This is a genomic window from Gordonia sp. IITR100 (genome assembly GCF_002009645.1).
In the GTDB taxonomy this organism is placed as follows: Bacteria; Actinomycetota; Actinomycetes; order Mycobacteriales; family Mycobacteriaceae; genus Gordonia; species Gordonia hongkongensis.
This window is the reverse complement of the sequence record NZ_MVKV01000008.1, coordinates 172,797-217,354: the sequence shown is the minus strand read 5'-3', so window position 1 is coordinate 217,354 and position 44,558 is coordinate 172,797. Positions and strand designations below refer to the sequence as shown.

At 67.6% G+C, this 44,558-nt stretch carries 35 protein-coding genes (1 of these 35 only partly in view); 13 read left to right on the top strand and 22 right to left on the bottom strand.

What is annotated here, in order from left to right; all coding sequences use genetic code 11:
- Nucleotides 1-649 precede the first annotated feature (649 nt).
- Nucleotides 650-1,909 (top strand): HNH endonuclease signature motif containing protein, encoded by a 1,260-nt coding sequence (locus tag B1818_RS14020; protein WP_058253907.1) that lies wholly within the window; start codon nucleotides 650-652, stop codon nucleotides 1,907-1,909.
- Between the two features lie 730 nt (nucleotides 1,910-2,639).
- On the opposite strand, the gene B1818_RS14010 is transcribed toward B1818_RS14020, so the two are convergent.
- Nucleotides 2,640-3,770 carry a DNA polymerase IV gene (locus B1818_RS14010; RefSeq protein ID WP_078113066.1) on the bottom strand — a complete coding sequence of 377 codons (1,131 nt, stop codon included), beginning with the start codon at nucleotides 3,768-3,770 and terminating at the stop codon, nucleotides 2,640-2,642.
- Between the two features lie 41 nt (nucleotides 3,771-3,811).
- Nucleotides 3,812-4,516: a hypothetical protein gene (locus B1818_RS14005; protein ID WP_078113065.1), complete on the bottom strand. Its 705-nt coding sequence runs from the start codon at nucleotides 4,514-4,516 to the stop codon at nucleotides 3,812-3,814.
- A gap of 305 nt (nucleotides 4,517-4,821) precedes the next feature.
- Between B1818_RS14005 and B1818_RS14000 the strand changes: the two genes are divergently transcribed.
- A complete protein-coding gene (locus B1818_RS14000; protein WP_078113064.1) occupies nucleotides 4,822-5,490 on the top strand; it encodes a hypothetical protein in 669 nt (222 codons plus the stop codon).
- 27 nt (nucleotides 5,491-5,517) lie between these two features.
- Here the strand turns inward: B1818_RS14000 and B1818_RS13995 are convergent, their stop codons facing one another.
- From B1818_RS13995 to B1818_RS13985, 3 genes are all read right to left on the bottom strand, one after another.
- Entirely contained in the window at nucleotides 5,518-7,287 is a 1,770-nt protein-coding gene (locus B1818_RS13995; RefSeq protein ID WP_078113063.1) for an Hsp70 family protein, read from the bottom strand.
- A gap of 45 nt (nucleotides 7,288-7,332) precedes the next feature.
- Nucleotides 7,333-9,186: a dynamin family protein gene (locus B1818_RS13990; protein WP_078113081.1), complete on the bottom strand. Its 1,854-nt coding sequence runs from the start codon at nucleotides 9,184-9,186 to the stop codon at nucleotides 7,333-7,335.
- 69 nt (nucleotides 9,187-9,255) lie between these two features.
- Nucleotides 9,256-10,638 (bottom strand): dynamin family protein, encoded by a 1,383-nt coding sequence (locus B1818_RS13985; RefSeq protein ID WP_254859673.1) that lies wholly within the window; start codon nucleotides 10,636-10,638, stop codon nucleotides 9,256-9,258.
- A gap of 159 nt (nucleotides 10,639-10,797) precedes the next feature.
- Here B1818_RS13985 and B1818_RS13980 point away from each other — a divergent pair, with 159 nt between their 5' ends.
- From B1818_RS13980 to B1818_RS13945, 8 genes are all read left to right on the top strand, one after another.
- A complete protein-coding gene (locus B1818_RS13980) occupies nucleotides 10,798-11,145 on the top strand; it encodes a hypothetical protein (RefSeq protein WP_078113061.1) in 348 nt (115 codons plus the stop codon).
- A 63-nt stretch (nucleotides 11,146-11,208) separates the two neighbouring features.
- Nucleotides 11,209-11,748, top strand: a complete 540-nt coding sequence (locus B1818_RS13975) for an RNA polymerase sigma factor (RefSeq protein ID WP_068970782.1) — start codon at nucleotides 11,209-11,211, stop codon at nucleotides 11,746-11,748.
- 137 nt (nucleotides 11,749-11,885) lie between these two features.
- Entirely contained in the window at nucleotides 11,886-12,212 is a 327-nt protein-coding gene (locus B1818_RS13970; RefSeq protein ID WP_078113060.1) for a hypothetical protein, read from the top strand.
- Nucleotides 12,213-12,270: 58 nt separating this feature from the next.
- Entirely contained in the window at nucleotides 12,271-13,152 is an 882-nt protein-coding gene (locus B1818_RS13965; RefSeq protein WP_078113059.1) for a helix-turn-helix domain-containing protein, read from the top strand.
- Between the two features lie 336 nt (nucleotides 13,153-13,488).
- Nucleotides 13,489-14,349 carry an endonuclease domain-containing protein gene (locus tag B1818_RS13960; RefSeq protein ID WP_078113058.1) on the top strand — a complete coding sequence of 287 codons (861 nt, stop codon included), beginning with the start codon at nucleotides 13,489-13,491 and terminating at the stop codon, nucleotides 14,347-14,349.
- 400 nt (nucleotides 14,350-14,749) lie between these two features.
- Nucleotides 14,750-15,121 (top strand): glyoxalase superfamily protein, encoded by a 372-nt coding sequence (locus B1818_RS13955; protein WP_078113057.1) that lies wholly within the window; start codon nucleotides 14,750-14,752, stop codon nucleotides 15,119-15,121.
- A 21-nt stretch (nucleotides 15,122-15,142) separates the two neighbouring features.
- Nucleotides 15,143-16,357, top strand: coding sequence for a glutaminase A (glsA, locus tag B1818_RS13950; protein ID WP_078113056.1), 1,215 nt, complete (start codon nucleotides 15,143-15,145; stop codon nucleotides 16,355-16,357).
- A 77-nt stretch (nucleotides 16,358-16,434) separates the two neighbouring features.
- A complete protein-coding gene (locus B1818_RS13945) occupies nucleotides 16,435-17,433 on the top strand; it encodes an alpha/beta hydrolase (protein WP_078113055.1) in 999 nt (332 codons plus the stop codon).
- A gap of 60 nt (nucleotides 17,434-17,493) precedes the next feature.
- Here B1818_RS13945 and B1818_RS13940 read toward each other — a convergent pair whose 3' ends face one another.
- The 16 genes from B1818_RS13940 to rplJ form a co-directional block, all read right to left on the bottom strand.
- Nucleotides 17,494-21,450, bottom strand: coding sequence for a DNA-directed RNA polymerase subunit beta' (locus B1818_RS13940; RefSeq protein ID WP_058253299.1), 3,957 nt, complete (start codon nucleotides 21,448-21,450; stop codon nucleotides 17,494-17,496).
- A gap of 64 nt (nucleotides 21,451-21,514) precedes the next feature.
- The gene (locus B1818_RS13935; protein WP_175404366.1) at nucleotides 21,515-25,021 is read right to left on the bottom strand and encodes a DNA-directed RNA polymerase subunit beta; all 3,507 of its coding nucleotides are present in this window, start codon (nucleotides 25,019-25,021) and stop codon (nucleotides 21,515-21,517) included.
- 343 nt (nucleotides 25,022-25,364) lie between these two features.
- Nucleotides 25,365-26,354: a hypothetical protein gene (locus B1818_RS13930; RefSeq protein WP_058253300.1), complete on the bottom strand. Its 990-nt coding sequence runs from the start codon at nucleotides 26,352-26,354 to the stop codon at nucleotides 25,365-25,367.
- Nucleotides 26,354-27,007, bottom strand: a complete 654-nt coding sequence (locus B1818_RS13925; protein WP_058253348.1) for a hypothetical protein — start codon at nucleotides 27,005-27,007, stop codon at nucleotides 26,354-26,356. The genes B1818_RS13930 and B1818_RS13925 overlap by 1 nt, the downstream gene beginning before the upstream one ends.
- 102 nt (nucleotides 27,008-27,109) lie before the next feature.
- Nucleotides 27,110-28,351 carry an MCE family protein gene (locus tag B1818_RS13920; protein WP_058253301.1) on the bottom strand — a complete coding sequence of 414 codons (1,242 nt, stop codon included), beginning with the start codon at nucleotides 28,349-28,351 and terminating at the stop codon, nucleotides 27,110-27,112.
- Nucleotides 28,348-29,691, bottom strand: coding sequence for an MCE family protein (locus tag B1818_RS13915; protein ID WP_058253302.1), 1,344 nt, complete (start codon nucleotides 29,689-29,691; stop codon nucleotides 28,348-28,350). The genes B1818_RS13920 and B1818_RS13915 overlap by 4 nt, the downstream gene beginning before the upstream one ends.
- Complete coding sequence (locus B1818_RS13910) at nucleotides 29,691-31,022, bottom strand: MCE family protein (protein ID WP_058253303.1); 1,332 nt, start codon at nucleotides 31,020-31,022, stop codon at nucleotides 29,691-29,693. The genes B1818_RS13915 and B1818_RS13910 overlap by 1 nt, the downstream gene beginning before the upstream one ends.
- A complete protein-coding gene (locus B1818_RS13905; RefSeq protein ID WP_058253349.1) occupies nucleotides 31,022-32,128 on the bottom strand; it encodes an MCE family protein in 1,107 nt (368 codons plus the stop codon). Before B1818_RS13905 ends, B1818_RS13910 begins: the two co-directional genes overlap by 1 nt.
- 5 nt (nucleotides 32,129-32,133) lie before the next feature.
- Entirely contained in the window at nucleotides 32,134-33,216 is a 1,083-nt protein-coding gene (locus tag B1818_RS13900) for an MCE family protein (protein ID WP_058253304.1), read from the bottom strand.
- Nucleotides 33,213-34,580, bottom strand: a complete 1,368-nt coding sequence (locus B1818_RS13895) for an MCE family protein (protein ID WP_058253305.1) — start codon at nucleotides 34,578-34,580, stop codon at nucleotides 33,213-33,215. The genes B1818_RS13900 and B1818_RS13895 overlap by 4 nt, the downstream gene beginning before the upstream one ends.
- A gap of 1 nt (nucleotide 34,581) precedes the next feature.
- Entirely contained in the window at nucleotides 34,582-35,463 is an 882-nt protein-coding gene (locus tag B1818_RS13890) for an ABC transporter permease (RefSeq protein ID WP_058253306.1), read from the bottom strand.
- Between the two features lie 2 nt (nucleotides 35,464-35,465).
- On the bottom strand, nucleotides 35,466-36,272 hold the full coding sequence (locus B1818_RS13885) for an ABC transporter permease (RefSeq protein WP_004023366.1): 807 nt from the start codon (nucleotides 36,270-36,272) through the stop codon (nucleotides 35,466-35,468).
- Between the two features lie 2 nt (nucleotides 36,273-36,274).
- The gene (locus tag B1818_RS13880) at nucleotides 36,275-37,501 is read right to left on the bottom strand and encodes an ABC transporter ATP-binding protein (protein ID WP_058253307.1); all 1,227 of its coding nucleotides are present in this window, start codon (nucleotides 37,499-37,501) and stop codon (nucleotides 36,275-36,277) included.
- A gap of 371 nt (nucleotides 37,502-37,872) precedes the next feature.
- On the bottom strand, nucleotides 37,873-38,829 hold the full coding sequence (locus tag B1818_RS13875; RefSeq protein ID WP_058253308.1) for a hypothetical protein: 957 nt from the start codon (nucleotides 38,827-38,829) through the stop codon (nucleotides 37,873-37,875).
- 307 nt (nucleotides 38,830-39,136) lie between these two features.
- Entirely contained in the window at nucleotides 39,137-39,526 is a 390-nt protein-coding gene (gene rplL / locus B1818_RS13870) for a 50S ribosomal protein L7/L12 (protein ID WP_004019500.1), read from the bottom strand.
- Between the two features lie 87 nt (nucleotides 39,527-39,613).
- Entirely contained in the window at nucleotides 39,614-40,144 is a 531-nt protein-coding gene (gene rplJ, locus B1818_RS13865; protein WP_004019499.1) for a 50S ribosomal protein L10, read from the bottom strand.
- 279 nt (nucleotides 40,145-40,423) lie between these two features.
- Between rplJ and B1818_RS13860 the strand changes: the two genes are divergently transcribed.
- Both B1818_RS13860 and B1818_RS13855 read left to right on the top strand, forming a co-directional pair.
- Nucleotides 40,424-41,611 carry a glycoside hydrolase family 76 protein gene (locus B1818_RS13860; protein WP_078113054.1) on the top strand — a complete coding sequence of 396 codons (1,188 nt, stop codon included), beginning with the start codon at nucleotides 40,424-40,426 and terminating at the stop codon, nucleotides 41,609-41,611.
- 214 nt (nucleotides 41,612-41,825) lie between these two features.
- Entirely contained in the window at nucleotides 41,826-43,853 is a 2,028-nt protein-coding gene (locus tag B1818_RS13855; protein ID WP_078113053.1) for a CocE/NonD family hydrolase, read from the top strand.
- A 6-nt stretch (nucleotides 43,854-43,859) separates the two neighbouring features.
- Here B1818_RS13855 and B1818_RS13850 read toward each other — a convergent pair whose 3' ends face one another.
- Nucleotides 43,860-44,378: a TIGR04338 family metallohydrolase gene (locus tag B1818_RS13850; RefSeq protein WP_078113079.1), complete on the bottom strand. Its 519-nt coding sequence runs from the start codon at nucleotides 44,376-44,378 to the stop codon at nucleotides 43,860-43,862.
- A gap of 117 nt (nucleotides 44,379-44,495) precedes the next feature.
- Here B1818_RS13850 and B1818_RS13845 point away from each other — a divergent pair, with 117 nt between their 5' ends.
- On the top strand, nucleotides 44,496-44,558 hold the beginning of the coding sequence (locus B1818_RS13845; RefSeq protein ID WP_078113078.1) for a YhjD/YihY/BrkB family envelope integrity protein. 879 nt of this gene lie beyond the right edge of the window; only the first 63 of its 942 coding nucleotides appear in the window; the start codon lies at nucleotides 44,496-44,498; its stop codon lies beyond the right edge, outside the window.

Genomic DNA, 44,558 nt, shown 5'->3' with positions numbered 1-44,558 from the left:
TCAATAATCACAAGGCAGACAGGCACTTTCGCGTATCACACGCCGAACACCAGCAACATCAGTGAAATATCCAGGCTGAGGAGCGCCCGGAGCTTGCGGAGGGCGCGTCACGAAGGGTCTTCGCAACCCGACTGACCAGGACCCTTCGTGACGGCCTCCGCAAGCTCCGGCCTCCTCAGGGAGCAGAGGTAAGGCTCGCCCCGAGCACAACGAATTCTTACGAAGGCCACGACGGCCGCCAGGCCGCAGACACTGAGGTGTGGGCCCGTAGACGACGGTTGACGACCCAGCGTGCCGGCCTGCGGAGGCGACTCTGAAAGTTCGTCCCCCTCAGCATGATCGAAGGGCACATCGCCCTTCGAACGCACTCAGGTGGACGAGTTTTCGGCTACACTCTCGCGCGCGCCCGAAGTCGACTGTCAAGCGCGAGATTTTGTGATCGGCGGCCCCTGCTCAACGGGAACCAGCTCAAACACCTCAGACTCAGTCGGTCGAAGGCGCGCCAGAACTAGAGAGCTGTCTGACTGAAGTACACCACTGTTGACGATCTGCGCATCGTCAACGCGAATAGGCGCTCATTCGACGACAATTGCTGCACAGTAGATGAATTCGAGCTTCTGGCCTGTGGAGAAACCTCGAAATCGAACGCATGTTCCGGTACCTTGGAGTCATGCCAGAGCTCACCACGCTCCTCGATCAACTCATCGACACCAGCCCGCCCGCCGACGACCCAACAGGCAGAGAAACACTCGACGCCCTCGACACGTGGCGCCTGATCCGCAACCTTGCCGATCATCAGATCGTCACGCACGCAGCGCAACTCGACGGCATCGGCGTCGCACAGAAAGCCGGCAGCACCACCAAGAAGCTGCTGATCGAGTCAGGCCACGCCCCGGCGGCCGCTCTTCGCACCATGCGCAGTGTCGACGCCCTGCCCACTCTGCCGGCCACAGCGCGGCATGCCGCCGACGGGCGGCTGTCCAGCGAGATCGTCGACGCCATCGTCCGAGGCATGCACCAGATCGACAAGCGTTGTGGTGAGGCGCTTTCCGACGGTGACCGATCCCAATACGAAAGCGACCTCATCGCACAAGCGTTGTCCGGCGCGACCCCGACACAGGTCCTAGAACACGCCCGCGCGATCGCCAACGACCTCGCCGACGACTCCGACACCGGCCTTCCCGCGGCCGACGACCCATCGCTGAACGCGGTCACCGCCCACACCACCGACGACGGCCGCGTCGAAGTACATGCCGACCTCACCCAGATCGTGGGAGAGAAGTTCCTGACGATGATCGACGAACGGTCCTGCCCACGGCCCGAACCCGACGGCACCGAAGATCGTCGCACCGCCGAGCAACGCCGTGCCGACGCTTTCGAGTTGATCCTCGACCAAGCAGCGATCGGCGCGACCATCGACACCGCCGGAAGCCCACGCACGCAACTGATGCTGACCATCCCCGCGACCGGAGACCTCGCAACACTGCCGTGGACCGGGACGGTCAGCCACGCCACCGCGAAACAGGTGTCGTGCGACGGCTCCTTGACGGAGATCATCCTCGATAGTGAGGGCGTACCGCTACAGATGGGTCACACCCGCCGGTTGTATCCGTCACACTTACGCAAAGCGATCATCGTCCGCGACGCCTGCTGCATCAAATGCGGTGCACCACCGTCACATACCCAGGTCCACCACATCAAGTCGTGGGCCGACGGCGGACCCACCGACCTCGACAACGGCTGCCTGCTCTGCCAACGCTGCCACACCCAGGTCCACCACCACGGCTGGGACATCGTCATCGGTTTCGACCGACACCCCTGGCTCGTCCCACCCGCGACCATCGACCCGCACCGCCGACCACTACCCGCCTACAACCGACGCACCATGCGACTCGACGACGCCGCCTGACCTGACGCCCGACACACACTTTCGCGAAGCACCTTCCGCACCCGGGCCACACCCGGGACCGCATCCGTCCCTTGACAACTCCACAGTGAACACCCCAGTCGGCTCCGTACCCGGTCAAATATCGTGGGCCAGGCACGGCCCGCAGGGGGCCGCGAAACCTGGAAGCGAGCTTGCGGGCCGCCCCGCCCCGCTCCCTGGGTCGCGAGCCGCGAGCGTCCCTTCTGCTCCCTGATCCGAAAGGACTGCAAAAACCCTGCTCCATGATGTGCGAGGAGTGCCAGCGACGGCGACGCATCTCACCAGGCCCCTTCATGACGGCCTCCGCAAGCTCCGGCCTCCTCGGGGAGCAGTAGTCGGCCGCGCCCTCCGGAGTGTGGAAAGCGACCCGCTGGGTCGAGCAGAGCAACTATGAGCAGACGTCGGGCCGGCGACCGGCAGACCTCAACTTGACCGGCAGACTTCGATCGAGGTCTAGGAGTCGAGTTGAAGTCTGTCGGTCACGAATCGGGGCGGGTACGCGAGACAGTCCCGCCACTTGCGAGCGTCACGAAGGTTCTTGGTGAGTCGGGTTGCGAAGACCCTTCGTGACGCGCCCTCCGCAAGCTCCGGGCGCTCCTCAGGGAGCAGGGGCAGGTCGTTTCTTTGGACTAAGGAGCGGTGGCTCAGCACGCCCATCGGGCTCGGGAGCAGGGGCTGGCGCTTCTTTCTGATCAGGGAGCGGAGGGGCATTTCAGGTTGCGGCGCCTTCCTCGTCGGTCACCAGGTCGAGGCGTACGCCCAAGAGGCGGACCGGGCGGTCGATGTCGAACCTGGTGAGCAGGTCGGCGACCACCGACTCGAGTTCGGTGAAGTCGAGGCTGGGCGCGGGGAGCTTCCTCGACTTGGTGCGGGTGTAGAACGTCGTGGTGCGGACGGTCACCGCGACCCGGAACGGCAGGCGTTCCTCGCCGACCACCTGATCGAGCAACTCGCGCAGGAGATCCGCGGCGGCGGCGCGCATCTCGGTGGCGTCGCTGAGGTCGGTCGCGAACGTGCGGGACTTGGAATGCGAACGCGCCAGCCAGGGTTCGGCGGTGATCGTCGAATCACCGCCGCCGCGGCAGAGGACGTACAGCCAATTGCCCTGATGCGGACCGAAGGTGGCGATCAAGTCGTCGCGCGGAGTGGCGATCAGCTCGGTCACCGTAGTGATCCCACTGGCGGCGAGCTTCGCCGACGTCTTCGGCCCGACGCTCCACAGGTCGCGGGTGGGTCGGTCCCCCATCAGTTCCAGCCAGTTGCGGTCGTCGAGCACGAACACGCGCGGCGCGTCGACACCGCTTCGCGCGCCGCCGGGCGGACGCTTGGCGAATCCGGTGGCCATCTTGGCGCGCTGCTTGTTGTCGCTGATCCCGACGCAGCTCGTGAGTCCGCACCGGTCGAGGATCTCCGAACGGATCCGTTCGGCCAGGTCGACGATGGCCGCGTCGTCGAAGGGGTCGACCTCAGCCCCGCGCGCGCTCACCCCGAGGTACGCCTCGTCCCAGCCCCAGACCTCGACCGGGTGACCGGTGGCCCGCAGGACGTCCATGACCTCGGCGGACGCCGCGTCGTAGGCGCCCATGTCGAGCGGCAGATACACCGCGTCGGGCAGCTTGCGGTGCGCCGCCCGCAACGGCATCCCCGCACGGACGCCCACGTCGCGCGCCTCATACGACGCACAGGTGACCACTTTGCGCGCCTCGGTCGGATCGCCGTTGCCGCCGACGATCACCGGCACCCCGACCAGTTCGGGTGCCCGCAACCGCTCGACCGCGACCTGGAACTGGTCGAGATCGACGTGTAGGAGCCACCGATAACGCTGCGAAACCGACGTGGTCACGACGCCCAGAGTAATCGCCGCGCGCCTGGTGGCCGATCAGATCAGCCGGCGATACAGATGTCGACCTCGCCCAGACCCATCGACCGGCACGAGGTGCGCAACGAGTGCGGGTTGTACCGCAGCACGGAGAGTGAACGGTCGGCCCCGCCGCCGGCGTCGGCGAACGCGGCACTCGCAGCGGTGATGTGAGCGGCCAGCACCGCACGTGTGGCCGGGTCGGACATCGCCACGGCGTGGGTCAGCACCTTCTCCAGGAGGGCGCGATCCCGATGCAGCGGCGGGGGCATGAGATTGAGTGCGGGCGAGGCGGTCCCACAGTTCGTCGGGTCGGTCAGCGCGTGCGCCGCGGCGAGCAGGTACGCGACGGCGACCGGCGCCGGACGCCGACCGTCGTGGTCCGCGGCGCGGTACGAGCGGAGCACCTTCGACGGCTCGACGTCCGTGGCGATCGGATCACCATCGGGACCACCGAGACCCAGGACGGCCAGCGCCTCGTCGTGCGGCGACGAGATCTGTTCGGCAGCAATGGCTTCGGTTCGCATCAGCCGAAGCCGCGCGATGATCGCCCGGTGCCGGTGCACGGCCGCGTCGACCTCACGCATCAGGTCCGGCGTCACCCCGAAGTCCGCGGCACTCGCGGCGAGCGCCGCGTACCCGGTCAGGACGATCGACTCCTCGATGTCGATCGCCTCGCCGATCGCCGACGACGTGAGAAACGTGCGCGCACCGCGTCTCGATGCGCCCACAGACAAAACGCTGGTCAACGTCAACCCCTCCACTCAGACCACGACCATCGACGACCTGTCGAACCATGACGATCGTGGACACCGACGAGGAGCGAGATCGGAGCCCCTCGAGTCGACCCCCTACGCCCCGGCACCCCCACACGATGTCGGCCATCGGCGCAGTGCGAGGATACGCCGAGCACGGATCGTTTGTGAGTCGAATGACTGAACACGCCGTTGCTGCGCCCGTTTCGGGACCAAAGGCCCTGTCCCGGCGGGCCACCGGCAACGACCATGTAAGGGGCGACCGGCATCAGGAGGGGGACATGCTGCGATTCCTCGCCCGCGAACTCCACTGCTGGCGCGTGATGCACGCATCGTCGAATGGCCTGGTCCGCCGCGCCGACCGCCTGGAAACCGCGACACTCGTGATGTTGTGGATCGCAGCACTCGCCGGGCTCATGGTCGCCCTGACCGTCGGGGGCAACACCTATGCGGCGCACAAGGCGACGATCGAGCACCAGGAACCCCGGCATTCGGTCAGCGCCACCATCATTCGCACGTCCGTCGAGGGCATCGGGGAACCACGCATCGGCGCACCGAGTGCCGGCGTCCCGGGCGTCGGTGTTCCGAGCGCCGACGTGCCGAGCGTCGACGTGCCGAACGACGGCGGCCAGAACACCACCGACCACACCACCGTGGCGTGGCGGGACCCGAACGGTCACCGGCTCACGGCGACCGTCGGGGCCGAGCCGCTCGACGCCGTCGGCCGAGTCCGGACCGTCTGGCTCGACGACACCGGTGCGGTGGTGGGCCCGCCCGTGACCACGACGGACGCCGTGATGGAGGGCCTGATCGCCGGTGCCGGGGTGGTGATGCTCGTCGTGCTCGTCTGGTGGGGCTCGACCGTGCTCGTACGCCTCGTCGCCGATCGGCACCGGTCACGAGAGTGGGACGCCGCGTGGCGTCAGTTCGACATCGACAGCCATCCCTGACCGACGACCTGCGCGTCGGCGTGCGGGTCAGCCGCTGACGACCGCCCAGATGACGAACGCCACCCAGGCCACGGCGCCCAGGATGTTGATGACGAGCGCCGTCGTGGTGAGGGCATCGCGACGGCCACCGGCACGCGTGATGCCCACGACCGTGAGTACCAGGCCGACGATCGTGCCCAGGCACAGCGGAAACCCGAGAATTCCCACGATGAGTCCCGCCAGCCCGAGCGCATTCACCTTCCCCGATTCCGGAATCGGTTGCGCCGAGCCGGGTTGCGAGATGTGGGCAGGTGGAGCTACGGGCTGCGGGGCGAGGGGTTGCGGGACGACGGGTTGCATCACGGGCCGCGCCGCTACCACTGATGTGCCGGCGGGCATCCGATGCAGCCGCGGCCACTGGTCCGGCCGCAGGTCCACCGGTCCGACGGCCGCGAACACCGCACCCGGTTGGACGGCGGCGCCCGACCGCAGGTCGAGGCCGTGCACCGTGCCCGCGACCGGTGCGTCGATCGTCACCCGCCCGGCCGGGGAATCGACGGTCGCCAGCGGTTCCCCCGCGCGTACGGGCTGGCCGTTGCGCACCGAGACGGCGGCGATCACCGAGCCGCCCGGCAACGCGGGGAACGCGATACGACGACCCGACGTGTCGACCCCCGGGCCCACGGTCCGCCGCGGATCGGTCTCGCGCCCGGCGTCGAACCCATTGGCCTCGGCCCCCGGGACGACGTTGGTCGAGCGGAGGAGCCCACCCTGCGCGACGACGACCTTCGGGTCGCCGATCCGGGCGACGCGACCGACCGACGACAGCGCGGACTGCAACATCGGGATGCTGCTGGTCCCGCCCGTGACGTAGACGATGACCGGCCCGCCCGGACCGGTGCCCGCGGCGTCGGCCCGGGCGATCGCGTCCCGGGTCAGCTCGACGGCCCGCTCCACGAACGGTCCGATCATCGCCTCGAACTCGCGTCGCGTCAGCAGCAGCGTGTGCCGGGTGCCGGGCAGTTCGATGACGGCCTGCGCGGTGTCGGACAGCGCTTCCTTCGCCGTCCGCACTCGATCGGCCAAGGCGATCGCGGCGGCCGGGGATCGGAGCCGGCTCGGGAGGTCGGGGTCGAGTTCGGCGGCCTCGTCGTGCACCCAACGGATCATCCGGGCGTCGAGGTCCCGGCCGCCGAGGTGGTTGTCGCCGCCCGACCCGGTGACGGTGAACCCCTCGGCGCCGTCGCGGACGAGGACCGCCACGTCGCACGTGCCGGCGCCGAAGTCGAAGACACACATCCGTTCGCCACCACTGACGTCGTGCCCGCGGTACACGTAGTACCAAGCGGCAGCGAGTGATTCGGAGGCGACACGCAGTGCGTCGGCGGGGATGCCGGCCCGCTGCGCCGCGCGCCGCAGGACGTTCTTGCGTCGCTCGCTCCAGCGGTCCGGATGGGTCAGCACGATCGAGTCGAACATCGGCAGTCCGCTGTGGCGCAACGCGGTCTGGTGCACGTGCCGCAACACGGCGGCGATCAGATCCTCGACCGGCCAGAACCGGTCGCCGAGTTCGATCTCGCCGTCGTCGATCCGCGACTTCGGGGTGTCCTCGAAGGCGTCGGGTGCCTGCAATCGCCGCTGCACCGCGTCGTGACCCACCACGACGGTCGCGTCAGCCGCGAACACCGCCGACGGCATCGCGGGTCCACCCGGGCCGAGCGGCACGATGACCGGCTCGCCGAACCCGACCCGGTACGCGGCCGCGGTGTTGCTGGTGCCGAAGTCGATACACAGTCGCCGCCTGCTCTCCTGCGCCACGTGGCCACCTCCTCAGGTGCAGATCGTTACACATGACAGCGGGTTTCATCCGGCGGGCGCTCGAAGTACCCGGGCGATCGACTTGCGCACGTTGTCGACCGCGATGATCTGGTTGCGGAGATCCTGCGCGATCTTCTCCCGCTCGGCCGCCGACTTCTTGGCATCGGCAGCGGCGTCGTTCAGGATCTTCGTCGACTCCGCGAGGAGCCGCTCGAGCAGTTCGTCGTAGGCAATCTGCAGGTCACCGCTGGCCTGCGCCTTGATCGACTGCAGCTGCGACCGGACGTCGGCCTTCATGTCGGCGACCGCCTTCGTCAACCACTTGCGGTGATTCTCCTTGCCGACCTTCGACGCCCGGAACCCGACGACGACGCCCGCCCACACCGGCACCGCCACCACGTTGACCACCGGGATGATCGCCAGCGGGCCGCCGGCGGCGACGATGGAGAGCAGGATCGGGTCGACCATGTTCTTCCACGGCGAGATCTTCTCCTGCTCACGGAGCTTGAGCTCGCCCGCGCTGCCGGCGATCTGCCCGACCAGCTCGTCGGAGATGGCGGCATCGGCGAACAGTGCGTCGGCGATCCGCTCGATCCCGGCCACGAACGAGGCGCTCACCTCGCGCGCGGCGGCCTCGAGGTCGACGGTCATCTGCGCGATCAGCTCCTGGCCCGCCCGGTGCGGTTCGTAGAAGCGCAACTTGTCGATGCGCGTGGACCACTGGCCCAGCAGTGTGTCGAAGCGGTCGCGCATGAGGTCGTCGGTCTGCAGCGACGCCGCGGTGATGTCCTGCGTGAGTCGCGCCCGCCATTCCCGACGACGATCCTTGAGGCGCTGGAGCCGGTCGCGTTCGGCTTCGATGTCGGCTCGGTCGGCGGGAGTCGCGGTGGCGGCCTTCATCTCCAGGACCAGGCGCGTGCGGACGTCGTCGAGCCCGGCGAACGTCAGCTGCAGCGCGTTGCGCACCGGCGACGCGGCCCCGTCGCGGACCAGTGGGGTCAGGGCGTCGACGAGTTCGGGAACGCCCGACGCCGCGAGGGCCCGTTCGCGACGGTCGGGGTCGCCGATCGCCGCGGCCTGGGCGGCGATGCGGTTGGACACACCGATGATCGGGATGTGCGCGAAGCGAGGTGCGTTGGCGCCGATCAGCTTTCGGTTCTCGGCCACGATCGTCCGCCACTGCCGCATCACGAGGTCGGTCTTGGTGACCACCAGCACCACCGAGGCGACCTCTTCGCTGACACTGCGCAGGAAGTCGAGTTCGGGTGCGCTGAGCGGTGCGGTCGCGTCGCACACCATGAGCAGCACCGAAGCGCCGCGCGCCGCGCTGACCGCGGCCTCGACGTGTTCGGGGACCAGCGACCCGACGCCCGGTGTGTCGACGACGGTGACGCCGGGCAGCACCGTGGCGTCGACCCCCACCCGCGCCGAGACCGGCGGCACGAGAACGGAATCGACGGGTGTGCCGGGCGCGAGACGTTCTGCCAGCACCCCGGCCGCGTGGCGTCCGCCGACGGTCACCCAGTCGGGCAGTTCGGTCGCCGGGATGCGGTGGGCGGCACCGGGGAACTCGACGAGCGCGGTGCCGGCGGGCAGGTCGTCGGTGGCGGGGGTGAACCGGACGTACACCGAGGTGGTGATCTCGGCGTCGACGGGCGCGAGGTCGCCGACCCCGAGAAGCGTGTTGACCAGCGAGCTCTTGCCCCGGCTGACCTCGCCGATGACGACCACGGTCCCCTGGGGTGCCGGTCGGTCGCGGACGCGGGTCGCGCGGTCGGCGATGGCGTCCTCACCGTGCTTGCGCAATGTGTCGATCGCCGAGCGCAGGACCGCCTCCGGCGTCGGCGTCGCACTCTTCGCCGGGACCTTCTCGAGTCCCTTGGCCGAAACTCCGGACATGGCGGCGGGTTCGCTGGAAGTCATTGTCTGCTCTCCTCGTTCACCCTGCGCTCCTCGTCGTCCATCGCGTCAGTTGACCCACAGTCCGCGCCGGACGAGTTGGTAGGTCTGCTCGAGCACCAGCAACGCCTCCCGTTCGGCAGACGTCGCCGCGAAGGCCCGCCGCGACCGGCAGTCGGTGGCCCGCTGCCGCGCGGCGTCCGCGATCGCCGGTGGTGCGGCATTCGGCGGCAACGACAACAGCACGCGCACATCGCGACTCGCGACGACGACGTTGAGCTCGCCGACCAGTTCGCTGTCGGGCTGCCACCGGGCGAGGGCCTCGAGCGCGGCGATCTCGCGGAGCCGGTGCAGCGCCGGGGACGTCTCGGCTTCGTCGATCGCCTCCAGGAAGACGTCGCGTCGCGGACTGCAGTAGGCCGATTCGCGGAGCGCGGCCAGCACCGTGCGTGCCTTGAGGATGTCGCCGACGGCCAGGAATCGTCGGCCGATGGCCAGCCGCAACTCGTCGATACCCGAAACCCGGTGCAGCCATTCGCTGTACGCCCGTGCACCTTGCCGCGCGATCTCACCCCCGGCGTCCATCGCATAGGTGCCCACGAGTTGCTCGAGCCGGCCCAGTTCGTCGACGTCGATCCCCGGCGGCGCGGGCATCCCGCCGTCGAGGATGGTCAACAGCTCCCAGGACTCGAGCTGTCCGCGGCGCGAGATCTGGGCGGTCTCACGTTCGGTGACCCCGCAGACGCCCGCCTCGGCCATCAGCCCGGACACCGCGACCACGGCGCCCGCGATCGCCGGGAAGCGTCGCCAGACCCGGCGAGCGATTTCCTGCGCCTTGAGCATCGGGTTGTCGGCGGCGATGAGGTCGGCCTGCGAGATCACCAGGATCGTGTTCTGCGCCGACGCACCGGCGTCGGCGAGGAAGGCGACCTCGTCGGTCTTCGGTCCCGCGGCGTCGTCGAGCAGGAAGAGTACGACGTCCGGCCGGGCCAGCCTGCTCTGGCCACCGAACACCCGCCGGGTCGCGATCTCGGCGGTGTCGGTGAAACCCGAGAGGCCGGGGGTGTCGATGACGCGGAAGCGCTCGCGCAGCAACCGGGACGGGGTGTGGACGATCGCGTGGTCGATGTCCTCCGGTGGCCGGCCGAGGTCGCCGCGCATGGGTCCGGGAAGTTCGGTGACCGTGCCGTCGAGTCCGATGACCTCGACCCGCTGCGGGTTTCCCTCGACGTAGAGGGCGGCGACGCGGGTGCACTCGGCGCGGTCGGTCGGGGCGACGCGGTCCCCGACGAGGGCGTTGAGCAGCGTCGACTTGCCGGAGCTGACGCGACCGACGAGCGCGACGGTCAGTGGTTCGGCGAGCCGGGCCCGCAGGGCGGGAATCGTCGCCGGGTCCGGCGCCAGCAGGCCCACCTCGTCGAGCAACTGCTCCACGCGACCACGCACGGTCATGCGCTGCTCCACGAGATCTGACCTCCCGAGACTTCTTCCGATCCGGCGGGAACATTCCGGGCTCGGCGACACTCCTAGGTACGTGCCGAGAATTGTCCATCACTCCTCGGCGCCCGGCAGTCGACCGGATGACAGAGATACCTGCGGAGGCGAACGACCATGACCGACGACCTTGACGATGACAGCGACTCCGGGGAGAGCGGCTTCGACGACTGGCTGCGCGACACCGACCCGCCCGGCGAGCTGAGCATGCCCGAGGGCGCGTGGGAGACCGCCGTCGGAACCGCGTTCGACCCGTCGTACGAACTCGACACCGACCTGACCGCCGCACCCGGGCCGGATCCGGCGGACGAGGAGTTCGACGGCGAAATGTCTGCGGAATCCGACCTCGCGGGTGACGATCCGATCGGTGGCGACTTCGGGGACGACTTCGACGACGTCTTCGGCGACGACGGGGATCCGGTCGTCGATCCAGTGGAAGACGGGACGTTCGATGACGACTTCTGAGCTGCGCGGCACCGAAAGTCGCGATGTCCTGCCATGGTCGGGACACGGCCCTACGATGAGCGGGTGCAGTCGTTGATCGACGAATCCACCTCTGGCGCGGACCTCCTCGAACGCGCCCGCGCCGGCGATCAGGCGGCCTTCACCACGCTCGTCGAACAACATCGAGACCGGCTGTGGGCCATCTGTTTACGCATCACCGGCAATCAGCACGACGCCGAGGACGCCATGCAGGACGCGCTCGTCGCCGCGTGGCGGGCCATCGGCAACTTCCGTGGTGACGCGCAACTGTCGACCTGGCTGTACCGCATCGGGTCCAACGCCGCGCTCGCCCGGATCCGCAAACGCACCGACGCCGACGACATCGCCGACCACGACCCGATGAGCCATCTGGACGTCGCGGCGCAGGTCGTCGTGTCCGACCGGATCGCCGAAGCGTTGGCGCAGGTTCCCGACGCCTATCGGGCGACCTTCGTGCTGCGCGTCTACGGCGAGCTCAGCTACTCCGAGATCGCCGAGGCCCAGGGCATCGGCCTGCAGACCGTGCGCAGTCGCATCTCCCGCGCGCGGTCCCTCCTGTCGGAGTTGCTCGCCGATCTGCGCTGACGGGGGTACTCCCCGCGAATGATCCCGACGCGACTTCGAGGCCGTGGGGAACAAACCGGGGCAGACTCACCTCCAAGTAACCAGAAGCACTTCACAACCCGCCGGCACCACCGCGCCGAAACCCGAAAGGACCCACCATGAGCACCGAGATCCCCGCCGACGCCGTACTCGTCGACACCGACGGCGACGGAGCCGTCGACGCCGCACTCACCGACGTCGACGGTGACGGCACCACCGACGCCATCCTCGACACCGACGGCGACGGCCAGGCCGACTCCATCGCCTACGACACGAATGCCGACGGCGAGATCGACATCATCGAAGCCGACACCGACGCCGACGGCTACACCGACATCGCCGTCGCCGACACCGACGGCGACGGCACCTTCGACACCGCCGTCGACGACGAAGGCAACGTCGAGGTCGGCGACTTCGGCAGCATCGACGGCGGCGACGCCGTCTGAGTTCGACGTTCTTATAGCCCGGAGCCTCGCTGAGCGAGGCTCCGGGCTATAAAGCTGTGTGGGAACGATCGGCGGAATCGAGTTCGCGGTACCGGTCTGGGCGACGGCGACCGCGCTGGTACTGGTGCTGGTGGTCGCGTGGGTGTTCGGCGTCGTCGCCCGGTGGTTGCTGCGCCGACGCGCCCGCCTCGACGCGACGACGGCGATGGTGCTGTCGATCCTCGGCACCGCGCTCGGCCTCTACATCGCCGGCCTCGTCGACAAACACCTCCGGGTGTGGAGCGTGACGACGGTCGTGTTGGGATTGATCAGTTCGGTCGTGGCGGTGGGCGCGTACGGCCTGCTCGCGGCCCGGTTGCAACGGCAATCGAATACCCCTGTCGCGCAACTGCTCTCCGATGGCGAATCCGATCGACTCGAGTTCAAGTCGACCGCCCGGGTCAACCTGCGCAGCGGCGAGAAGGACCCGCGCATGGAACAGGTGATCGTCAAGACGGTGTCGGCGTTCCTCAATTCCGACGGCGGCACCCTGCTCATCGGTGTCGCCGACGACGGCACCCCGCTCGGTCTCGAACCCGACTTCGCGACGCTGAAGGTGCCCGACGCCGACCGTTTCGAACTGTGGCTGCGCGATCTGCTGACCACGACCCTCGGCCAGAACACCGCGGCGGCCGTCGGTATCGCCGTCGAATCGGTCGCGCGGCCCGACGGATCGGGGGACGTCCCGGTCTGCCGGGTGACGTGCTCACCGTCCCCGCGGCCGGTCTACCTGCGGGCCGGGAAGAACGCCCCGCCCGAGTTCTGGGTGCGCGCGGGAAACTCCACCCGCCAACTCACTATCGACGCGGCCGCCGACTACGTCATGCACCGATGGCCGCTCGACGCCGGGCGGGCGATCGCGGCCCAGGTGCGCGCCGCCATCCGGTTCTCGGCGGGGTGAGCCGAAGTCTCGTCCCCATGAGCGACCTCGAAGGGCACATTGCCCTCCCACGACACTCACGGGGACGACACTTTCCACACCCGGCCCGACGAAGCCTAGGAACCGGTCCGTCGCGCCTGGCCACGCCCAAAGCCGGCACGACTACCGCCTGTGACCACCCCGGAGCCACCCAGATCCGCACCACGGTCCGGTTCTCGGCGGGGTGAGTCAAAGTCTCGTCCCCATGAGCGACCTCGAAGGGCATATTGCCCTCCCACGACTCTCACGGGGACAACACTTTCCACACCCGGCCCGATCTGACGAAACCACCGACCGGTTCCGTGCGTCAAAGCAGGTGTGACTTCGGATTGTGGCGTGTACTCGCTGAGAGAACTGACCGCGATGGGCTGGGCGCCCGATGCCATTGCGCAGGCGCGCAAGGCCGAGACCCTGACGTCGCTCCGATACGGCTGGGTGCGGACGTCCGCGGCGGACCCCCACGTCGTGTCCGCGGTGACGGCCGGAGGTGCGCTGTCCTGCATCAGCGCGCTGCGGTTCCATCAGCGGCGCGGCCTGCCGGATCTTTGGATACCGCCGGGCCACAACGAGACCCACGTTCGTCTCAGCAAACACGCGAAGTCAGCCACGAAGCCCAGCGGCCCGTTCCGGTGGTGCCAGGGCTTCGGCCGCCCGCTCCCCGTGACGACGGCCGTCGACCCGATCGCCGTGGCGGTCGGCTGCGCCGCACGGTGCCTTCCGGCCGAGGAGTGGATAGCGGTGGTCGACTCGGTCCTCAACGCCACCGACTTGACCATCCCGGACCTCCAGGCCGAGATGGGTCGTGTAACCCGTGCGGTCTCGGCGATGTTCGACCGATGTGATGCCCGTTCGCAATCCGGCATCGAGTCGCTCGTCCGGCTCCGGCTCATCGCCGCGGGATTCGACGTGGAGGTGCAACCGTCGATCGGCGACCGCGAACACGCTGATCTCCGCACGGGTTCGTTGCTCATCGAGTGCGACGGCGAGTCGTACCACTCCGACCGAGCCGCATTCCGCAACGACCGTCGGCGGGACCGGATGACCATGCTCGACCGCTGGATGACGATGCGCCTCACCTACGACGACGTGCTGTACGACTGGGAGGAGGTCCTCGAGGAGATCCGCGCGCTGACACGCCCCGACCGGCACCGCATCCGCCGACGGGGCGACCCTTCGTGACGGCCCTCCGCCAGCTCCGGGCCTCCTCCGGGAGCGGGCGAGACGGCCCTCCGCAAGCTCCGCGCCTCCTCAGGGAGCGGTCGGGCGGCCGTCGTGGCGAAAGAACTGTTGAGCGCGGCGCGAGCCCTTGTACTGCTCCCTGAGGAGCGAGCTTGCGAGCGTCACGAAGGGTCCTGGTGAGTCGGGTTGCGAAGACCCTTCGTGGACGCGCCCTCCGCGAGCTCCGGGCGCTCCTCAGGGAGCAGTGGCAGGGCGTTCTTTCGGATCAGGGAGCGGGCGAGACGGCCCTCGGCAGGCACCTCGCCTACTCAGAGGGGGGCGGGCCAACGTCTCGAATAAGGACCGAAACTGTCCTCGACTCTTGAGAGGCTGGTGTTACACCACAACCCCAGGAGGAACCGTGAACTGGACACTCGAACTCGTCATCCTGCCGGTCAGCGACGTCGACCGGGCGCGAGACTTCTACTCCAAGATCGGCTTCAACGTCGACCACGATCACGTCGTGTCCGACGAGATCCGGTTCGTCCAGATGACCCCGCCCGGGTCGGCGTGTTCCATCGCCTTCGGCGAGGGACTGAGCGACGCGGAACCGGGATCGGTGAAGGGTCTGCAGGTCGTCGTCACCGACATCAACGAGGCCCGCGAGCAGCTGCTCGCGGTCGGCGTCGACCCCGGCGAGATCGACGAACAGGCGTGGGGCCACTTCGTGTACTTCGACGATCCGGACGGCAACCACTGGTCGGTGCAGTACATGCCGTACCGCCAGAACTGAGCCAGGTGGCTACCGTGGGATATGCGCTCCCCCATCGACGACTACCTCGAACGCGTACTCTCCGAATGCCGCGACGACGACGGCGGTGAGGTCGCGACCGGCAATCGTGAACTCGAGCAGGCGGATCCGTCGTCGTTCGGTATCGCGCTGGCCACCATCGACGGCACCGTGCACACCGCCGGCGACGCCGACCACGAATTCTCCATCCAGTCCATCGGCAAGGTACCGGCCTACGCGCTCGCCCTGCGCGACCGCGGGCTCGACGCCGTACTCGAACGCGTCGACACCGAACCGTCCTGCGACGCCTTCAACGAGATCTCGCTCGAGGCCGAGACCGGCCGGCCGCGCAACGCGCTGATCAACGCGGGCGCCGTCGCCGTGCACGGGATGATCAACGGCGCGGATCCCAACGAACGCGTCGACCGCGTCATCGACCTCGTCAGTACTCTCGCCGGTCGCGAGGTCTCGGTCGACAAGGAGGTCCATCGCGCCGAAGTCGCGTCCGACGACCACAACACCGCCCTGGCCTACCTGTTGCGCTCGGCGGGCAAACTCGACTGCGAGCCCGACGAGGTGGTCGACGGGTACGCCGCCCAGTGCTCGATCGGTGTCTCGTGCCGCGATCTCGCCGTCATGGGATCGGTGCTGGCGAACGGCGGACTCTCGACGTCGAGTGACGAGCGGCTCCTCGACAGCTGGATCTCCCGGCACCTGCTGTCGGTGATGGCCACGTGCGGCATGTACGACGGCAGCGGAAGCTGGATGGCGAACGTCGGTATCCCCGCGAAAAGCGGTGTCAGCGGCGCGATCCTGGGCGTGCTGCCCGGCCAGGTCGGGCTGGCGGTGTGGTCGCCCAGGCTCGACCGCCAGGGCAACAGCGTGCGCGGCGTCGCCGTCTTCGAACGGCTGTCCCGCGACATGGAACTGCACATGATGCAGGTCGCGCCCACCGGCCGGCCCGCGCTACGAGCGGTGACCGAACGCGACGGGACGACGGTCGTCGAGCTGCAGGGCGACGTCCGGTTCGCCGGCGCGGAGATCATCGCCAGCCGTGCGTGCGAGGGATTCGGCACCGACGCCGTCGTCCTCGATCTGACCCATGTCCGCGTGATGGACGACGCTGCGCGCCGCCTCATCGGTGAGGTGGCCCGGCGCCTCGGCGACGACTACGACGTCCGCATCGAGGACCCGAACGAGCTGATGGACCTCGACGACTCGTCGAACCCGAACTCCTGACGCAGCACCGCTGCGGACCGAAGTGTCATACGAGCGAACACCCGACCTCGGCATCAGGGCGGTCCTAGACTGGCCGGATGTCGGGGAGAACGTTCCACCGGCCGTGGATCACGGCCCTCGTGTCGGTTGTCATGCTCGTCGGTGTAACACCGTCGGCGGTGGCAGCCGCGCCGGCGACCAGCCCGTCGGTGGTCGTGTCGTCGTCCGACATCGCCACCAAATGTGCGGGCAAGCCCGTCCGGGTCGCGGTCCGGTGGTACTTCCCGCCCGGTGAACCCTCGGCGATCGTGTGGTTGCAGCACGGCTTCTCCCGTACTGCGGCCAACCTCGACTCCGTGGCCCGCGCGTATGCGAAATCCGGGTTCCTCGTCGTGAGCCCGACGCTGGACTCGGTCAACCTCGGCGGGTGTGCCGTCGCCTACAACATCGCCGACAACGCGGCGTTCGCGCGGACCATCGGCGGGGTCTTCGGTTCCGGCCGGGACACCGGCAGTCCGCTCGCGACAAGCCTTCGCGAGGCCCGTGATTCCGCCCACCGCCCCGACGTGACGATGCCGTACCGAATGATCTTCTCCGGACACTCGGCCGGCGGCGAGTTCGTCGTCGTGGCGGCCGACGCACTCCGCCGCGCCGACCCCGTCGCCTACCGGCGCCTCGCCGGCCTCATGCTGTTCGATCCGGTCAACTCGTTCTTCGGGGTCAACTTCGCCACCGCCGCAGCATCTCTCGCCGCCGCCGGGCTACCGATCCGGGTCATCGCGTCGCAACCGTCGGTATCCAACAACTTCGGGCAAGGCGTGTCCGTCCTCCAGGAGACAACGCGGCAGGAGTTTCTCGGCTCGCGCCTGGTGACCGGAATCCACATCGACGCCGAAGGCGAGTCGACCGATCTGATCGGCGAACTGTCCGAGCTTGCGGTGCCGCGTCCCCGCAACGGACGGGTCATCCGCGCACTCGCCACTGGCTGGTCGTCGGACATGGTGGCCGACACCGCGACCCCGACCTACTACCCCGGCGGCCGTTACTACGACCTGCTCCTCGAAACCCGCACCGTCACAACTCTTCCCGTTCCCTAGAAACGACGCGGCCCCCGCACTCGCGATGAGTGCGGGGGCCGCGTCGTCTTGTCCTAGCGCCTACCGGTAGTCGTTGGAGAACCCGTAGTCGTCCAGCGGCACCGCAGCGCCGGCCGGAGCACCGAAGGTGCCGTCCGGGCTGTAGTAGGTGTCGTCGTAGGACGGCACCGCGTACGCCGCGGCACGAGCTTCCTCGGTCGGCTGAACCTGGATGTTGCGGTAGCGGTTGATACCGGTGCCGGCCGGGATCAACTTACCGATGATCACGTTCTCCTTCAGACCGATCAGCTTGTCGCTGCGGCTGTTGATCGCCGCGTCGGTCAGGACACGCGTGGTCTCCTGGAACGACGCCGCCGACAGCCACGACTCGGTCGCCAGCGAGGCCTTGGTGATACCCATCAGGACCGGACGTCCGGCGGCGGGCTCGCCACCCTCGGTCACGACCTGACGGTTGGCCGCCTCGAACTCGGCGCGCTCGACGAGCGAACCGGGCAGGAACTCGGTCGAACCGTGATCGATGATCGTCACGCGACGCAGCATCTGACGCACGATGGTCTCGATGTGCTTGTCGTGGATCGACACACCCTGGCTGCGGTAGACCTCCTGGACCTCGTTGACCAGGTGGATCTGCACCTGACGGGGACCCATGACGCGGAGCACCTCGTGCGGGTTGGCCGAGCCCTCCATGAGCTGCTGGCCGACCTCGACGTGGTCACCGTCGGCGAGGAGCCGCTCGGAACCGTCGTCGTGCTTGAACACGCGCAGACGCTGACGCTTCGAGATCTTGTCGATGACAACCTCTTCCGAACCATCGTCCGGGATGAGGGTGATCTTGTAGAAGCGGTCGTCGTCCTCGAGGCGCACCCGGCCGGAGACCTCCGCGATCGGCGCGACGCCCTTGGGGACGCGGGCCTCGAAGAGCTCCTGGACACGCGGCAGACCACCGGTGATGTCGTCACCGACGCCACCCTGGTGGAACGTACGCATCGTCAGCTGGGTACCGGGCTCACCGATCGACTGGGCCGCGATGATACCGACGGCCTCGCCGATGTCGACGAGCTTGCCGGTGGCCATCGAACGGCCGTAGCACATCGCACACACACCGGTGCCGGTCCCACAGGTCAGGACCGAACGGACCTTCACCTGCGTGATGCCGGCGGCGAGCAGGGCCTCGATGGCCGGGTCGCCCAGGTCGTGACCGCGTTCGACGATGACGTTGCCGTCGGCGTCGACCGCGTCCTGCGCCAGCGTGCGGGCGTAGGTCGAGGTCTCGACGTGCGCGTCACGGATGAGCGTGCCGTCGGCCTGCTTCTCGGCGATGGTCGTGGTGATGCCGCGCTCGGTGCCACAGTCGGTCTCGCGCACGATGACGTCCTGCGACACGTCCACCAGACGACGGGTCAGGTAACCCGAGTCGGCGGTACGAAGCGCGGTGTCGGCCAGACCCTTTCGGGCACCGTGCGTGTTGATGAAGTACTCGGCCACGGTCAGGCCCTCGCGGAACGAGGACTTGATCGGACGCGGGATGAACTCACCCTTCGGGTTGGTCACCAGACCCTTCATGCCCGCCAGCGAGCGGATCTGGGTCATGTTGCCCGCCGCACCCGACTTCACGATCATCGGGATCGGGTTGTCGTCCGGGTAGTGCGCCTCCATGGCCGCGCCGACCTCTTCGGTCGCCTGCTTCCAGATCTCCACGAGGGAGTCACGACGCTCGTCCGGGGTGAGGGCACCGCGCTGGAACTTGCGCTCCAGACCGTCGGCCCGCTCCTCGTACTTGTCGAGGATCTCCGCCTTCTGCGGCGGCACCAGCACGTCGGCCATCGAGACCGTGACGCCCGAACGGGTGGCCCAGTAGAAGCCGACGTCCTTCAGCTTGTCGACGGTCTGGGCGACCACGATCATCGGGTAGCGCTCGGCGAGATCGTTGATGATCACGGCCTGACGCTTCTTCGGCATCTGCTCGTTGACGAACGGGTACTCGATCGGCAGCAGCTCGTTGAACAGCACCCGGCCCAGCGTGGTCTCGATGTCCCACGGCGAGCCGTACTTCCAGCCGTCGGGGAACTGCTCGGCCTCGATGTCGGCCGGCGGACGCTGGTCGGTCAGACGCACCTTGATGCGCGACTGCACGGTCAGCACACCGCGGTCGACGGCCATGATGGCCTCGGCCGGGGTCGAGTAGACACCACGCTCGACGTCGTCGCCGTTCGCCGGGGTGTACTCGCCCGCCGCACCCTCCTTGAGGGTGGTCAGGTAGTACAGACCGGTCACCATGTCCAGACGCGGCATGGCGAGCGGACGGCCCGACGCCGGCGACAGGATGTTGTTCGACGACAGCATCAGGATGCGCGCCTCGGCCTGTGCCTCCGCCGACAGCGGGAGGTGCACGGCCATCTGGTCACCGTCGAAGTCGGCGTTGAAGGCCTCACACACCAGCGGGTGGAGCTGAATGGCCTTGCCCTCCACCAGCTGCGGCTCGAAGGCCTGGATGCCGAGGCGGTGCAGCGTCGGTGCACGGTTCAGCAGAACCGGGTGCTCGGCGATGACCTCTTCGAGGACGTCCCACACCGCGGGGCGCTGACGCTCGACCATGCGCTTGGCCGACTTGATGTTCTGCGCCTGGTTCAGGTCGACCAGACGCTTCATCACGAACGGCTTGAACAGCTCGAGAGCCATCAGCTTCGGCAGACCGCACTGGTGCAGCTTGAGCTGCGGACCGACCACGATGACCGAACGGCCCGAGTAGTCGACGCGCTTGCCGAGCAGGTTCTGACGGAAACGACCCTGCTTGCCCTTGAGCAGATCGCTCAACGACTTCAGCGGGCGGTTGCCCGGCCCGGTGACCGGACGGCCACGACGACCGTTGTCGAACAGGGCGTCGACCGACTCCTGCAGCATCCGCTTCTCGTTGTTGACGATGATCTCGGGAGCACCCAGATCGATCAGTCGCTTGAGGCGGTTGTTGCGGTTGATGACGCGGCGGTACAGATCGTTCAGGTCGGAGGTCGCGAAGCGGCCACCGTCGAGCTGCACCATCGGACGCAGCTCCGGCGGGATCACCGGCACGGCGTCGAGGACCATGCCCAGCGGCGAGTTGCCCGACTGCTGGAACGCCGCGACGACCTTGAGCCGCTTGAGCGCGCGCAGCTTCTTCTGGCCCTTGCCGCTGCGGATGGTCTCGCGCAGCGACTCGGCCTCGGCGTCGATGTCGAAGGTCTCCAGGAGCTTCTTGATCGCCTCGGCACCCATCGAACCCTGGAAGTACTCGCCGTAGCGCTCTTCGAGCTGACGGTAGAGCTTCTCGTCGATGATGAGGTCGCCCGGGGCGAGCTTGACGAACTTGTCCCAGATCTCCTCGAGACCGTCGAGCTCACGCTGGGCGGCGTCGCGCATACGACGCATCTCGCGGTCGGCACCGTCGCGCACCTTGCGGCGCACGTCGGCCTTGGCACCCTCGGCCTCCAGCTCGGCGAGATCCTGCTCGAGCTTCTGCTGACGCTCGTTGAGGTCGACGTCGCGCTGATCGGCGACAGCCTTCTTCTCGACCTCCATCTCGGCCTCGAGCGTCGAGAGCTCGTTGTGACGGAGCTCGTCGTCGACCGCGGTGATCACGTAGGCGGCGAAGTAGATGATCTTCTCGAGATCCTTCGGCGCCAGGTCGAGCAGGTAGCCCAGCCGGCTCGGCACACCCTTGAAGTACCAGATGTGCGTGACCGGGGCGGCCAGCTCGATGTGGCCCATGCGCTCACGGCGCACCTTGGCCTTGGTCACCTCGACGCCGCAGCGCTCACAGATGATGCCCTTGAAGCGGACGCGCTTGTACTTGCCGCAGTAGCACTCCCAGTCGCGGGTCGGGCCGAAGATCTTCTCGCAGAACAGGCCGTCCTTCTCCGGCTTGAGCGTGCGGTAGTTGATCGTCTCCGGCTTCTTGACCTCACCGTATGACCAGTTGTGGATGTCGTCGGCCGTGGCCAGGCCGATCTTCAGTTCGTCGAAAAAGTTGACGTCGAGCACTTGTTACCTTTCCAGAGCTCTGTTGTCAGTGGCCGGGGCGAAACCCGGCCGGGTGAGGGTCAGATCAGTTGGCGAGATCGTCGACGGTGGCCGACTCGTTGCGCGACAGGTTGATGCCGAGGTTGGCAGCGGCGCGCTCCAGGTCCTCGTCGTCGGTGTCGTGCATCTCGATGGCGGCACCGTCGGAGCTGAGCACCTCGACGTTCAGGCACAGCGACTGAAGCTCCTTCAGCAGCACCTTGAACGACTCGGGGATACCCGGCTCCGGGATGTTCTCGCCCTTGACGATCGCCTCGTAGACCTTGACGCGGCCCACCACATCGTCCGACTTGATGGTCAGCAGTTCCTGCAGCGTGTACGCGGCACCGTAGGCCTGCATGGCCCAACACTCCATCTCACCGAAGCGCTGACCACCGAACTGCGCCTTACCGCCCAGCGGCTGCTGGGTGATCATCGAGTACGGGCCGGTCGAACGAGCGTGGATCTTGTCGTCGACCAGGTGGTGCAGCTTGATGATGTACATGTAGCCGACCGACACCGGGTACGGGAACGGCTCGCCGGAACGACCGTCGAACAGCGTCGCCTTGCCGTCGCCGTTGACCATGACCTCACCGTCGCGGTTCGGCAGCGTCGAGGACAGCAGTCCGGTCAGCTCCTCCTCGCGGGCGCCGTCGAACACCGGGGTGGCGGTGTTGGTGTCGGGCTCGGCCGAGTACATGTCCTCGGGCAGACGCGACGCCCACTCCGGCACACCCTCGGCGACGTTGATGTTCCAGCCGGCCTTGGCCACCCACCCGAGGTGGGTCTCCAGGATCTGGCCGATGTTCATACGCCGCGGCACACCGTGGGTGTTGAGGATGATGTCGACGGGGGTGCCGTCGGGCAGGAACGGCATGTCCTCCTGCGGGAGGATCTTGCCGATGACGCCCTTGTTGCCGTGACGACCGGCGAGCTTGTCGCCGTCCTGGATCTTGCGCTTCTGGGCCACGTACACGCGGACCAGCTCGTTGACGCCGGGAGCCAGGTCGTCGTCGTCCTCGCGGCTGAACACGCGCACGCCGATGACCTTGCCGGTCTCGCCGTGCGGCACCTTCAGCGACGTGTCGCGGACCTCACGGGCCTTCTCACCGAAGATGGCACGCAGCAGACGCTCTTCCGGGGTCAGCTCGGTCTCACCCTTCGGGGTGACCTTGCCGACCAGGATGTCGCCGTCGCGGACCTCGGCACCGATGCGCACGATGCCGCGCTCGTCGAGATCGGCGAGGACCTCGTCGGAGACGTTCGGGATGTCCCGGGTGATCTCCTCGGCACCGAGCTTGGTGTCGCGGGCGTCGATCTCGTGCTCCTCGATGTGGATCGAGGTGAGCACGTCCTCCTCCACGAGCCGCTGGCTCAGGATGATCGCGTCCTCGTAGTTGTGGCCCTCCCACGGCATGATCGCCACGAGCAGGTTCTTGCCGAGCGCCATCTCACCGTTCTCGGTGCAGGGGCCGTCGGCGAGGACCTGGCCGGACTCCACGCGCTGACCCTCGTCCACGATCGGACGCTGGTTGGCGCAGGTGCCGTGGTTGGAGCGCGCGAACTTGCGCATCCGGTACGTGTCGCGGGTGCCGTCGTCGGACATGACGGTGATGTAGTCGGCCGAGACCTCTTCCACCACACCGGTCTTCGACGACACGATGACATCACCGGCGTCGACCGCGGCACGCAGCTCCATGCCGGTACCGACCAGCGGCGACTCGTTGCGCACCAGCGGCACGGCCTGACGCTGCATGTTCGCACCCATCAGGGCGCGGTTGGCGTCGTCGTGCTCGAGGAACGGGATCATCGCGGTCGCGACGGACACCATCTGACGCGGCGAGACGTCGAGGTACTCGACATCGGTCGCGCCGACGAACTCCACCTCGGAGCCCTTCTTGCGCACCAGGACACGCTCATCGGTGATGCGTCCGCTGCCGTCGAAGTTGGTGTTCGCCTGACCGATGAGGAAGCGGTCCTCCTCGTCGGCGGTCATGTACTCGATGTCATCGGAGACGACGCCGTCGACGACCTTGCGGTACGGGGTCTCGATGAATCCGAACGGGTTGACCCGCGCGTACACCGACAGCGAACCGATCAGACCGATGTTCGGACCCTCAGGGGTCTCGATCGGGCACATGCGGCCGTAGTGCGACGGGTGCACGTCGCGCACCTCGAGGCCGGCACGCTCACGGCTCAGACCGCCCGGGCCCAGCGCCGACAGACGACGCTTGTGGGTCAGACCCGACAGCGGGTTGTTCTGGTCCATGAACTGCGACAGCTGGCTGGTTCCGAAGAACTCCTTGATCGCCGCCACGACGGGACGGATGTTGATCAGGGTCTGCGGGGTGATCGCCTCGACGTCCTGAGTGGTCATGCGCTCACGCACAACACGCTCCATACGCGAGAGGCCCACGCGGATCTGGTTCTGGATCAGCTCGCCGACGGTACGCAGGCGACGGTTGCCGAAGTGGTCGATGTCGTCGACCTCGACGGGCACCTCGACGCCACCGGGGACGGTCATGTAGGTGGTGGTGTGCGGGTCGGCCTCGTGCAGACGCACCAGGTACTCGACGGTCGCGATGATGTCCTCGCGGGTCAGCGTGGACTCGCCCACCATCGGGTTGCCGGTCAGACCCAGCTTCTTGTTGACCTTGTAACGGCCCACGCGGGCGAGGTCGTAACGCTTGTCCTTGAAGAACAGGTTCTCCAGGAGGTTCTCCGCGGACTCCTTGGTCGGCGGCTCACCCGGGCGCAGCTTGCGGTAGACCTCGAGCAGCGCCTCGTCCTGGTTGCCGGTGTTGTCCTTCTCCAGCGTCGACATCATGATCTCGGAGAAACCGAACCGCTCGGTGATCTCCTCGGCGGTGAAGCCCAGCGCCTTGAGCAGCACGGTGACCGGCTGACGGCGCTTGCGGTCGATACGCACACCCACGGTGTCGCGCTTGTCGACGTCGAACTCGAGCCACGCACCGCGACCCGGGATCACCTTGACGGTGTGCAGGGTCTTCTCGGTGGTCTTGTCGATCGAGGCGTCGAAGTACACGCCGGGGCTGCGGACCAGCTGGCTCACCACGACACGCTCGGTGCCGTTGATGATGAAGCTGCCCTTCTCGGTCATGATCGGGAAGTCGCCCATGAAGACGGTCTGCGACTTGATCTCGCCGGTGTTGTTGTTGATGAACTCCGCGGTGACGAACAGCGGCGCCGCGTAGGTCATGTCCTTGTCCTTGCACTCCTCGACGGAGGCCTTGACCTCGTCGAAGTGCGGCTCGGAGAACGACAGGGACATCGAACCGGAGAAGTCCTCGATCGGGGACAGCTCGTGGAGGATGTCCTCGAGGCCACCGGTCGGGTTCTCGTCGCCGCGGGCGATCGCCTTCGCGCGCCACTCCGGCGAACCGACGAGCCATTCGAACGAATCGAGTTGGAGGTCGAGGAGGCCCGGGACCTCCAGCGGCTCGCTGATCTTTGCAAACGACGCGCGATGCGGCGCGCCGGGGATTGTTGAGGTGGACTGGCGGTTGACTGCCAAGATGCGTCCTTCCAACACGACGTTATTCACAACCTAGATGTGCAGTACGTGGCTTGATGGGCCGTTCGCTGGTGACACCCTGGAATCGGCGATCACCGCAGCACACACGTCTAGAGAGTGGCCGAAGAAGGATCGATAGATGGACAGGAGGCAGCCAGCGCAACGTCCAACTGTAGCAGAAAATAGACGCACTTTGTCAAGCCGTCTGGAAAGCGATTTCGCGCGGGTGGCTGCCTGCACGTCGATCGCTGGTCACAGCCTGGCCCGACATCGCCTCCACGTCAAGCGCTACGCGCGAATTTCGCGAAGTCGGTGTCGAACTCGGCGTCCGACCTGGTGATGAGGGGGCGACGCACCTCGATCAGAAGGGCTCGACCGCCCGGATCCGCCACTGGTCGCCCTCACGCACCATCGCGAACTGGGCGCGCGGTGCACCGCTGTTGGTGGCCATGCTGTTCTGCGTCTCGCTCACCACCAGGTTCGCGATGACGGTCGCGGTCGCGCCGTCGTCGGCGCCGGAGAGGTCCCGGACGCCGATCGCGTCGACCCGGCACTCCGCACCCGTCTTGGTCTGCGTGATCAGCTCGCGCTGCGCCTTCAGCGTCTCGTCGAACTCGGTGCGGGCCTGCCCGGTCAGCGCGTCCTGCGCCCGCCGCTGCCACTCGTCGAGTTCGGTGTGGTCATACCCGAACACCGCGCAGATCCGCTCCTGGGCCTGCGAGGTGAGCTGCGATGTCGACTCCTGGTCCACGAACGCCTTGTTCGGCCCGATCTCGGCGCCCGGATGGAACGCGAGGATGGCGGCGATGACGAACAACACGGCCGCGATGCCCGCCAGCACTCCGGTACGGATGCCGAGGGGATTGCGGGAGGCACCCCTCCCCCGCCGGTCCCGCTTGCCGGGACGTCGGCCCATCGGCCGGTTCGGCTTGTCGGGCGATCCGGCCGGCGCCGGGGTGTCTCCGCGGCGCAGGGTCGAGACCCGCGCGACCGGTTTGGTCTTGGGTTTGGTGGGCTCGGGTGTGGTCGACTCCGCAGGAGTGGGCTTCTCCAGGTCGACGGTGTCGGCGCCAGCGGTGTCGGCCTCGATGGGGTCGGCCTCGGCGGGGTTGGCTTCGGCGGTGCCGTCACCAGGCCCTTCGTGGCTCGTCGACCTCGACTCGCTTCGCTCGCTCGGCCCGGCGGCTTTCGCTCCTCGCACCTCAGGGGGCAGAGGGGTTGTCGCTTCGTCCGACACCTCAGGGGGCAGGGGGGCTTCTCGCACCTCAGAGGGCGGAGAGGTCCGGCCGGCGACCTTCGGGGTCGGGCGGCGCTTCGGGGTGGGCTTCTTCTTACCGCGGTCCGGTGCCATCAGTTGCCCCCTTCCGGAGCCGGGGCCGGGGCCGCGGGGGCAGGTGCGCCACCGCCGTCGGCGTAGGCGATGCCCTCCAGACCGAGGATGTTCTCGGCCTTCCAGGTGTCGCCGTCCTTGGTCATGCTTACGTCGAAGCCGCGTGTCTCGTCGATCCCGGGCTGGCCGGGGCGTTCGAGCGTCGTCACGACGTAGACGAGCACCTTGGCCTTCTGCTCGTCGGCGTCGACCTCGCTCGGTGCGCTGCGCAACAGCCGCGCGCTCAGCTTGGCGGTGTTCGGTCCGGCGGTCCCGAGCATGTCGAGCACGTTGCCGCCCTCACCGTCTTTCTCACTGCCGAGCACCTCGTCCTTGGCCTTCCCGGTCAGGGACGCCTCCGCACGCTTGCGGAAGCCGTCGACGTCGGCCGGGTCGATCGTCGTGATGTTGAGGACGGCCTGCTCGGCGGCCTGGGTGGCGGCGTCGCGCGTCTCCTGCGCCGGGTACTCGTCGAAGTAGACGTTGTAGGCCCGCACACCGAACACGGCGACGAGCACCACGCCGACCACGACCGCCACGGCAGCCAGGGCGAACGGTGCGGACTTCGCCGCCCGCCGCAGGGCGGGACGGGGGCCGCCGGGCTTGTTCTCTGTCGGTTCTGCGGTGCCAGTCATCGGGAACACACTGTATATATCGCTCCTGAGCGCAAGCCAAGGCCGAGGTTCGGACCGCGGGAGGTCCGATCAGGGGCGGCGACGCTCGTCGGGTGGTCGGGTCTAGCGCGGCCGGACGCCGAGCAGCGCTGCGAGCTGCTGGGCGAGCGGGTTGAGGTTGAGCTTGTCGGGATCCTTCTTGGGGGTGTTGTCCCACGGCTGCGGGTACGCCGGGTTGGCGTACTGGGCACGCTCGGCACTGCGGACACCCGTCGGATTACCAAACGGCACAGTACATTTCGCCTCGGTGTTGAACGCGAAGTCGTCGTAGTGGACGTCGAAGTCCGGGTTCTGGCGACGAGCCTCGGCCAACACCGCGTCGGTGCTCTCGTATCCGCGCGTACAGGCCGCGGGGTTGTTCGTCTCGAGGACGACACCGAAGTGGATCTGGCCGTCGCCCGGCGCGGGTGCGTGGCTGCCCGCCGACAGCGCGGAGAGCATCGCGAACGTCGTCGACGTCGTGTAAGTCGCCGGCTCGATCGTGCGGGCCACCTCGGCGAGATCCTTCACGACCTTCGACAGGTCGTTTCCGTTCTTCTGGATCAGCTCCGAGATCTGCGTCGCCGACAACGTGCCCGTGGTGAGCAGTCGCCGCAGGTCGGGATCGGCCGAGGCGAGGGTCGCGGTCACCAGGTTCAGGTTGCGCGACCAGGTCAGGATCGCGTCGGACTGGTCGGCCTGCGTGTCGAGCACGACGTTCGAGTTCTGGATGAGCGCCACTGTCTCGCTCAGGTTGTCGACGCCGGCCCGCGAGAGCTTGCCGAGCGAGTCGACGAGGCGGGTCAGGTTCTCGCCCTGGCCGTTGAACGCGTTGCCGAGTTCGGTGATGACCGTGTTCAGGTCGTCGACCGGGATCGAATCGGTGAAGTCGATCGCCGAGGCCACCACGTCCTCGAGCGGCTCGGGCAGCACGTACTTGGTGATCGTGTCGCCGCCCTTCAGGTACGGCCCCTCCGACGACGTCGGCTGCAGATCGACGAACTGCTCACCGATCGCCGACCGGTTCGCGACGACCGCGGTCGCCGACGCCGGGATCTCCGGCCCGCCCGAGTCGATGTCGAGAGCGACGTCCACACCGTCGGGCGTGAGCGTCAGCTTGCCGACGCGGCCCACGGGCACACCCTGGTAGGTGACCTCGGCGTTGGTGAAGATGCCGCCGGAGTCGGGCAGCTTGGCGGTGACGGTATACATGCCGACACCGGCCAGTTTGTCCAGACGGGCGTACTTCGCGCCCACGTAGACCAGCGCCACCAGGCCGACGACGACGAACACGATCAGCTGGATCTTGACGAGCTTGCCGATCATCGTCCACCTCCTGACGGGTCGGATGCCGGGTTCCCGGCGGGCGCCGCCGGAGCGAGCCCCATGGCGGCCAGCGGACCGTCGAGGATGCCCTGTCCGGGCACCGCCGGGGTCGGCATCTGTCCGGCCGCATCGGCCGGCCGCGAGAACGAGGCGGGGTAGGTGCCACCCGACGGCGGGGTGTTCGGTCCCGGACGTGAATTCGGGGCCGGCGGGAGCAGCGTGATCGTCGGCCAGCCGTAGCGCGGGCCGTTGCCGCGGTAGTACGGGTTGCGCCGGTCGACCGGCACGTCCACCCGAGCGGGCGGGACGTACCTCGGGGTCCCCTGGCCGACACCGAGCGCCTCGAGCTGATTGAGCACGCGGAGGTCCAGCGTCATGAACAGGTTGGTCGAGTCACCGCGCACGCCCGGCAGCAACCAGTCCGGGAACGGATGCGTGAGCATCAGCGGCGCAGCGGTGATCAGATCCGGAGCCGCCGCGGCGAGCTGCGTCAGCACCGGCCGCAACGCCTTCAGGTCGTTGATCAGCGCCTTGCGCGACTTGCCCAGCACGTCGGTACCGACCTGACCGAGCTCGTCGAGCTTGGTCAACAGTTCGACGAACTGCGGCCGCTGCTCCTCGAGCACCTCGACGCCCGCGGGCAACTGCTTGAGGATGCGGTCGATCTGCGCGGTCTGCGCGGCGGTACGCGTCGACAGCTCTGCGAGCCCGTCGATCGCGGTGATGATGTCGTCGCGCTGACGGTTGAGGCCGGCGATCAGGTCCTCGGTCTCGCCGATCAGGTCGCGAACCTTGTCGGTCCGGCCGTCGAGTGCCTTGTTGAGCTCGGTGACGATCGGCTGCAGCTGGTTGAGACCACCCCCGTTGAGCAGCAGCGCCAGCGCTCCCAAGACCTGTTCGATATCGGTGGCGGTCCGTGTCCGCGACACCGGGATCGGCTGGTCCGGGTTCTGGCGCGGCGCGTCGGCACTGCCGTCGGGTTCGGTGAGCGACACGAACTTCTCACCGAGGAGCGAGGTCTGCTGCACGCTCGCCTCGGCCTCGTCGGACAGGTCGACGTTGTTCTGCACCTCGACGGTGACCTGGGCGAACCATTGATCGTTGGGCACCTCGACCTTGGTCACGCGCCCGACCGGGATACCGTCGCGCTTGACCATCGACTGCGGTACGAGGTCGAGCACGTCGTCGAACTGGATCTTGTACGTGCGCGCGTTGTCGCCGGTGTTGACGCCGCCGGGCAGCGGGATCGACTGGATGCCGTTGGACATACAACCGGTCACCAGCAGGGTCAGCGACAGCGCGGCGCCGGCCATCGCCGTACGCATCGACGTGCGGTTCATCAGTTGCCTCCCCGGGGTCGCGGGGTGGTCGACGAGGAGGCCGGGGCCCGCTCCGACGGCGGGTTGCCGATCTCCGGATCCGGGTTGCCCGGGACGGTGCCCGGCACCGGCGCACGCTGCAGCTTGTTGTTGCTCATGATGCCGAAGGGCAGCACGGGCAGCAGCGGCTCGAGGACGCCTTCCTGGATCTGTTCACCGATCTCCTCGCACTGGCTGATCAGCGGCCGCAGGGTGTCGCTGAACTGATCGGCGGCCGGGTTGCCCGGCAGCAGCTTGCCGAGGTCGAGCAGGCGACACTGGGCACCGATCAGATCCTGCAGGTCCGGGATCGTCAGGCGCATCGACAGCGTGCCCGACTCGGCGTCGTAGGCGTTGATCAGGTTGTTCACCGTGATCGGCAGCACGGTCAGGACCTCTTTGAGGTTGTTCTTCTGATCGAGCAGGGCCTGGGTCGTCGGCTGCAGGTCCTTCACCGTCTCCCCGATCTGCTCACGGTTGTCGGCGAGGAAGGTCGCCACGTCGCCGAGAGCGATCGACAGCTTGTTCAGCGCGGCCGCGAGCTGCTCGCGCTCACCGGCGAGGAACTGGTTGAACGAGGCCATCTGCGTGTTGAACTGCCGCACCTGGGCGTCGTTCTCACGCAGCGCGCCGACGAAGACGTTCAGGTTCTTGACGGTGTCGAAGAGGTTGCCGCGCGAGTCGCTGAGCGTCGTCGACGCCTTCGACAATCCCTCGATGGCCGCGCCGAGCTTCTCGCCGTTGCCCTCGAGGTTCTCCGCGCCGGTGGTGACGAGTTCACTCACCGCACCCTGCCGGCCGGTGCCGTCGGTCTTGTTGGCGCCGTCGGGTCCGAGAGCGTCGGACAGCTCCTTGACACTCGCGTAGATCTGGTCGACCTCCACCGGGACCATCGTCTGGTCGACGGAGAGGGTGAGGTCGCGCGGCGCCTTCTCCCCACCCGTGTAGGCCGGGGTCAGCTGGACGTAGCGGTCCGCGACGACCGACGGGATGATCTGCACCGCACGAACATCCGCGGGCAGCTCGACACCGCGGTCGACGGTCATCGTCACCTTGACGGTGTCGCCCTCCGGCGTGACCGAGTCGACCTTGCCGACCGCCACCCCGAGCACCCGGACATCGGAGCCCTCGTAGATGCCGACCGACCGCTTGAAGGTCGCGGTGATCTTGGTGGTGCCGACCGAGGTGAACACCCACCACAGCGCACCCGCGACGATGAGAGCGAGGATCAGCCCGATCACGAGCACCACGATGTGCCGCGGCGTGAACCATCGACCGGGACCCGAGTTCTGGGTCAGGTCTGGTGCGGTCATCAGCCGACCCCCGTTCCGGCCTGGTTCTCCATGGCCTGCTTGTTCGGCGGCCGCGTCGTGTTCTGCTGCGGCAGCGCCGGCGGCAGGAGGTTCACGACCGACGTCTCGAACCATCGACCGTTGCCGAGCGCGTTCGCGTACAGGCGGTAGAAGGGCGCCATGTACTTGATCGAGTCACGGATGTTCTGGTTCTGCCGCTGCAGCAGCTCGTTCACGCCCTTCAGCGCGTCGAGTGCCGGTCCGATCTGTTCCTCGTTGTCGCGCACGATGCCGGTGAGCGAATCACCAAGGCTCGTGGTGCTGGCCAGCAACGCCGAGATGTTGCGCTGGCGGTTGTTCAGCTCGTCGAGCAACTGACCGGCGCCGCCGATGAGGCGCACGAACTCCTCGTTGCGGTCGGCCAGGATCTTCGAGGTGTCCTTCGTCGCGGCGAGCAGTCGCTGCACCTCTTGGTCGCGGCTCGAGATCGTCTGCGACAGACGGGCGATGCCGTCGAGCGCCGGTCCCGTGGTACCCGCGGTCCCCGAGAAGGTGTCCGACAGCACGCGCATCGACTCGGCCAGCTGGTCGTTGTCGAGTTCGCCGATCTGCTCGGCCGCACCGGAGAACGCCTCGATGACGTCGTACGGGGCGACCGTGTCGGTCAGCGGGACGTCGGGATCGGCGGGCTCGCTGCCACGCGGATTCAGCGACAGGAACTTCTGACCGAGGATCGTCTTGATCTGGATCGTCGCCTGGGTCTGGTCACCGATCCAGGTGTTCTCCACCCGGAAGGTCACGTTGACGCGGTCACCGTCCAGGGTGACGTCGTCGACCTCGCCCACCTTCACGCCCGCGACGCGGACCTCGTTGCCCGGCTTGAGGCCGGCGGCCTCGGTGAACTTCGCCGTGTAGCGCGCACCCGCGCCGAGCAGCGGCAGTTCGGCGAGATAGAACGAGCTGAGTCCGAGCATCATCAGGATGAGGATGCCGATGGCGCCGATGCTGACCGGGCTGCGCCGGCCGCCGAAGCGCCGGTGCGGATGCTGCACCGGGGCGTCAGCCGCGTCGCGTTCGTCGTCGTTCACATTCGGGTCACGCGGGTTCGGATCGTTGTTGTCTGCCATCGTGGTCACCCCCCTGGCCGGTCGTCGGCCCAGCAGCGCGTCGCCGCACTGGTGTAGAGCACATGGTTGATGTCGGGCAGCGGGACCAGCGGTTGCGTCAGCACCGGCGACTTGCCGTTGCCCGCCACCACGTCGATACCGCACAGGTAGAACTGGAACCAGGAACCGAATGTCGCTGCGCGGCCGATCTTCTGGAGCTTGATCGGCAGATTGGTCAGCGTCTCCTCGATGTCCTCGTCGCGCGCGTTGATCTGGTCGGCGAGCGACTTCAGGCCGGCGATGTCGCCCTGGATGGACGGCCGTGTCGCACCGAGGATGTTCGCCGTGACCGAGGTCAGGTTGGAGACCGAGGTGATCGCCGAACCCACCGAACCGCGTTGCGCCGCAAGGCCTGTCACGAGCTTCTCGGTGTTGTCGAGCAGGCTGGTGAACTGTTCGTCGTTGCGGTTGACGGTGTCGAGGACCTTGGTGAGGTTCGTGATCAGCTCACCGATGACCTTGTCCTTGTCGGCGATCGCGTTCGTCAGATCGGCGGTGTCGCTGACCAGACGGGTGATCGAACCGCCCTGACCGTCGAAGATCGCGATGATCTGCTCGGTCAGCTTGTTCACGTCGGAGGCCGAGAGCTGCTGGAACAGCGGACGGAATCCGTTGAACAGCTCGGTCAGGTTGACCGGCGGGTGGGTGTCCTTGACGCCCGGGTTCAGGCCGAAGGTGTGCCCCTGCGCGACCGTCTGCGACGGATCGCCCGCCCCGCGCTCGAGCGCGAGGTACCGGAGCCCGGTCAGGTTGCGGTAGCGGATGAAGAGCTGGGTCCCGTCCGGCAGCCGGTCGCGGTCGACGTTGAACGCGACCTTCGCCTTGTTGCGGTCGTAGACCTCGACGCTCTCGACCTGTCCCACACGCACACCGGCGATGCGCACGTCGTCGCCCGGGTTGAGCAGCGTGGCGTCGGTGAAGACGGCGTTGAACTTCGCGTCCCCGTCACCGCCCGCATTGGCGATGGTGACGGCGAGCAGACTCGTGGTCACCACCGTGACCACGCCGAAGATGACCAACTTGATCAGCGGTCCGACGATCGACTTCATTTGATGTCGACCTTCGCACCCTGCAGCGCACCGCCGCCGATCATGGTCACCCAGGTGGGCACCTCTTCGGGCGCCTTGCCCGAGGTGGCGCCGTAGATGACCTGCAGCTGCTTGCGGTAGTCCGGGTCGTCGAACGGGTTGGACTCCACCGCGACCGGCTTCGCACCCGACGCGGCCGAGACCGACCCCGCGGGCACGCCGCTGAACTGCGGCTGCGGCAACTCGGGCATCGTGCGCGGACCGGGGTTACGTGACGGCGGTTGGTAGCTGCCGTCGGCGAGCGAACCACCCGGGTACCGCGGGAACGGGCGGTCGCCACCCATCTTGGGGTCGTAACACACAGCGGGCGGATCGAGGTCCATGAAGCGGGGTTCGTCCTGGTTCGGTAGGTAACGGCCACGGGGGTTGACGAACTGCAGGTTCACCCGCACACCCGGATTGTCGGTGCCCTGGCCGACGATCTTGCGCGACTCCGGGATCAGACCCGCGAAGTTGCGGAAGGTGCACACGAACGCCGGTGACTGCTTGGCGAGCCCGACGAGGAGTTCCTCGGAGTCGACGGCCAGGTCGATGAGGTCGGTGCGGTTGGCACGCAGCCAGCCGGTCAGGTCGTCGGACGCGACACCCAGGGTGGCGATGAGGGTCCGCAGGTCGTCCTGACGTTCGACGATGGTGTTCGTCGTCGTGCGCAGGGAGTCGAGCGCGTCCACCACGTCGGGCAGCGCCTCGGAGTAGGTCTGCGAGAAGCTGGCCAGCCCCTCGAGGGTGCCCTCGAGTTCGGGCAGGTTCTCGTTGATCTCGCCGAAGATCTGGTCGAGTTCTTCCAGCGTCGTGCCCAGCTGCTCGCCGCGGCCAGACAACGCCGACGAGAGCGAGGTCAGCGTGGCGTTCAGATCCTGCGGCGGGATCGCCTCGAGGACCGGGAGCAGCTTGTCGAACAACTGCTGGATCTCCAGCGCGTTGCCGCTCTGGTCGGTCTGGATCGTCGCACCGTTGCTCAGCGTCGGCCCGGAGTTGTCCTCCGGCACCTGCAGGGCGACGTAGCGCTCGCCGAACAGGGTCTTCGGCAGGATGCGCGCGGTGGTCTCGGCCGACAGCGTCGACGCCTGATCGGGGTTGAGTCCCAACACGACTTCGACGGAACCGTCGGGTCCGGGCTTGACCTCGCGCACCTCGCCGACGGTCATGCCGCGGGCCTTGACGTCGGCGTTCGCCGGCAGCGCGTTGCCGGTCGAGTCGGTCAGCAACGTGACGTCGGTGAACTCGGTGAACGTCTTGTTGAACTTGGTGATCGTCAAGGTGAGGAACAACGCGACGACGAGGAAGAAGACGAGTCCGAGCAACCGTTTACGCAGCAGCGTCACGCTAACCTCCCACTCGCACCGTTGTCGTGGTGCCCCAGATCGCCAGGCCGAGGAAGAAGTCCAGGACCGCGATCAGCACCAGAGCCGCTCGAACCGCGTGCCCGACGGCCACTCCCACACCCGCGGGACCGCCCGAGGCGTAGTAGCCGTAGTAGCAGTGCACGAGGATGATCACGAACGCGAAGACCAGCACCTTGCCGAACGACCACAAGACGTCGGCCGGTGGCAGGAACAGGTTGAAGTAGTGGTCGTAGGAGCCGCCGGACTGGCCGTTGAAGACCGTCGTCACCACGCGGGAGGCGAGGTACGCCGACAGCAGGCCGAGCACGTACAGCGGGATGACCGCGATGAAACCGGCGATCACGCGGGTCGACACCAGGAACGGGATCGACGGCACGGCCATCGTCTCCAGCGCGTCGATCTCTTCCGAGATCCGCATGGCGCCGAGCTGGGCGGTGAAGCCGCAGCCGACGGTCGCCGACAGCGCGAGACCTGCCACCAGCGGCGCCACCTCACGGGTGTTGACGTAGGCGGAGAGGAAGCCGGTGAGGGCCTGCGACCCGATCTGGTCGAGCGCGGCGTACCCCTGCAGGCCGACCACGACGCCGGTGAACCCGGACATCAGCACCATCACGCCGATGGTGCCGCCGATGACCGCGAGTCCGCCCGATCCGAACGCGACTTCGGCGAGCAGGCGCAGGACCTCGCGCGTGTAATGCACGATCGTCTTCGGCATCCACGCGAGCGTCCGGCCGTAGAACGACATCTGCTCGCCGGCGCCGTCGAGCACCTTCAGCGGCTTGCCCAGCTGCTTGCGGGCCTCGTACATGTAGTACTCGGGCCGGCTCTTGGCGATGGTCACACCGCCCCCACCTTCGGTCACGTCTAGCTCCCCTTCGGTGGGACGACCTGCAGGTAGACCGCAGTGATGATCAGGTTCGCCAGGAACAGCAGCAGGAACGTGATGACGACGCTCTGGTTGACCGCGTCACCCACGCCCTTCGGACCGCCCTTGGGGTTGAGGCCCTTGTACGACGCCACGACACCGGCGAGGACACCGAAGATCGCGGCCTTCAGGGTCGACACCCAGAGGTCGGGCAGCTGCGCCAACGCGCCGAACGACGCGAGGTAGGCGCCCGGCGTTCCGCCCTGGACGACGACGTTGAAGAAGTAGCCACCACCGATGCCGATGACGGCGACCAGTCCGTTGAGCAGCATCGCGACCAGGACCATGGCCAGCACACGCGGTACGACGAGGCGCTGGATCGGGTTGATGCCGAGCACCTCCATCGCGTCGATCTCCTCGCGGATGGTGCGCGACCCGAGGTCGGCGGCGACGGCCGACCCGGCCGCACCCGCGATCAGCAACGACGTCACCAGCGGTGAACCCTGCTGGATGACGACGAGCACGCTGGCCGCGCCGGTGTAGGACTCCGCACCGAGCTGCTTGATGAGCGAACCCGTCTGCAGCGAGACGATCGCGCCGAACGGAATCGCGATCAGTGCGGTGGGCAGGATCGTCACACTGGCGATGAACCACGCCTGCTGGATGAACTCCCGCCACTGAAACGGGCGCACAAAGGTCTGGCGTGCAACATCGACGAAGAGCTGAACGATATTGCCGGTCTGTGACAGGGCACCTGTCCCGGCTTGCGCGATTCGGTCGACGCCACGCGTGGTGGCACTGCTCATCCCTAGGGTGTCCGCCCTTCGTTCCCATCAGCACGATGGCTGGGCTTGGTCAGTGCATCACCGGGTGTGTGCCACTGTTCGGTCGGGGCATCGCTGCCGCCGTAGTCGATGACATCGGTCTTGGAGTCCGCGACGGCGACGTTGCCCGGCGCGGTGGTCCACTCGCTGCCGGAACCGTTGTTGCCGGACGGGCCATTGCCGTTCGTCATGTTGTCGGCGTGCGCGCGGCTCTCCTCGCGGATCTGGTCTTCCTGCTCCTGGCTGCGGCGGATCGCCTCCTGGGCGTTCTGGGGCAGGTCGGGCAGCATCGCGTGCACACGCTCGCGGTGCCGGGCGATCGCCTTGCGTTCGGGCATACCGGGATTGGGCTGCACCTGCGGGATGATCTCGGTGAAGTCCTCCTTGGTACCACCACCGGAGATACCCGCAGCCGCCATCGCCGCCTCCTGTGCGACGAGGGCCTCGTCCTTTTCCTCGGACATACCGATCGGACCGAACCGGTCACCGGAGAGGAACTGCTTGACCACCGGCTGCTCCGAGGTCAACAACTGCTCCCGCGGACCGAACATGACCAGTTCCTTGCGGAACAACATGCCGATGTTGTCCGGGATCGTCCGCGCGATGTTGATGTTGTGGGTCACGATCAGGATCGTGGCGTCGATCTGGGCGTTGATGTCGATCAGCAGCTGCGAGATGTAGGCGGTACGCACCGGATCCAGACCCGAGTCCGGCTCGTCGCACAAGATGATCTGCGGGTCGAGGACCAGCGCGCGCGCCAGACCGGCGCGCTTGCGCATACCGCCGGAGATCTCGCCCGGGAGTTTGTCCTCGGCACCGGTCAGACCGACGAGGTCGATCTTCTCCATCACGATGTCGCGGACCTCGTTCTCCTTCTTCTTCGTGTGCTCACGAAGCGGGAACGCGATGTTGTCGAACAGGCTCATCGAACCGAACAGCGCACCGTCCTGGAACAACACACCGAACAGCTTGCGGATCTCGTAGAGCTCCTTGGCCGAACACTGCGTGATGTCGGTCCCGTCGATGATCACCGACCCCTGCTCCGGATGCAGCAGACCGATCAGGGTCTTCAAAAAGACCGACTTACCGGTACCCGACGGCCCCAGCAGCGCCGAGACCTCCCCCTCCGGCAGGGTCAGAGTGACATCACGCCAGATGTTCTGCGAACCGAACGACTTGGTGAGTCCTTCGACGCTGACCTCAACACCCACAACTTCCTCCAGACGATCGCTGCCCCCGAGGCGGCCACGGTGTGACCGCGCACCAACCGGCGGCATCTGTGGTTGGGGTCACTCTAACCGACCCGTCCCCGCCCACAACGCCGCCGCGTGGTTCTCGGTGATGGCTGCGGGAAACCTACCGCCCGGTAACTCTCGCCGCGACGATGACAATATCCGATGGTTCGCGGTGAGGGAAGTCGGGCCGGCCCCTCGATGTGACGGCCACCGCAGACCTGGGCTCCACCTGTGGAACACGATCCGACGCCCGATGACCACCCTCGAAGTCGATGGGCGGTGGCGTCGGAATGATGTCGGAAACGATATCGGTTGCTCGGTCTCCGGCGTTGGCGCGGAGGTGCGGCTCAGGCAGCTGTGTGACCGAACTTCGCCAGCCATGGCCGCAAGAGGCCGACGAGCTCGCCGGATTCCAGTGTCGCCCACGTCCAACGGATCACGACGATCCCTTGGGCGCGGAGGGCGTCCTCGCGCCGCTTCTCTCGGATCAACACATCCCGCGGGGATTCGCCCGGACCCACGAGTCCGTACTTCTGAAGACCGTCGAACTCGCCGATGATTCGTCCATCCCAGTCGAAGTCGGCCCGCGCCTCGCCGTGCGGCGTCTGGAACGTGTGCTGCAGGCGCGGCGTCGGCAGTCCGGCCAGAACCATCTGCGCTCGGCTCCACGACTCACCGACACTCTCGGCGCGCGCGTCGGCAACATCCAGCGCCTGACGTGCGACACCGACGTTGCGCCAGCCTGCGCGGCTGTCGACCATCGCGGACATCAGCCCAGGATCCGCCCCCATGCGCAGCGCCTGGTCGAAGACGACGAGCGCTTGAGCGAAGTCGCCGGACATGGCGATGTCCACCGCGGTGCGTTCGGCGCGGGTGACCAGGACACCTTCGACGACCACCGTCTCATCTCTGCCCAGTGGGCCGTTGTGGACGTGGCGGTGCCCACGGACGAACCCGCCGCTCGAACTCGACGGCTTGGTGAGGTGGACCGTCTCACGCTGAGGATGCAGTGTCGCGAGGCCGAGCAGAGCGGCAGCGGACTGATGGCTGAGGGTCGCGACACCGCGGTCTCGCGCGGAGGTGGCGACGGCGATCGACCGCTTCCGATAGAGCCTGTCGGCGCCGTCGGGGCCGTCGAACTCCGCCGACGCGGCGATCCACACGCCCGGCGCGAGACGGACGAGTGCTCCCCGTGCGACTGCAGTGGTGACCACGCCATCGCCGATACCCGCCCGGAGTGTCGCCTCTCGACGGATCAGCCCGTGGCGGTCGGTGGGAAAACTGTCAGCAGGGAACCAGGCCATGCGTCTTGGACGCACACGACCCCGTCTCGGTTGCATCCCATTCCGGATTTCTCCCTGCGCACCGTGCGCCGAGCCCCCGGATCGAAGTCGCATGCGATGTCAGTCCGTCGGTGCGACTTCGATCGAGGTCGCACCGACGGATCGATGTCGCGTGCGACTTCAATCCGGGGAGACCGCCGGCCGAAGCCGCAGCAGGCCGACGAGTTCGCCGCGGACCGAGGGCGAGGGGGCGCAGACAGCAGACAGCAACGAGCCCGGGACAGCGATGCTGTCCCGGGCTCGTGAAACGCTTGCGCGTGAGTCGGTCTTACTTGACCGAAACCTTGGCGCCGGCCTCTTCGAGCTTGGCCTTGGCAGCCTCGGCGGCCTCCTTGTCGACCTTCTCCAGCAGGGCCTTCGGAGCGCTCTCGACGAGGTCCTTGGCTTCCTTCAGGCCCAGGCCCGAGACGACCTCGCGGACGACCTTGATGACCTGGATCTTCTTGTCGCCGGCACCCTCGAGGATGACGTCGAACTCGTCCTGCTCGGCAGCGGCCTCGGCGCCACCGGCAGCCGGGGCACCGGCAGCGGCGACGGCGACCGGAGCCGCAGCGGTGACCTCGAAGACCTCTTCGAACTTCTTCACGAAATCGCTGAGCTCCAGCAGGGTCAGTTCCTTGAACTGATCGATGAGCTCGTCAGCGGTGAGCTTCGCCATGGTTGGCGTCCTTCCTGTCAGTCCCCGTACGGGGCTTTGGTGTTCATCCCCGTACGGTTCGGGGATTGGTGTGGTGCGGCGGACGACCTATTCGGTCTCGCCGGCTTCGTTCTTCTTCTCCTGCAGGGCCGCGGCCAGGCGCGCCACCTGCGAAGCCGGCTGGTTGAACAGACCGGCGGCCTTCGCCAAGTTGCCCTTCATGGCACCGGCGAGCTTGGCCAGCAAGACCTCACGGGTCTCAAGGTCGGCGATCTGCTCGATCTCGGCAATGGACAGCGCGCGGCCGTCCATGTACCCGCCCTTGATGACCAGCGCCTTGTTGTCCTTGGCGAACGTCTTGATCGCCTTCGCGGCCACGACCGGCTCACCTTCGATGAAGGCGATGGCGGTCGGACCGGTGAACAGCTCGTCGAGCCCTTCCACGCCCGCCTCAGCAGCGGCACGCTTCACCAGGGTGTTCTTGGCGACGGAGTAGGTTGCACCCTCACCGAGGGAACGTCGCAACGTGCTGATCTGGGTGACGGACAGGCCACGGTATTCCGTGACAACCGTCGCCGTGGAGCTCTTGAACTGCTCCGCGATCTCCGCAACTGCGGCGACCTTTTCGGACTTGGCCATACTTCGCCTCCTCTCCTCGTCACTATGAGTTGGTCGAGTCCAACAAGAGAGCGACGGGCATCGGGAGGCGATCGAGGGCGGAGATGACAAACGCCCCGGCACACAGGCACGGGGCGTGAACGCACACACTGTTCGTGTGGAGCGACATTCCTCGTTCATCCTGCGTGGGCCGGCGACCTCGTCGCGCCTTCGTCCGGGAAATCCCGACGACCAACGGTCTCTGGTTGAACCGATACGACGCACGGGTGTGCATCACATCGACGACTAGGCTACGCGGACGTGGACGAACAATCCAAATCGTCGGACCTGCGGGACCCCAACGCCCGCGCACAGGCCGCCGCGGACGCCATCTACGACCGTCACCTGCAGCGGGCCTTCTGGCTGCCGGGGACACGTGCCGGAGCCGTCGCCTGGCCCATCGGGCGCGTGCAGGCCCAGTTCGGATCCTGGCATTACTGGTGGCAGGCACACCTCGTCGACCTGCTCGTCGACGCCGCGATCCACCGCGTCGGGTCGGACCGCTCCTTCGACCCCGACGTCGCCGACGACGCCAACCGGCTGCTGCGCGGCATCCGGGTCCGCAACGGCGGCCGCTGGACCAACAACTATTACGACGACATGGCGTGGCTGGGACTGGCCATCGAACGCGCCGACCGGCACCTGCACCTCGACCATGCGAGCGGACTCCGTGTCCTCGCCGCGCAGATGCTCGACGCCTGGGTGCCGGCGGACGGCGGCGGCATCCCCTGGCGCAAGGCCGATCAGTTCTTCAACGCACCGGCCAACGGCCCGGCCGCGATCCTGCTGGCACGCACGGGTCACGTCGAACGCGCCGTGGCGATGTGCGACTGGATGGACGCCAACCTCGTCGATCCCGACACCCATCTGGTCATCGACGGTCTCAAGAAGCTGCCCGACGGTTCGCTGAAGCCCGAGACCGGCACCTATACCTACTGTCAGGGCGTCGTGCTCGGCGCCGAACTGGAGGCATTGCGCGTCACCGGAGACCACCGGCATCTCGACCGGTTGACCCGCCTCCTCGGCGCCGTCGAACGCCACTCCTGCACCGACGGCGTGATCAACGGCGGGGGTGGCGGCGACGGCGGCCTCTTCCACGGCGTACTGGCCCGCTACCTCGCACTCATCGCCACCGATCTTCCCGAGGTCGACGGTTCGGATGAACTCCGTACGCGCGCAGCCCGGATCGTGACCCGGAGCGCCGACGCCGCGTGGGCTCATCGCACCGAGGTCGCCGGACGGGTGATCTTCTCGAGCGACTGGCGACGATCCGCCGTGATCCCGACCGACGCCGGCACGAAAGCCCAGTTCGTGGCGGGCGCCGTCAATCCGTCCGAGGTTCCGGAGCGGGATCTGTCGGTGCAGTTGTCGGCGTGGATGGTGCTCGAGGCGGCCGCCGCCGTGGACCTGGGTTTACCTGAATGTGACCAGGAACACACGCGGCCATGACCAAAAGACGCCACCTCGTTAGCCATCCGATACCGCCGCTGAGTTATCCTTCAGCAACTACGTGAAGTGACCTGGACCACACTGTGATCCGCAGCCAGCGGACGGGCCGGGAAGCAAGCGACCGACACAACGGGGTGTCGGTGTCCACCCGGCCGTCTCGATCCGTGCAACAACTCGCGGGTGCGACACCTCATCCCAGGCAGGGTGATGCACCATGACGTACCAGCTGGATCCCACACAGCCGCGCGCCCGCGTCGCTCCGTCGACGCGAACCCGCACCACTGGTGCGCCGCATTTCGGCACGCTCCCCCTCGGCGATCCCACCGGCGGCGCCGACGGTCTCCGCTGGCGCGAGCAGGTCGACGGCAAGCAGCTCTACCCGCGCGTCGTCATCGACCGGAACGTCTCCATCACCATGAGCGACGGCGTGGTCCTGCGCGCCACGGTCATCCGGCCCGCCAACCGGTTCGGGCAGACGATCCTCACGCCCTATCCCGCGGTCATCAACATCAACCCGTACAACCGCGCGGCCATCGACTTCATCGACCAGACCCTCCACGCCCCTGTCCTCGGCAAGGCACTGCACACCGCATCCCGGTCGATGGACGCGACGGGCACGGCCCTCGAGGGACTCACGACGCTGACACAGACCCTGTCGGGCGGGGTCTTCGACGTCTTCGGCATCAATCGCAACCTGGTACGCAGCGGGTACGTGCAGGTCGTCGTCGACGTCCGCGGAACCGGCGCGAGCCTGGGTAAATGGCAGATCCTCGGTCCTCGCGAGCAGCAGGACTCGGTGGAGGTCATCGACTGGGTGACCGAGCAGGAGTGGTGCGACGGGACCGTCGGGATGGCCGGCTGGTCGTACTCGGCGATCAACTCGCTGCAGGCCGCGGACAAGCGGCCGCCACAGCTGAAAGCCGTGTTCGCCGTGGAGGGTTGCGACGACCTGGTGCGCGACATCTACATCACCGGCGGCATGCCGTCGGCCTTCATCCCGGTGTGGTTGTCCGCGGTCAACATGCTCAAGTGGGTTCCCAACCCCGCCAACGTGATCCGCGACCTCGTGCGCGGTGACGCGGTGCGCTGGGCGATCGATCGGGTGAAGTCCCCGGCCACCGAGATCCCCTCGCTGCTGTGGGGATTCCTCACCGCACGCGATCCCCGCATCTTCGACGACCCGTACTTCGACGACCGCGACCCGATCGTCGACCGCATCGAAGCTCCCACCTTCACCGTCGGTGCCTGGCATGATCTGTTCGGCCGCAGCGCAACCGGGGTGTACGAACGCCTGCAGATGGAGCCGGGCCGCAAGCAGATGATCGTCGGCGACGGCTATCACCTCGACGTGGGGTCGGGATACGGCGGCAAGTTCGCTCCACCGCGCCTGGACGTCCTCGAACGCGCGTGGTTCGACCGCTGGCTCAAGGGGCACCGCAACGGGATCGAGTACTACGGGCCGGTCACCATGCTGCAGCAGGGCGGGGCGTGGACCGCGGGCCAGAGCTTCCCCCGTCCCGGGGTGGCCCCGACGCGGCTCTACCTGACTGCCGAATCGTCGTCGACCGCCGACCATTGCGTCCATGACGGTTCGCTGAGCACCACTCCCGCACAGGGTGTTTCGTCCCTACACGTCCGGCCCGACACCCGGGGGCTCCGGTCCCGGGACATGACCCAGGTGACCGCGGGAGCGACGCTGGCCCTCGGCGCGGACTTCGCCCGGGACGCGCGATACCAGGAGCGGGGCGCGTTGTCGTTCACCACGGAGCCGGTCGGAGAGGCCACCCCGATCAGCGGTGCGATGAACCTGCGCCTCAACGTCGCCACCACGGCACACGAGGCCGTCTGGGCGGTGACCGTGAACGACGTCGCACCCGACGGTACGTCGGTGGTGCTGACCAACGGCGCGCTGTCGGCGTCGAATCGCGCACTGGACCAATCGAAGTCGACGTACGCCGACGACGGCAGCCTGCTCTCGGCGCACCACTATCTGTCCCGCAAGCGCAAGCTGCCGGTGCCCGCCGACGAACCGATCCGCCTCGACGTCGATCTCGTCCCCACCGACGCGGTCCTGCAGCCGGGCCATCGGCTCCGGGTCGACGTCTACGCCGCGAGCCTGCCGCGCTACCTGACGCTCGTGCCCGACCTCATCAAGGCACGCGGACGACGACACCAGCGTCTGGTCCTCGACCCCGACCACCCGAGCCACCTGACGCTGCTGGCCGGCGACGGGCTGCGCTGAGGTCGTTCACCCCACCCCGGAATCCGACAGCACGACGCGATAGACGAACGCGGCTTCGGGCCCCAGTACGAGCCCGACGAGTTCGATGAGCGTCAGCACGAATCCGCGCCCGTGAGCCGGGCCGGTCGTGCCGTCGAGGTGATGGGCGAGCTCGTGCAGCACCACCAGTTCACGCAGCGCCCAGCGTCCGTCGGCCGCGGACGGGATGGCGATCTCGGCGGCAACCGGCACACCGTTGGATCTGCGAACCCGCGCCGCGTAGTGTGCGGACCGCTGGCCGCGCCGTTCGCGGACCGATACCGGGTGCGACGCGCGCTCGAAACTCGACCGCACGCCCGGCAGCGCGAGCACGCGGCCCACGTAGTCGTCGACGGCGTCGATCGAGGCGAAGCGCGCCTCCGCGGGGAGGGTGACCTCGGTGCCGGCGAGTTGCACCGTCCGTGACGACGACACGTTGTCGAACAGGCGATGCACGAGGTGCTCGGCCTCATAGAATCGTGCGCGCCCGGTGTCCCGTTCACTCACGGCATCGCCGATGATGAGAGACCCGGCGCCGGGAGCGAAGCGAGCGGGCCGAGGAGCCACGGCGCCGGGAGCGAAGCGAGCGGGCCGAAGCTCACCCCGGAGCCGATGGGAGACTTCATGCGCCGTCCCGACCTCGATGCCGTACGCGAGCGCGTGATGCGGCTGCCCGGCGCCTCCCTG

Bases quoted from the DNA above. Each gene is read 5' to 3' on its own strand.
- B1818_RS13900 (WP_058253304.1), bottom strand. From the start codon at position 33,216: ATGAAGTCGATCGTCGGACCGCTGATCAAGTTGGTCATCTTCGGCGTG.
- B1818_RS13905 (WP_058253349.1), bottom strand. From the start codon at position 32,128: ATGGCAGACAACAACGATCCGAACCCGCGTGACCCGAATGTGAACGAC.
- B1818_RS13920 (WP_058253301.1), bottom strand. From the start codon at position 28,351: ATGATCGGCAAGCTCGTCAAGATCCAGCTGATCGTGTTCGTCGTCGTC.
- B1818_RS13855 (WP_078113053.1), top strand. From the start codon at position 41,826: ATGACGTACCAGCTGGATCCCACACAGCCGCGCGCCCGCGTCGCTCCG.
- B1818_RS13930 (WP_058253300.1), bottom strand. From the start codon at position 26,354: ATGGCACCGGACCGCGGTAAGAAGAAGCCCACCCCGAAGCGCCGCCCG.
- rplJ (WP_004019499.1), bottom strand. From the start codon at position 40,144: ATGGCCAAGTCCGAAAAGGTCGCCGCAGTTGCGGAGATCGCGGAGCAG.
- B1818_RS13990 (WP_078113081.1), bottom strand. From the start codon at position 9,186: ATGTCCGGAGTTTCGGCCAAGGGACTCGAGAAGGTCCCGGCGAAGAGT.
- B1818_RS13945 (WP_078113055.1), top strand. From the start codon at position 16,435: ATGTCGGGGAGAACGTTCCACCGGCCGTGGATCACGGCCCTCGTGTCG.
- B1818_RS13875 (WP_058253308.1), bottom strand. From the start codon at position 38,829: ATGGCCTGGTTCCCTGCTGACAGTTTTCCCACCGACCGCCACGGGCTG.
- glsA (WP_078113056.1), top strand. From the start codon at position 15,143: ATGCGCTCCCCCATCGACGACTACCTCGAACGCGTACTCTCCGAATGC.
- B1818_RS13970 (WP_078113060.1), top strand. From the start codon at position 11,886: ATGAGCACCGAGATCCCCGCCGACGCCGTACTCGTCGACACCGACGGC.
- rplL (WP_004019500.1), bottom strand. From the start codon at position 39,526: ATGGCGAAGCTCACCGCTGACGAGCTCATCGATCAGTTCAAGGAACTG.
- B1818_RS13980 (WP_078113061.1), top strand. From the start codon at position 10,798: ATGACCGACGACCTTGACGATGACAGCGACTCCGGGGAGAGCGGCTTC.
- B1818_RS13910 (WP_058253303.1), bottom strand. From the start codon at position 31,022: ATGACCGCACCAGACCTGACCCAGAACTCGGGTCCCGGTCGATGGTTC.
- B1818_RS14020 (WP_058253907.1), top strand. From the start codon at position 650: ATGTTCCGGTACCTTGGAGTCATGCCAGAGCTCACCACGCTCCTCGAT.
- B1818_RS14000 (WP_078113064.1), top strand. From the start codon at position 4,822: ATGCTGCGATTCCTCGCCCGCGAACTCCACTGCTGGCGCGTGATGCAC.
- B1818_RS13885 (WP_004023366.1), bottom strand. From the start codon at position 36,272: ATGAGCAGTGCCACCACGCGTGGCGTCGACCGAATCGCGCAAGCCGGG.
- B1818_RS13925 (WP_058253348.1), bottom strand. From the start codon at position 27,007: ATGACTGGCACCGCAGAACCGACAGAGAACAAGCCCGGCGGCCCCCGT.
- B1818_RS13915 (WP_058253302.1), bottom strand. From the start codon at position 29,691: ATGAACCGCACGTCGATGCGTACGGCGATGGCCGGCGCCGCGCTGTCG.
- B1818_RS13985 (WP_254859673.1), bottom strand. From the start codon at position 10,638: ATGACCGTGCGTGGTCGCGTGGAGCAGTTGCTCGACGAGGTGGGCCTG.